At 65.0% G+C, this 53,388-nt stretch carries 62 protein-coding genes and 6 pseudogenes (2 of these 68 running past the window's edge); 28 read left to right on the top strand and 40 right to left on the bottom strand.

Annotated elements, in window-relative coordinates; all coding sequences use genetic code 11:
* The 17 genes and pseudogenes from DVH23_RS06855 to DVH23_RS06770 form a co-directional block, all read right to left on the bottom strand.
* Positions 1 to 199, bottom strand: the start of a protein-coding gene (locus DVH23_RS06855) for a minichromosome maintenance protein MCM (RefSeq protein WP_114576687.1). Its footprint begins 1,910 nt before the window's first position; the window shows 199 of its 2,109 coding nt (coding positions 1–199); the start codon lies at positions 197 to 199; its stop codon lies off the left edge, out of view.
* A gap of 193 nt (positions 200 to 392) precedes the next feature.
* On the bottom strand, positions 393 to 887 hold the full coding sequence (locus DVH23_RS06850) for a hypothetical protein (protein WP_114576686.1): 495 nt from the start codon (positions 885 to 887) through the stop codon (positions 393 to 395).
* Positions 880 to 1,170 (bottom strand): hypothetical protein, encoded by a 291-nt coding sequence (locus DVH23_RS06845; protein WP_114576685.1) that lies wholly within the window; start codon positions 1,168 to 1,170, stop codon positions 880 to 882. The genes DVH23_RS06850 and DVH23_RS06845 overlap by 8 nt, the downstream gene beginning before the upstream one ends.
* 111 nt (positions 1,171 to 1,281) lie before the next feature.
* Positions 1,282 to 1,932: pseudogene (locus DVH23_RS06840) on the bottom strand (tripartite tricarboxylate transporter permease); the annotation flags it as partial.
* Positions 1,933 to 2,061: 129 nt separating this feature from the next.
* Positions 2,062 to 2,406 carry a 50S ribosomal protein P1 gene (gene rpl12p, locus DVH23_RS06835; protein WP_114576683.1) on the bottom strand — a complete coding sequence of 115 codons (345 nt, stop codon included), beginning with the start codon at positions 2,404 to 2,406 and terminating at the stop codon, positions 2,062 to 2,064.
* Between the two features lie 14 nt (positions 2,407 to 2,420).
* Positions 2,421 to 3,467 carry a 50S ribosomal protein L10 gene (locus tag DVH23_RS06830; protein WP_114576682.1) on the bottom strand — a complete coding sequence of 349 codons (1,047 nt, stop codon included), beginning with the start codon at positions 3,465 to 3,467 and terminating at the stop codon, positions 2,421 to 2,423.
* A gap of 1 nt (position 3,468) precedes the next feature.
* Positions 3,469 to 4,101 carry a 50S ribosomal protein L1 gene (locus DVH23_RS06825; RefSeq protein ID WP_114576681.1) on the bottom strand — a complete coding sequence of 211 codons (633 nt, stop codon included), beginning with the start codon at positions 4,099 to 4,101 and terminating at the stop codon, positions 3,469 to 3,471.
* 331 nt (positions 4,102 to 4,432) lie between these two features.
* Positions 4,433 to 4,672 carry a hypothetical protein gene (locus DVH23_RS06820; RefSeq protein ID WP_114576680.1) on the bottom strand — a complete coding sequence of 80 codons (240 nt, stop codon included), beginning with the start codon at positions 4,670 to 4,672 and terminating at the stop codon, positions 4,433 to 4,435.
* Positions 4,673 to 5,196: 524 nt separating this feature from the next.
* Complete coding sequence (locus DVH23_RS06815; RefSeq protein WP_157972347.1) at positions 5,197 to 5,586, bottom strand: ABC transporter permease subunit; 390 nt, start codon at positions 5,584 to 5,586, stop codon at positions 5,197 to 5,199.
* Between the two features lie 102 nt (positions 5,587 to 5,688).
* A complete protein-coding gene (locus DVH23_RS06810) occupies positions 5,689 to 7,062 on the bottom strand; it encodes a sulfatase (RefSeq protein ID WP_157972346.1) in 1,374 nt (457 codons plus the stop codon).
* Between the two features lie 255 nt (positions 7,063 to 7,317).
* On the bottom strand, positions 7,318 to 9,150 hold the full coding sequence (locus DVH23_RS06805) for a multicopper oxidase family protein (protein ID WP_114576677.1): 1,833 nt from the start codon (positions 9,148 to 9,150) through the stop codon (positions 7,318 to 7,320).
* Positions 9,151 to 9,247: 97 nt separating this feature from the next.
* On the bottom strand, positions 9,248 to 9,838 hold the full coding sequence (locus tag DVH23_RS06800) for a halocyanin domain-containing protein (protein WP_232833710.1): 591 nt from the start codon (positions 9,836 to 9,838) through the stop codon (positions 9,248 to 9,250).
* Positions 9,839 to 10,068: 230 nt separating this feature from the next.
* Entirely contained in the window at positions 10,069 to 10,362 is a 294-nt protein-coding gene (locus DVH23_RS06795) for a hypothetical protein (RefSeq protein ID WP_114576675.1), read from the bottom strand.
* A gap of 1 nt (position 10,363) precedes the next feature.
* Complete coding sequence (locus tag DVH23_RS06790) at positions 10,364 to 10,735, bottom strand: transcriptional regulator (protein WP_114576674.1); 372 nt, start codon at positions 10,733 to 10,735, stop codon at positions 10,364 to 10,366.
* Between the two features lie 504 nt (positions 10,736 to 11,239).
* A pseudogene (locus tag DVH23_RS06780) lies at positions 11,240 to 11,455 on the bottom strand (HalOD1 output domain-containing protein); the annotation flags it as partial.
* 47 nt (positions 11,456 to 11,502) lie between these two features.
* Positions 11,503 to 12,114: a DsrE/DsrF/DrsH-like family protein gene (locus DVH23_RS06775; RefSeq protein ID WP_114576671.1), complete on the bottom strand. Its 612-nt coding sequence runs from the start codon at positions 12,112 to 12,114 to the stop codon at positions 11,503 to 11,505.
* On the bottom strand, positions 12,111 to 12,359 hold the full coding sequence (locus tag DVH23_RS06770) for a sulfurtransferase TusA family protein (protein ID WP_114576670.1): 249 nt from the start codon (positions 12,357 to 12,359) through the stop codon (positions 12,111 to 12,113). Before DVH23_RS06770 ends, DVH23_RS06775 begins: the two co-directional genes overlap by 4 nt.
* Before the next feature lie 242 nt (positions 12,360 to 12,601).
* Here DVH23_RS06770 and DVH23_RS06765 point away from each other — a divergent pair, with 242 nt between their 5' ends.
* From DVH23_RS06765 to DVH23_RS06750, 4 genes are read left to right on the top strand one after another with little or no spacing between them, the layout of a single operon-like run.
* Positions 12,602 to 13,795: an MBL fold metallo-hydrolase gene (locus DVH23_RS06765; protein ID WP_114576669.1), complete on the top strand. Its 1,194-nt coding sequence runs from the start codon at positions 12,602 to 12,604 to the stop codon at positions 13,793 to 13,795.
* Between the two features lie 5 nt (positions 13,796 to 13,800).
* Positions 13,801 to 14,304: a YeeE/YedE family protein gene (locus DVH23_RS06760; RefSeq protein WP_232833709.1), complete on the top strand. Its 504-nt coding sequence runs from the start codon at positions 13,801 to 13,803 to the stop codon at positions 14,302 to 14,304.
* A gap of 1 nt (position 14,305) precedes the next feature.
* Positions 14,306 to 14,767, top strand: coding sequence for a DUF6691 family protein (locus tag DVH23_RS06755; RefSeq protein WP_114576668.1), 462 nt, complete (start codon positions 14,306 to 14,308; stop codon positions 14,765 to 14,767).
* Positions 14,768 to 14,808: 41 nt separating this feature from the next.
* The gene (locus tag DVH23_RS06750) at positions 14,809 to 15,981 is read left to right on the top strand and encodes an inorganic phosphate transporter (RefSeq protein WP_114576667.1); all 1,173 of its coding nucleotides are present in this window, start codon (positions 14,809 to 14,811) and stop codon (positions 15,979 to 15,981) included.
* Between the two features lie 97 nt (positions 15,982 to 16,078).
* On the opposite strand, the pseudogene DVH23_RS06745 reads toward DVH23_RS06750, so the two are convergent.
* A pseudogene (locus DVH23_RS06745) lies at positions 16,079 to 16,917 on the bottom strand (universal stress protein).
* Between the two features lie 354 nt (positions 16,918 to 17,271).
* Here DVH23_RS06745 and DVH23_RS24165 point away from each other — a divergent pair.
* The 4 genes from DVH23_RS24165 to DVH23_RS06730 all read left to right on the top strand — a co-directional run bounded on the left by DVH23_RS24165 (position 17,272) and on the right by DVH23_RS06730 (position 20,279).
* Positions 17,272 to 17,418: a hypothetical protein gene (locus tag DVH23_RS24165; protein WP_198667863.1), complete on the top strand. Its 147-nt coding sequence runs from the start codon at positions 17,272 to 17,274 to the stop codon at positions 17,416 to 17,418.
* Positions 17,418 to 18,458, top strand: a complete 1,041-nt coding sequence (locus tag DVH23_RS06740) for a sulfite exporter TauE/SafE family protein (RefSeq protein WP_114576666.1) — start codon at positions 17,418 to 17,420, stop codon at positions 18,456 to 18,458. The genes DVH23_RS24165 and DVH23_RS06740 overlap by 1 nt, the downstream gene beginning before the upstream one ends.
* Positions 18,459 to 18,560: 102 nt before the next feature.
* Positions 18,561 to 18,968, top strand: a complete 408-nt coding sequence (locus DVH23_RS06735; protein WP_114576665.1) for a helix-turn-helix domain-containing protein — start codon at positions 18,561 to 18,563, stop codon at positions 18,966 to 18,968.
* Positions 18,969 to 19,154: 186 nt separating this feature from the next.
* The gene (locus DVH23_RS06730) at positions 19,155 to 20,279 is read left to right on the top strand and encodes an MBL fold metallo-hydrolase (protein ID WP_114576664.1); all 1,125 of its coding nucleotides are present in this window, start codon (positions 19,155 to 19,157) and stop codon (positions 20,277 to 20,279) included.
* 121 nt (positions 20,280 to 20,400) lie between these two features.
* Here DVH23_RS06730 and DVH23_RS06725 read toward each other — a convergent pair whose 3' ends face one another.
* From DVH23_RS06725 to DVH23_RS06710, 4 genes are all read right to left on the bottom strand, one after another.
* Entirely contained in the window at positions 20,401 to 20,595 is a 195-nt protein-coding gene (locus tag DVH23_RS06725) for a hypothetical protein (protein WP_198667862.1), read from the bottom strand.
* A gap of 257 nt (positions 20,596 to 20,852) precedes the next feature.
* Positions 20,853 to 21,182, bottom strand: a complete 330-nt coding sequence (locus tag DVH23_RS06720) for a hypothetical protein (protein ID WP_114576662.1) — start codon at positions 21,180 to 21,182, stop codon at positions 20,853 to 20,855.
* 71 nt (positions 21,183 to 21,253) lie between these two features.
* Complete coding sequence (locus DVH23_RS06715) at positions 21,254 to 21,946, bottom strand: bacterio-opsin activator domain-containing protein (RefSeq protein ID WP_114576661.1); 693 nt, start codon at positions 21,944 to 21,946, stop codon at positions 21,254 to 21,256.
* A gap of 611 nt (positions 21,947 to 22,557) precedes the next feature.
* Positions 22,558 to 22,980 carry a hypothetical protein gene (locus DVH23_RS06710; RefSeq protein WP_114576660.1) on the bottom strand — a complete coding sequence of 141 codons (423 nt, stop codon included), beginning with the start codon at positions 22,978 to 22,980 and terminating at the stop codon, positions 22,558 to 22,560.
* Between the two features lie 263 nt (positions 22,981 to 23,243).
* Here DVH23_RS06710 and DVH23_RS06705 point away from each other — a divergent pair, with 263 nt between their 5' ends.
* The 4 genes and pseudogenes from DVH23_RS06705 to DVH23_RS24530 all read left to right on the top strand — a co-directional run.
* Positions 23,244 to 23,681 carry a hypothetical protein gene (locus DVH23_RS06705; RefSeq protein ID WP_114576659.1) on the top strand — a complete coding sequence of 146 codons (438 nt, stop codon included), beginning with the start codon at positions 23,244 to 23,246 and terminating at the stop codon, positions 23,679 to 23,681.
* Positions 23,682 to 23,758: 77 nt separating this feature from the next.
* Positions 23,759 to 23,897 (top strand): annotated as a pseudogene (locus DVH23_RS06700) (IS5/IS1182 family transposase); the annotation flags it as partial.
* A gap of 36 nt (positions 23,898 to 23,933) precedes the next feature.
* On the top strand, positions 23,934 to 24,722 hold the full coding sequence (locus DVH23_RS06695) for an HpcH/HpaI aldolase/citrate lyase family protein (protein ID WP_114576754.1): 789 nt from the start codon (positions 23,934 to 23,936) through the stop codon (positions 24,720 to 24,722).
* Between the two features lie 126 nt (positions 24,723 to 24,848).
* Positions 24,849 to 25,404 (top strand): annotated as a pseudogene (locus DVH23_RS24530) (hypothetical protein); the annotation flags it as partial.
* 82 nt (positions 25,405 to 25,486) lie between these two features.
* On the opposite strand, the pseudogene DVH23_RS24525 reads toward DVH23_RS24530, so the two are convergent.
* The 4 genes and pseudogenes from DVH23_RS24525 to DVH23_RS06665 form a co-directional block, all read right to left on the bottom strand.
* Positions 25,487 to 25,749 (bottom strand): annotated as a pseudogene (locus DVH23_RS24525) (ArsR family transcriptional regulator); the annotation flags it as partial.
* Positions 25,750 to 25,823: 74 nt separating this feature from the next.
* Positions 25,824 to 26,210: a helix-turn-helix domain-containing protein gene (locus DVH23_RS06680; RefSeq protein WP_114576658.1), complete on the bottom strand. Its 387-nt coding sequence runs from the start codon at positions 26,208 to 26,210 to the stop codon at positions 25,824 to 25,826.
* Positions 26,211 to 26,469: 259 nt separating this feature from the next.
* The gene (locus tag DVH23_RS06670) at positions 26,470 to 26,667 is read right to left on the bottom strand and encodes a DUF4177 domain-containing protein (protein WP_114576657.1); all 198 of its coding nucleotides are present in this window, start codon (positions 26,665 to 26,667) and stop codon (positions 26,470 to 26,472) included.
* Positions 26,668 to 26,759: 92 nt separating this feature from the next.
* A complete protein-coding gene (locus DVH23_RS06665) occupies positions 26,760 to 27,149 on the bottom strand; it encodes a hypothetical protein (RefSeq protein ID WP_114576656.1) in 390 nt (129 codons plus the stop codon).
* A 211-nt stretch (positions 27,150 to 27,360) separates the two neighbouring features.
* Between DVH23_RS06665 and DVH23_RS06660 the strand changes: the two genes are divergently transcribed.
* Positions 27,361 to 28,434, top strand: a complete 1,074-nt coding sequence (locus DVH23_RS06660; protein ID WP_114576655.1) for a hypothetical protein — start codon at positions 27,361 to 27,363, stop codon at positions 28,432 to 28,434.
* Between the two features lie 217 nt (positions 28,435 to 28,651).
* Here DVH23_RS06660 and DVH23_RS06655 read toward each other — a convergent pair whose 3' ends face one another.
* Entirely contained in the window at positions 28,652 to 28,960 is a 309-nt protein-coding gene (locus DVH23_RS06655; RefSeq protein WP_114576654.1) for an amphi-Trp domain-containing protein, read from the bottom strand.
* A gap of 285 nt (positions 28,961 to 29,245) precedes the next feature.
* Here DVH23_RS06655 and DVH23_RS06650 point away from each other — a divergent pair, with 285 nt between their 5' ends.
* Both DVH23_RS06650 and DVH23_RS06645 read left to right on the top strand, forming a co-directional pair.
* Positions 29,246 to 29,641 (top strand): hypothetical protein, encoded by a 396-nt coding sequence (locus DVH23_RS06650; RefSeq protein ID WP_114576653.1) that lies wholly within the window; start codon positions 29,246 to 29,248, stop codon positions 29,639 to 29,641.
* 2 nt (positions 29,642 to 29,643) lie between these two features.
* Positions 29,644 to 30,288: an METTL5 family protein gene (locus tag DVH23_RS06645; RefSeq protein WP_232833708.1), complete on the top strand. Its 645-nt coding sequence runs from the start codon at positions 29,644 to 29,646 to the stop codon at positions 30,286 to 30,288.
* Between the two features lie 75 nt (positions 30,289 to 30,363).
* Here DVH23_RS06645 and DVH23_RS06640 read toward each other — a convergent pair whose 3' ends face one another.
* Entirely contained in the window at positions 30,364 to 32,154 is a 1,791-nt protein-coding gene (locus DVH23_RS06640; protein WP_114576651.1) for a rhomboid family intramembrane serine protease, read from the bottom strand.
* Between the two features lie 90 nt (positions 32,155 to 32,244).
* Here DVH23_RS06640 and DVH23_RS06635 point away from each other — a divergent pair, with 90 nt between their 5' ends.
* Positions 32,245 to 32,529, top strand: coding sequence for a DNA-directed RNA polymerase subunit L (locus DVH23_RS06635; protein ID WP_114576650.1), 285 nt, complete (start codon positions 32,245 to 32,247; stop codon positions 32,527 to 32,529).
* A gap of 60 nt (positions 32,530 to 32,589) precedes the next feature.
* Here DVH23_RS06635 and DVH23_RS06630 read toward each other — a convergent pair whose 3' ends face one another.
* Complete coding sequence (locus DVH23_RS06630) at positions 32,590 to 33,408, bottom strand: hypothetical protein (protein WP_114576649.1); 819 nt, start codon at positions 33,406 to 33,408, stop codon at positions 32,590 to 32,592.
* A gap of 71 nt (positions 33,409 to 33,479) precedes the next feature.
* Positions 33,480 to 34,295 (bottom strand): imidazole glycerol phosphate synthase subunit HisF, encoded by an 816-nt coding sequence (gene hisF / locus DVH23_RS06625; protein ID WP_114576648.1) that lies wholly within the window; start codon positions 34,293 to 34,295, stop codon positions 33,480 to 33,482.
* Between the two features lie 116 nt (positions 34,296 to 34,411).
* Here hisF and DVH23_RS06620 point away from each other — a divergent pair, with 116 nt between their 5' ends.
* Positions 34,412 to 34,606: a hypothetical protein gene (locus tag DVH23_RS06620; RefSeq protein ID WP_114576647.1), complete on the top strand. Its 195-nt coding sequence runs from the start codon at positions 34,412 to 34,414 to the stop codon at positions 34,604 to 34,606.
* 61 nt (positions 34,607 to 34,667) lie between these two features.
* Entirely contained in the window at positions 34,668 to 36,800 is a 2,133-nt protein-coding gene (locus DVH23_RS06615) for a GH32 C-terminal domain-containing protein (protein WP_114576646.1), read from the top strand.
* Positions 36,801 to 36,819: 19 nt separating this feature from the next.
* Here the strand turns inward: DVH23_RS06615 and DVH23_RS06610 are convergent, their stop codons facing one another.
* Complete coding sequence (locus DVH23_RS06610; protein WP_114576645.1) at positions 36,820 to 38,178, bottom strand: glycoside hydrolase family 68 protein; 1,359 nt, start codon at positions 38,176 to 38,178, stop codon at positions 36,820 to 36,822.
* 163 nt (positions 38,179 to 38,341) lie between these two features.
* On the opposite strand from DVH23_RS06610, the gene DVH23_RS06605 reads away from it, so the two are divergent.
* A complete protein-coding gene (locus DVH23_RS06605) occupies positions 38,342 to 39,313 on the top strand; it encodes a phosphoadenosine phosphosulfate reductase family protein (RefSeq protein WP_114576644.1) in 972 nt (323 codons plus the stop codon).
* 104 nt (positions 39,314 to 39,417) lie between these two features.
* On the opposite strand, the gene DVH23_RS06600 is transcribed toward DVH23_RS06605, so the two are convergent.
* Positions 39,418 to 40,260 carry an aldo/keto reductase gene (locus tag DVH23_RS06600; RefSeq protein WP_114576643.1) on the bottom strand — a complete coding sequence of 281 codons (843 nt, stop codon included), beginning with the start codon at positions 40,258 to 40,260 and terminating at the stop codon, positions 39,418 to 39,420.
* On the opposite strand from DVH23_RS06600, the gene DVH23_RS06595 reads away from it, so the two are divergent.
* The 5 genes from DVH23_RS06595 to DVH23_RS06575 all read left to right on the top strand — a co-directional run bounded on the left by DVH23_RS06595 (position 40,259) and on the right by DVH23_RS06575 (position 45,033).
* Positions 40,259 to 40,519: a hypothetical protein gene (locus DVH23_RS06595; RefSeq protein ID WP_114576642.1), complete on the top strand. Its 261-nt coding sequence runs from the start codon at positions 40,259 to 40,261 to the stop codon at positions 40,517 to 40,519. The two genes, DVH23_RS06600 and DVH23_RS06595, sit on opposite strands and share 2 nt — an antisense overlap.
* 164 nt (positions 40,520 to 40,683) lie before the next feature.
* Complete coding sequence (gene sucC, locus DVH23_RS06590) at positions 40,684 to 41,832, top strand: ADP-forming succinate--CoA ligase subunit beta (protein WP_114576641.1); 1,149 nt, start codon at positions 40,684 to 40,686, stop codon at positions 41,830 to 41,832.
* Positions 41,829 to 42,698 carry a succinate--CoA ligase subunit alpha gene (sucD, locus tag DVH23_RS06585; protein WP_114576640.1) on the top strand — a complete coding sequence of 290 codons (870 nt, stop codon included), beginning with the start codon at positions 41,829 to 41,831 and terminating at the stop codon, positions 42,696 to 42,698. The genes sucC and sucD overlap by 4 nt, the downstream gene beginning before the upstream one ends.
* Positions 42,699 to 42,888: 190 nt before the next feature.
* Positions 42,889 to 43,809 (top strand): hypothetical protein, encoded by a 921-nt coding sequence (locus DVH23_RS06580; protein WP_114576639.1) that lies wholly within the window; start codon positions 42,889 to 42,891, stop codon positions 43,807 to 43,809.
* 54 nt (positions 43,810 to 43,863) lie between these two features.
* Entirely contained in the window at positions 43,864 to 45,033 is a 1,170-nt protein-coding gene (locus tag DVH23_RS06575) for an aminotransferase class I/II-fold pyridoxal phosphate-dependent enzyme (protein WP_114576638.1), read from the top strand.
* Positions 45,034 to 45,112: 79 nt separating this feature from the next.
* Here the strand turns inward: DVH23_RS06575 and DVH23_RS23500 are convergent, their stop codons facing one another.
* The 5 genes from DVH23_RS23500 to DVH23_RS06555 form a co-directional block, all read right to left on the bottom strand.
* A complete protein-coding gene (locus tag DVH23_RS23500) occupies positions 45,113 to 45,286 on the bottom strand; it encodes a hypothetical protein (RefSeq protein WP_157972342.1) in 174 nt (57 codons plus the stop codon).
* Between the two features lie 75 nt (positions 45,287 to 45,361).
* Positions 45,362 to 46,840 carry a replication factor C large subunit gene (locus DVH23_RS06570; protein ID WP_114576637.1) on the bottom strand — a complete coding sequence of 493 codons (1,479 nt, stop codon included), beginning with the start codon at positions 46,838 to 46,840 and terminating at the stop codon, positions 45,362 to 45,364.
* Positions 46,841 to 46,883: 43 nt separating this feature from the next.
* The gene (locus tag DVH23_RS06565; protein ID WP_114576636.1) at positions 46,884 to 47,258 is read right to left on the bottom strand and encodes a PIN domain-containing protein; all 375 of its coding nucleotides are present in this window, start codon (positions 47,256 to 47,258) and stop codon (positions 46,884 to 46,886) included.
* Positions 47,259 to 47,489, bottom strand: coding sequence for an AbrB/MazE/SpoVT family DNA-binding domain-containing protein (locus DVH23_RS06560; protein ID WP_114576635.1), 231 nt, complete (start codon positions 47,487 to 47,489; stop codon positions 47,259 to 47,261). It lies immediately after the preceding gene.
* Positions 47,490 to 47,550: 61 nt separating this feature from the next.
* Positions 47,551 to 48,069, bottom strand: a complete 519-nt coding sequence (locus tag DVH23_RS06555) for a GNAT family N-acetyltransferase (protein WP_114576634.1) — start codon at positions 48,067 to 48,069, stop codon at positions 47,551 to 47,553.
* An 81-nt stretch (positions 48,070 to 48,150) separates the two neighbouring features.
* On the opposite strand from DVH23_RS06555, the gene DVH23_RS06550 reads away from it, so the two are divergent.
* From DVH23_RS06550 to DVH23_RS06540, 3 genes are read left to right on the top strand one after another with little or no spacing between them, the layout of a single operon-like run.
* A complete protein-coding gene (locus tag DVH23_RS06550) occupies positions 48,151 to 48,861 on the top strand; it encodes a helix-turn-helix domain-containing protein (protein WP_114576633.1) in 711 nt (236 codons plus the stop codon).
* Positions 48,862 to 48,906: 45 nt separating this feature from the next.
* Positions 48,907 to 49,902, top strand: a complete 996-nt coding sequence (locus DVH23_RS06545; RefSeq protein ID WP_114576632.1) for a hydroxyacid dehydrogenase — start codon at positions 48,907 to 48,909, stop codon at positions 49,900 to 49,902.
* 37 nt (positions 49,903 to 49,939) lie between these two features.
* Positions 49,940 to 50,959, top strand: coding sequence for an NADP-dependent oxidoreductase (locus DVH23_RS06540; RefSeq protein WP_114576631.1), 1,020 nt, complete (start codon positions 49,940 to 49,942; stop codon positions 50,957 to 50,959).
* A gap of 31 nt (positions 50,960 to 50,990) precedes the next feature.
* Here DVH23_RS06540 and DVH23_RS06535 read toward each other — a convergent pair whose 3' ends face one another.
* From DVH23_RS06535 to DVH23_RS06525, 3 genes are all read right to left on the bottom strand, one after another.
* Positions 50,991 to 51,302, bottom strand: a complete 312-nt coding sequence (locus DVH23_RS06535; RefSeq protein ID WP_114576630.1) for an ArsR family transcriptional regulator — start codon at positions 51,300 to 51,302, stop codon at positions 50,991 to 50,993.
* A 307-nt stretch (positions 51,303 to 51,609) separates the two neighbouring features.
* Complete coding sequence (locus DVH23_RS06530; protein ID WP_114576629.1) at positions 51,610 to 52,269, bottom strand: alpha/beta hydrolase; 660 nt, start codon at positions 52,267 to 52,269, stop codon at positions 51,610 to 51,612.
* Positions 52,270 to 53,205, bottom strand: a complete 936-nt coding sequence (locus tag DVH23_RS06525) for a ring-cleaving dioxygenase (RefSeq protein WP_114576628.1) — start codon at positions 53,203 to 53,205, stop codon at positions 52,270 to 52,272.
* A gap of 158 nt (positions 53,206 to 53,363) precedes the next feature.
* Between DVH23_RS06525 and DVH23_RS06520 the strand changes: the two genes are divergently transcribed.
* Positions 53,364 to 53,388: the beginning of an iron-containing alcohol dehydrogenase family protein gene (locus DVH23_RS06520; protein WP_114576627.1), read on the top strand. The gene runs 1,196 nt beyond the window's last position; 25 of the gene's 1,221 nt are visible here — the first part of the coding sequence; its start codon is at positions 53,364 to 53,366; its stop codon lies beyond the right edge, outside the window.

The following is a 53,388-nucleotide window of genomic DNA, read 5'->3' as shown; positions in this document are numbered from 1 at the left end:
GATCCGGCTCCGAGAGATAGTCATCGGCGACGTCCGGGTTGGACCGATGGAGCTCCCGCCAGTCGATCTCGAGCGACCGCTGCTCGTTCGGATAGTGCTGGGCGAGCGCTTCGACCTCGGTCTTGTAGTCTCGACGGAGCCAGTCGGAGAGGCGCTCCGTGAGATCCGGTTCGGGTTCGGGTTGGGATTGTGCTGACATTGGATCGTGGCCGCGACCGCTTTTTTCCTGAGAATAAAACCAGATCAGACCCGTCCCGACGACGCAGACGCCGTCTGACGCCGTCTGACCTGACATACCCTCGGGTAACCGCGCTTTATTTACACACAACACTGCACCTACGCTTTCACTGGATTAAACGGAGGTGGCAGACCTCGTTGAAAGAAAGCCATCTTCAGCGCACCTCCCCCGAGGCCGCTTTGTTCTCGGGAAAAAACGCCCAGCCTCGTTTTGCCTCCTCGGCATCGACGGCGAGTTTCATCGGCCGGTCGTCGATGATCGTGAACCCGGGGACGTCCTCGGTGTTGTTGCCGTCGGCATCGACACCGGCAGCGAGCCGCATGAGCTTGTAGCAGTGCTTCGAGCCGGGCTTCCCGTCGAACACGCTCCACATGACGTCGTTGTAGTCGAGCGTCGCCTTCCCGTGGCCGCTCACTGCTCGCTGGAAGGCGTGCTCCCGGACCATCCCGACCTTCTCGTCGGTCGAGAGAGCCTGGTAGGGGCGCTCGTCGTCCATCTCGGACTGGCGGAGCTTGATCGCCGTGACGTCCTCGACGAGCTCTTCCTGTTTCTCGCGGAGGTCGTCGATCTGCTCCTGGTTCTCGGTCCCTTTTGTGAGGGCACGCTGGGCGACCTGGAGGACGTCCCGAACGGTGAGCCCGTCACTCATCGAGACCAGCCTCCAGTTCCTGGACGCTCTGCTGTAGGTTCTCGTTCACCTGCGCGATCTCCTCAAGTTCGCGCTCGGCGCTGTCGGCCCGTGCGAGCGCCTGCTGAGACATGACCTTCGCCCGGTCGAGCACGGTCCGTTCGCCGTCATCGAGGATGGCGACAACCTCGTGACCGTCAGCGCAGCCGGCGCAGACAACGCGCTCGCCGTGGTCAGGGTGGTCGATGATGGCCTCGGCCTCGGTCCGGCAGCCCATCGACCCACAGAACGGGCCGGTGGTCATGCCCGACACCTCGTAGAACCTATAGCGGTATACCCTGTAACTTCCACACGGTCGGAGCTTTTTCTCGGGATAGGCGCCTCAACGCCATTGTTTTCGCCGTTTTGCAGATGAGGCGAAGATGGTGTTGGCGGTGTCGACGCCGCTGGTCGCGACGATGTAGCTGCGGTCGTCGGTCCCACTTGGGATCACGAGCAGGACGGCGACCGCGGCGATCGCCGCCGAGATCCCGGGGATGTAGCCGACGATCGCGCCCGCGAGCGCGCCGGCTAGCGCCGTGACCCCGAGCAGCGGCCGGCCCATGGTGACCGTCCGGTCGTCCTGGGGCGGAACGCCCCCGCCACGGATCGCGTCGATCAGCACCGGCGCGCCGAACAACCCGGCGAAGAGGGGCGCGAGCATCCCGCCGCCGTCGAGGGGCGCCGCCGGCTCGAGGTCGAGCGTCGCCATCCCGAGGCCGGCAGCGAGGCTAAAGGAGAGGATCGCACCGATCCGGGCCCGCCAGCCGTACTCGCTCACGACGAGACAGATCGCGATCACGCCCAGCACCAGTGTGAGGTTCTCCCGGACGGTTGGGTAGACGGCGGTGACCGCCATCGTCACCGGCACCGACGGAGGGACCCCGGCGAGCAGGAGCGCGAAGTTGTTCGCGTGCAATCCCGGGACGAGCCCGCTTATCGTTCCCAGCGCCGCGCCGGCGAGCGCCCACGCGACCACCTCGCCCGCCAGCGCGAGTTCGACGGCGACCTCGGCTCCCGCATCCATCCCCCTGCCCTGGTACCGTCATCCGTTAAGAACCCCCGCTCGCGGGCGGACCGGCCGACAGTTGCGAGAGCGACCGCTGTCGACCGGTGACTCCGAAAAATGGCGTCGCGTTCGTGAACCGAGGGGAACTCAGCCGAAGAGTTCGCCGAGACCCTCGCCGCCCGCGTCGTCGTCCTCGTCGTCGTCTTCCTCTTCCTCGGCTGCCTCCTCCTCGTCTGCTTGCTCGGCCTCGTCGGCCTCGGACTCGTCGGCCCCGCCGGCAGCCGCGCCGCCGGCAGCGCCCGCCGCTGCGGGGGCCGCCGCGGCCTGCTCGACCGCGTCCTCGATGTCGACGTCCTCCAGGGCGGCGACGAGCGCCTTCACGCGGGACTCGTCGACGTCGGCACCGGCGCCCTCGAGCACTGCGGTGACGTTCTCCTCGTTGATCTCTTCGCCCGTTTCGTTCAGGATGAGTGCTGCGTAAACGTATTCCATTGGTGTTGTCTCCGTTATCCGAACATCTCGCCGAGGCCGGCGCCGCCGGCGTCCTCGTCGTCGTCATCGTCGCCCTCGTCCTCGTCGTCGGCGGCGTCCTCGGTCTCCGCTTGGTCGTCGTCTGATTCGTCAGTGGTGTCCTCGCTCTCCTCGGGAGCGGGCGCCTCGACGCCCCGGAGCTCCTCGGGGAGGGCCTCCTCGTCGTCGATCGCCGCGGCAAGCGCCCGGAGCTGGGCGTCGGCTTTGGCCACGAGGTCGTCGGCGAGTTCCGGCGACTCGATGGCCGCCTGCAGGCCGAGGCTCTTGGCCTCGCCCGTCGCCTTCGCGATCAGCGTCGGCACGGTCGCCGCCGTCGGATAGCTCGCGTTGACCGCGAGGTTCCGTGCGCGGGCGGCGGCGGTCGTGACGTCTGCCTCGTAGGCCTCGACGTCGATGTCGAGGTCCTCGGGGTCGAAGAGCACGCCGTCGGCGTACACCGCCCGGAGGTCGAGACCGACCTCCTTGGGCTCGATGCCCAGTTCGTTGAGGACGTTCTCTAACTCCGGCGAGACCTCCTCGCCGGCTTCGAGGACCTGGGAGTCCTCCATTACCTGGATCGAGCCGTCCTCGATCCGGGCGTTGGCGCCGATGCCCTGGAGGTCGCCGACGAACGGGCCGGGGTCGACCCCGGTGTCACCCTCGGGGATGACGATGTCGTTGGGCGCGACCTCGCCCGCGCTGATCGGCGCGGGCGTCTTCGAGGCCTCTAACTCCTTGTAGAGCGCGAACGGGTTCTCGTCGGTCGCGATGACCCCGACCTGGCCCTCGATGTGGGCGAGCAGGTCGTCCAGGTCGGCGTCGGCCTCCTCGATCGCACGGCTCTGGAGCGTGTTCCGGCTGACCCGGAGCACGGCCGTCCCGTAGAGCTCCCGGCGCATCGCCTGGAGCTGTCGGCTCGGGATTCCGGTGATGCCGACGATCCCGACGCTGTCGTAGTCGGCGATCAGATCGGCGAGATCGGCGACCTCCTCGCGTTTCCACTCGGGGAGGTTCTCGGTCTTGCGTTCGGAGGTGGCACTCATTTCAGGCCACCTCCACGGCCGGGCCCATCGTGGTCTTTACGTACACCGAATCGATGTTGAGGGGACCCTTCTCCAGGTCGGCGTGGAGACGCCGGAGGATCACGTCGATGTTGTCGGCGATCTCCTCGGCACCCATGTCCTCGGCGCCGACGAGCGTGTGGAACGTTCGCCGGTCGCGCGAGCGGACCTGGACGGTGTTTTTCATGCGGTTGACCGTCTCGACAACGTCGTCGTCGACACCCAGCGGGTCCGGCATCTTCCCTCGCGGGCCGAGGACGGTCCCCAGGTGTCGTGCGACGTCCTGCATCATCGCCTCCTCGGCGATGAAGAAGTCCGTTTCGTCCGCGAGGTCTTTGGCCTCGTCGTCGTCCAGATCGGCCACGTCGTCGCCCGAGAGAACCCGGTCCGCCGCCTCCTCGGCGCGGACTCCGGTTTCCCCTTCGGCGATGACGATGATCCGCGTCTCCTGGCCGGTTCCGGACGGCAGGACGACGGACTCGTCGACACGGTTCGACGGTTCGTTCAGGTCTAAGTCGCGCAGGTTGATCGCGAGGTCGACCGTCTCGGTGAAGTTCCGATCGGGCGCGTCCTCGAGTGCGCGGGTTACTGCTGTTTCTATTTCCGAATCTGCCATCGTTCACCTCCGTAGTACGCGTCGTGCTCCTACGGGTCAGTGAAACAGGCATCCGCCTGTCTCCTCTGAGAGGAACGCCATGACGGACTTAAACCCGTCGAAGCGGAGATCCCACGGGATCGACTCCGGCAATACGGCAGTGTCGAGTGCGAATTAAACACTCATTCTCAATAGAACATGTGTTAACGTGATGTGTTCCCACGACTGAAGTCGTGAGTTTCTCGCCCAATTCCTATACCAACACGACCGACTCTCCTTCGTTTCTACCGTTCAGCAGGAAATACCGATTTCGAGTCGGGATGGGTGTCTTCTGTGACTCTGTGCGGTGAGCTCAGTTGGGCTCTTCGAGTCTGATCTCGTCGTCGGTGACAGACTCGACTGTGTCGTTGTCCAGCTCGTAGGTTTCTTCGTCGGCATCACCCCAGCCGAGTTCCGCGGCGATCTCGTCGGTTAGATCCGGGTCCGGTTCGACGTAGGCGGTCGCGTTATCGGCGTCGACGACGGTCCCTACTTTGGATCCATCAGCAGCGATGACCGTTTTGCCCTCAGCGCTTTCATCGATGGGTGCCATGCAGTTTTCACCTACGAACGGCCCACACCAGAACGTGCTGCATGCACCTGCTATACATAGTCCCCACCACATGACGCCGATCTTCAGTTTCCACCTCTCGATAGGGTCGGAGGAAACGATGTCCCGATCGATCGTACCGGCGGGCCACGATCGACGGTCCGATGACTTCCTTCGGCCCTGTTGAATCGCCATCGGGCGGTGGAATTCACTGCTTCACAGCCCGCCCGATGTCACACACGACACCCATCAGGACGATTTCTCCGAACTCGCGGAGGACAGAACGCAACTGGTCGGGATGACGTGATGCTATTCCTGGGAACGCTCACCGTCGCAACCATCACTCTTGGTGGATTCGTCGCCCTTGCTCACGTCTTCTAACCACTCTATCAACAAATCATGGGTCAGTTTCCTGTACGTAACATCGTGGCCGGATGTACTGCTATTACCCAGTAGGCGGTCAACGACGAGAAGGACTACCGGCAGAGCCGTCCTCGATGCTCGGACCCCACTCGAGATAATCCTCTTCAGAGGTCCGAGGCACGAAAGGAGTAGACTCCGCCCGCAGTCGTGGCCGCGATCCACCCGAGAAGGACCACGACGGCGAACGCCGGTCGCTCGTAGAAGGCGGGCTCCGACGGCGGCGCGGAGATCATCCCCCCGTTCGCCCCCACAGGAAGGCCACCGAGGACGTTGCTGAACGCCCGTATCGGGTTCAACGCGGTAAACAGAGCAGCCCCAGTAGGGGTCGACTCCGGCCACGTGAACCCCCGGCTGATGTAGGCGACGACCAACGGCAGCTGCTCCCAGATCCGGAACGTGAACACGACGTACGTCCCGAACACCGCCACCGTCGCCCGGGTCGACGTCTCGGTGATCGCGGAAATAGTGACGGCGAGCACGACGAACACGGCCACGATATTGTGGGAGCACGTCCGCGACTTCGGACTCTCGCAGGCCGACAGGAGGGGGAGCGACTCGGGGGAGATGGGTTCTACCCTCCAATCGAGACGAGATTCTCACACGCCGTCCCAGTCGTCTTTGAATGCGTTGTATCCGGCTGGTCCTTCGCCGGCGACCGTCCGAAGCGGGTCGGGATCGCTTCTGTGGGTTTCGACCCAGTCGTTCATCGTGTCGCGTAGCTCACCCGCGATTCCGCTGTAGTCGTCGAGAACGTTCTCCTGCTCCCACGGATCGTTCTCCATGTCAAACAGTTGTTCCGCCGGTACGACGCCGTCCCACATGCCCGGGTGGTAGGTCCTGATGTACTTCCACCGGTCGGCTCTGACGGCGCGCTGTGCAGTGTAGAGCCCGTGATCGACCACGATGTGGTCGCGCCATTCGTTCGTGGTGTCGCTCACGAGTCCCCGAAGAGACCGGCCCTGCCACCGAGCGGGCCTGTCGAGCCCCTCGTAATCGGCGATCGTCGGTGCGATGTCGACGTTGGTCACGAGCTCGGCACGAGACGACCGGTCCACTGGCTCGTCCGAGGGCGGCTTCACGACCAACGGCACGTGCTGGGTGCCGTCGTGGGTGCTCCAGTGCTCTCGATAGACGCCGTGTTCACCGAACTCCTCCCCGTGATCGCCCGTGAGTACGATCGTCGCGTCGTCGTACAGTCCACGGGATTCGAGTCGGGCGAGCAGTCTCCCGATCTGGTCGTCCGCGTATCGGATCTCCGCGTCGTAATGGGAGAGCATCTCGTTGAGGTCGTCCCGTCCCTCGATATCCATCTGTCCCGCCGATCGCCAGGCGTCCCACTCCTGGTGGTCGTCGAGGTCGTTCTCCGTCGGATAGGGGGGGAGGTCGACGGATCGGAACCGTTCGATCTCCTCGTCGGTACGGTTGTACGGTGCATGCGGGTCCCACATCTGCACGTAGAGGAACAGGTCATCACCGGCGTTCCGCTCGAGGGCGTCGAGCGCACGTTCGATGACGTACTCGCCCTCGATGGCCTGGAAATTGTCCGTGTTCGGCGATCTTGGCTGATGATACTCGTTCCAGACGTGGTAGAACCACGGTGCCGGATGTTGGGGGAACGACCCGACGCCTACAGCCGTTTGATCGCTCTCGTAGAACAGTTCCGGGAGCGTGTACCAGTCTTCGAGGTCGGCCACTTCGCCCGGACCACCCGCCCAGTCCACCGTCGTCGCCGGGTGGGCGATTCGCTGGGATGCTGGCCCGTGGGTTTCGATCCCGGTTTCGATCCCGTAACGTCCCGTGATGGTTCCGGCTCGAGAGGGGAGACAGGGAGAGTTCGCACAGTACGCACGCTCGAACACGACCCCATCGGATGCGAGTCGGTCGATGTTGGGGGTCGTCTCGGCCTCGTACCCGTAGGCCCCGACGTGGTCCGGTCGGAGCGAATCGATGTCTATGTGGATCGTAGTCACGGTGTGTGTATCAGCAGTGTCAATTTTAAATAACTCGTCTTAGCGCTGTCAAACACCTCCACATACCATATAACGCCGCTACCCTCGTCTGATGGGGATACACGGGTATGACAGGCTCCAGTCGTAACACGACGAACGGCAGCTACGGCTACGATGTCGCCGACCACTCCTACCGCGTGAACACCAAGAACGGTGTTCCCGTTGCGAGTGTCCTCGGAGATCTACAGGACGGTGCTTGCAAGTATCACGTAGCCGTTACGATCCCGAGGCGGTACTCTCGTTTCCCCTCCCGGAGTCGTCCTCATCTTCGTCCTGACCGCTCTCGGACTTGGGGAGCACTCTGAACGGGCGCATCATGTCGTGATCCTCGTGTTCGATCATGTGACAGTGCCACATGTACTCGCCCGTCTGATCGGTGAACAGCCCATCGTGTGCCCCGAAGTGGACGGCGACGTGGACCACCTCCCTCGGGTGGACCGAGACCACGTCGTTCCACCCTCGCTCGTAGGGTTCGGGGCCCCCGAGAGCCTCGGGGTCGACCCCGTCCTCGGCGGGATCGTAGTCGTCGACCGGCTGTCGTCCGAGCACCTGGAAGTGGACGAGATGGAGGTGCATCGGATGGGACATCCCGGTGAGGTTGGCGAAGCTCCAGATCTCGGTGTCGCCGAGCGTGGGCTCCTCGGTCACGGGATCGTCCATCCCGAGGCCGGACTGCTCGTCCTCGGTCCCGAGCAAGAAGAGCTCCCGCCCGTAGTCGTCGACGTCCTGTGTGAGCGGGAGGTATCGCTGCTCGTCGACGCCGTCGAGGCCGATATCGGGGACCTCGGTCAGCGTCTCCGGAACCCGGCTGTCGTCCTCGACTTCCGACTCGCCGACCTCCACGAGCATGACCTCGGGGAGCGCGTTGGCGCCTTCGTTTCCGCCGGCCTCTCCGGTAAACATCGCCGGCGCGTCGTTGTGGATCAACAGCGTCTCGCCCGCGTACTCCGCGAAGTCGACGACGACGTCGGCGCGCTGGCCCGGCCCCATCTCGAGGCGGCCGTCGATCCCGACCGGCTCGGCGAACAGGCCGCCGTCGTTGCCGATCTGGACGAACGAGGGGCCCGCCTCGCCCGTTTCCCCCGAACTCTCGTTGTACTCGAGGAGCCGGAGATTATAGAAGCGGCTGTTGGCGCCGTTGAGGAGTCGAAAGCGGTACTTTCGGGGTTCGACGGACAGGCGGGGCCAGACCTTCCCGTTGACGACCGACGTGTCGCCGTAGAACTGCGGGACGATGCTGGGGTCGGGGGCGGCGTCGTCCTGGTCCGGGGCGGCCGTCGGGTAGAACAGCGAGCCGTCCGCCTCGAAGCGCCGGTCCTGGAAGACCAGCGGGACCTCGTACTCGCCGCTTGGCAGGCCGAGATCCCGTTCGTGGTCGTTCCGGAGGATGTAGAAGCCCGCGAGGCCGGCGTAGACGTTCAGCCGCGTAATGCCCAGTGAGTGGTCGTGGTACCACAGCGTCGCCGGGGGCTGGTCGTTCTCGTAGTAGTAGTCACGCTTCTCGAACTCGGGGCCCGTCTCCTCGAACTCCCGGGTGGACCACGCCAGCGGGTTCCCGTCGCTCTCGGCCTCGACGTTCCCCCCGTGGAGGTGGGTCACGACCCGCGATCCCGGCATGTCGTAGGGAATCATCTCGGGGTGGATCGTCACGTCCTCGGGCAGGAGGTGGTCGTCGGGCAGTTGGTTCGTCCACCTGACGTAGATCGGTTCACCCTGTTCGGCCTCGATCGTCGGACCGGGATACTGGCCGCCGTACCCCCAGACGGTCGTCGGCGGGAGGTCGGAGTGAAGCTGCTGTTCGACCTCGCTTAGTTCCACCTCGTAGTGGGGCTGGCCCTCCTTCGTCCCGGTCAGCTCGGCGACGCCCGGTCGGGCCACCTCGTCGACCCACTTCTCCAGGTCGGGCGAGGAGTGGTCGGCCGCCGTCGCCGCCGTGTTCGCGATCGGGGCCGTACAGCCCGCGAGCGCCGAGGCGCCCACGGCTCCGGCCGCGAGGAGGTATCCGCGCCGCGAGAGCTCCGTTCGCCGCGTTCGAGTGCGATCTCTCATGGATAGTGATACGAACCGTCCGTACATAACGGATCGAGCCGATTCCCACGCCGTAGGAATCGGGTTTCTGGCCCGGTATTAGGCGGGATCCGGTGGTTCACCGACCGTCTTCGGACTGCTCGTCGTCGAGGGACTGCCTGAGCCAGAAGCCGAACGGCGACAGCAGGACCAACAGCCCCATCATGACCATCCCGGCGACGCCGGTAGTCGAGGCGCTCGAGTCGGCGCTCGCCGCGTCGCCGGAGGACTCCTCGGCCGTGGCCCCCTCTCCGGCGACGATCACCGCCCCCTTCATCCCCATCGAGACGTGTGGCGTACACTTGTACGGGACGAACCCGCTCTCCTCGAACCGGTGCTCGAACGTCGCCCCCTCGGCGTCCTGGCGCTCGCTCCCGAACGCACCGTCCTCGCTCGAGACGTCGTGTGAGCCGCCGTTGCCCGACCACTCCCAGACGACCGTCGTCCCCGGCGACACCCGCACTGCGGGTGGATCGTAGCTGAAGCCGTCGCCGGCTCCAACCGTGATCGTCACGTCCTCGGATCCGGTCATGTCGGCCACCGATCCGTCGTAGTTGGGTGCGTCAGAGAGCCAGTTGTCGATTTCGTCGTCGACGGCGCCGACAGGGACAGTCACAGTCGGTACGAAGGCTGCACTCCCAGCGACGCCGAGGAACGTTCGTCGGCCCATCGATCCGTACTGCGTTTCGGGGCTCATACTTAGACCTTCATCGAGCATGCACCTCCCTTGGGCGATGATTCCCACCGATTGGGAACGATATATACGGGGGATTCGGTTTCCGATGGATCCACACGTTCCCTGGCTCTATCGACCGTATATACTGTCGAAATGGCTCCGTTGAATCACTAAACAGCAGCCGAATCGGTCCAGGGATCGCCGCTCCGTCGATCGGGACGGGATCAGCCCGCCGTTAGCGAGTAGGCGATGAGCGAGAAGCCCGCGAGCACGAACAGCCCCTCGACGAGGACGCCGAAGGCGAGCGAGACGTCGAGCAGTTCGTAAGCGAACCCGCCGAGGGCGCCTCCGACGGTGACGAGCGCGAAGCCGGCGGCGAGCAGCCCCAGTGGCCCACTCCGGGTGCGCCGGAACGCCTTATACGCGAAGTAGGTGACGGTTCCGCCCATCACGACCATGAGCGTCTTGACGACGATCAGGCCGACGGCGACGACCTCGGGGGAGGGTTCAATAACCATCTCAGGCCTCCCTGCTGACTTCCGACCACATATCGGCGAGGCGTTCGTCAGGTGTCCGGGCCGGCCGCGAGACCGCCACCGCCAAGCGGCGGTCGTCGTCGACCGAAACCGTTACTTGATCGAAATCGAGACGATACCGGGTGGTGTGGTGGCCGTCGGATCTGATTTCGGTCAACTCCTCGAGAAGCGTTGCCTCGACCATCGTCTCGAGTTTCCGGTAGGTCGTCGAGAGAGGGACGTTACACGCGTCGGATATCTCGCTTGCGGTCATGGGTTCCTCCAGGTTTCGAACGATCGCCCGACAGTCGTCGTCGTAGAGCGCGGCGAGGACCTCTTCGACCGTCGAACTCTCACCGGCCGGGTCCCGGACCATCTATCGGCCGTTTCGGACGCGCCGTTATAACTGGTGTGGCCTCGACTAGCGTCGCCGGTCGCCGGGGCCGCCTCGGGGCCATGGCTATCGGACGGGATTCACACCAGTCCCGTTTCGACGTCATAAGGCTACCGAGCAAGAAATACCGCCCGAGAGTATAGTTCATCAGACCACAACATAGTTCAAACGGCACTGTCTAGTTGCAGGCGTTTGAGAGGTGAGCAGGTCGGAGTAAGTGGTGGTCGTGACACTCGCAGACCTGCTCAGAGACGGCGTAGACGTGAATCGTAATGATGTTTCGGAGAACGAGTTTACCCCGACACCCGTCAGGGCGTTCGGGGTGGTCTGCTTTCGATGAAATCGGACGAATTTCCGCTGAGATCTCATCGTGAGCCCGACAGCAAAGACCGTCACGACCTGAAGAAGGAACTGACGCCAGTTCGTGGGGATCCCCCGAGTATACGTATCGTCCGTCAATAGACGAGTCACTGGACGTTCTCGAATCTACGCCAGATCGACGTCGCCGCTCGCGTGGGCGGTCACGTCGTACCCTCGATATCGGAACGTCACCCGTTCCGGGCGAGACGGGTCTCCATCACCGGTCGGCGCGAACAGGTCGTCTAACGCCTCGGGATTCACGGCTTCATAGAGCGGCGGCTCGAGCTCGGCCGGCTCGCGGTCCTCGCGGTCGGCGATCGCCTCGAGCACGCGCATGCTCGGTGGTTTCGAATCGGACCCGGATCATGTTCCCAGCTCTGACTCTCTCATTATACTAATAACTGAACGTCAGAGTCGGCCATGTGGTTGAGCGCGGTCGCTGCACCAACTCCTGTCGTGACGCCGTCGTAGAAGTCCTCCTCGTCGTAGTCCATCAGCTCGATCGTCATCTGGCAGGCCTGGAGATCGACCCCGCTCTCGATCGAGAGGTCGATCAACTCCTCGATCGTCGCAGTCCCGTTGTCGTCGATCCGCCGCTGCATCATCCTCGTGGCCACCGTATCCATCCCGGGAAGCGCGGCGAGCGCGTTCGGGACCGGCATGTTCGGATTGCCGACGGCGCTCAGCTTGAGCTCTTTCGACTTCTCCTCGTGGAGGATGTCGAGCCCCCAGAACGTGTGGAAGACGACGACCTCCCAGCCGAAGGCGGCCGCCGTACTCGCGAGGATCAGCGGCGGGTACGCCATATCGAACGTCCCTTGGGTGGCGACGATCGTCAGCTTCTTCTCATCATCGCCCGCATCCGACTCCGCGAGCGACGCTTCCAGCACCTCGACGCGCTCACGGAGCGCCCGTAACTCCTCGGCGTCAATCTCGTCCTCGGTTTCGGCGGCTGGTGCGTCGACGTTGTCAGCCGATGTCGGTGGTTCGTCCGTGCTCATTCTTCCGTTTTCTTCACGTAGTGGGTGTAGAGGTCGTCGTCCTCGACCTGTTCTACGAGTTCGACGCCGGCGGTGCCGTCGGCCCATCCTCGAACATCGCTCATGCTGCCCGAATCCGTCGCGACGACCTCGAGAACGTCGCCGGCCTCGAGGTCGTCGATCGCCTGCTTGGTCTTCACGATCGGCATCGGGCAGGATTGGCCTTTCACATCGAGCGTCTCGGTGATCCGGTGATCCGAACTCATTGTTTATTGTGCCCCGTATTGGAGCTACCACACAATATCATGGCCTCACGTAAAAGGTCTACGGTTATTGTGCAATCTACACACAGAGGGGGTTAATCCATGTTCCGGTGAACTCGATATAGTCCGCGTATATGGACGCAATAGCCATCTATATTGACTACTGGACGATCCCATATTGTGCTTTTAGGGGAATACTACGCAAACTCTTAAGTGCGAGCAGTCGGTACTGGGACGTGTACAACATGGACGACATGGATCTTCCAATGCCGGACGTCGAGGTCGAATCGATCAGTCCAAACGAGTTGAAGGGTCAGATCGACGCGGGCGAGAACGTGACGCTCCTCGATACCCGCATGGAATCGGAGTACGACGAGTGGAAGATCGAGGGTGAGACCGTCGAGTCGGTCAACATCCCGTACTTCGAGTTCCTGGACAGCGAAATCGACGAGGACGTTCTTGTGCGGATTCCCGATGACCGAGAACTCACGGTTCTCTGTGCAAAAGGGGGGTCGAGCGAATACGTCGCCGCGACGCTGACAGAGCGCGGCTACGACGTCGATCACCTTGAGGACGGAATGAACGGCTGGGCACGCATCTACGAGCGTGTCGAGGTCGCACGCTACGACGGGGGCGGGAGCCTCTACCAGTACCAGCGCCCCTCGAGTGGCTGTCTCGGTTACCTGCTCGTCGACGGCAGTGAGGCGGCCGTGATCGATCCGCTGGGCGCGTTCACTGATCGGTATCTCGAGGACGCTGGGGAACTGGGTGCCGAACTGAAATACGCGTTCGACACGCACGTCCACGCGGACCACATCTCCGGTATCCGGGATCTCGCTGCGGAAGGCGTTGAAGGCGTCATCCCCGAGGCGACGGTCGACCGCGGCCTCACGTATGCGGACGAGATGAGCCTCGCAGTGGACGGCGACGAGTTCGTCGTCGGCGACGCCACGGTCGAGACCGTCTCGACGCCCGGGCACACCTCGGGGATGACCTCCTACCTGCTCGACGACTCCCTGCTCGCGACGGGCGACACGCTGTTCCTCGAGAGCGTCGCCCGCCCCGACTTGGAGGGGGGCGACGAGGGTACCGGAGACGCGGCGCGCAAGCTCTACGAGTCGCTCCAGGAGCGCGTGCTGGCCCTGCCCGACGACACGCTCGTCGGCGGCGCTCATTTCGGCGACTCTGCCGAACCTGCGGACGACGGAACCTACACGGCACCGATCGGCCGGCTCGAGGCGGAGATGGACGGGCTGTCGATGGACGAAGACGCGTTCGTCGAGTTGATCCTCTCGGACATGCCGCCCCGTCCGGCCAACTACGAGGAGATCATCGCCACGAATCTCGGCCGCCAAGAGACCGACGACGAGGAGGCGTTCGAACTCGAGCTCGGCCCCAACAACTGCGCGGCCAGCCAGGACTCGCTGGCGGGTGACTGATCATCGTGCTCGAGATCACACTGCACGCCGAACTCCTCCAGGCGGTGCCCGCCGAGGCGTTTCCGAACGGGATCTCCCGGTACGCGATCGGGGGGTTGCTCGTCGGGCTCGGCGTGGTTGCCATCTACCTCGGGACGGGGATCGCCGCGGGCGCGAGCACGTTCCTCGAGTCGACGCTCTCCTACGTCTCCGACCAGTCCCGGTTCCAGCGGTATCTCGGTTCGCGGGACTGGCGGGGCGTCTTCACGCTGGGGATCGTCCTCGGCGGGGCGATCTATGCGGTGGTCTGGCAGGGCGGAGCGTGGACGACCGAGGTCCAGCCCTGGCGGCTGCTCGTCGGCGGCGTCCTCGTCGGGATCGGCACGCGGGTCGGCAAGGGCTGTACGTCGGGTCACGGCGTCTGCGGCGTCGGCTCGGCCTCGAGGACGTCGATCGTCGGCGTACTCACGTTCCTCTCGGTCGCGATCGTCACTGCACAATTCGTCCAGATCGCGGGGGTGACTCCATAACATGAGTAGCAATCGTCATCCCCTGTTCATGCCGCTGATCCTCGTCGGCGGCCTGATCTTCGGATTCGGATTGGCCTACAGTCATATGGCCCGCCCGGAGGTCGTCTTGGACTTCCTCCAGTTCGAGGACTTCGGGCTAGTATTCGTCATGTTCGGCGCGGCGATTATCTCGGGCATCGCCTTCGCCGTCTTGCCCCGGATCCGGGATCGCGCACCGCTGACGGGCGACGTCTACGGTCGGCGACTGAAGTCGTTCGACCGGAACGTCCTGATCGGCGGCGGGATATTCGGCGTGGGCTGGGGCCTCTCGGGGATCTGCCCCGGCGCGGCCTACGCCAGCGTCGGGATCGGGAACGTCACCATCCTCTGGGCGATCGGTGGCATGTTCGCCGGTGCCTACCTTCAGGGCTGGTGGCGCAGCAGGCACACCGCAGCCGACATCGGCTCGACGGGTGCCGATTAACGCACCCTGAATTTCGAGAACGTCACTACAGCTTCCCATTCATGGACCCCGTAACGATACTGCTGTTCATCGCCGCGGCCATCGCGAGCCTGTTCATGGCCTGGGTGATCGGCGCCGGCTCGAGCGGCGCGACCCCGTTCGCGCCGGCGGTCGGCGCGAACGCCATCTCGACGATGCGTGCGGCGTTTCTCGTCGGGATCCTCGGCTTCGCCGGCGCGGTGGCCCAGGGCGGAAGCGTCTCCGAGGCCGTCGGCACCGGGCTCGTCGAGGGCGTCACGCTCCCCACCATCGGCGTCATCGTCGTCTTGCTGATCGGGAGCGGGCTGATGACGATCGGGATCTACACGGGCTACCCGATCGCGACCGCGTTCACGGTGACCGGTTCGGTCGTCGGCGTTGGGTTCGCACTGGGTGGCGATCCTGCCTGGGGGAAGTACGCCGAAATTGGCGCAGTCTGGATACTGACGCCGTTCGTGGGCGGCGGCATCGCCTACGGGCTCGCCAGCATCCTCCTGCGACCCGGCGTCCCCGAGGACGTCAGCGTTCCGCTCCTTGCTGGGATCGTCGGCATAGTGGTCGCGAACCTCGAGTTCTCGTTTCTCTCGTCGGTCGGTGGAACGGTCGCTACCGCCGCGGCCACGCTGGTTCCCGTCGGCGGCACCGCCGTCACAGCTGCACTCTCGCTCGGCGTCGGCGTCATCGTTGGGGCCGTCGTTCGCTGGGACGTCGGTCGCGATCAGACCGGCGGTTTGCGCCGGTTCCTGCTCTCGCTTGGCGCCCTCGTGGCGTTCTCGGCGGGCGCGAGTCAGGTCGGGCTGGCCGTCGGACCACTGTTCCCGCTCCTCGAGGAGGTGCCGACGGTGTCGCCGATCGTAGTGTTGCTCGGCGGTGGCGTCGGGATCCTCGTCGGCTCCTGGACGAGTGCACCCCGAATGATCAAGTCGATCTCCCGGGAGTACGCGTCGCTGGGACCGCGCCGATCGATCTCGACGCTCGTTCCCTCGTTTCTCATCGCACAGACCGCAGTCCTGCTGGGCGTGCCGGTCTCGTTCAACGAGATCATCGTGAGCGCAATCATCGGAAGCGGGCTCGCGGTCACTGGCGGGGACGGCGTGAGCCCCCGGAAGCTGGGACTTACCGTCGCCGCCTGGATTGGTTCGCTCGTCCTCGCGTTCGGCCTCGGCTACGGGTCGATGTTCCTCCTGAACGCGTGACGATCACCGACGGGATCGGTCCCGCGTGGGCGGATCCGGTCGAACGCCGCTCGCGGACGCCGGCGGCCCATCCGCTCGGTTCGATGAAGCGCCGTCCTCAGCGTTCCGGCGGAACGAGCATGACGTTCCCGTTCGCCCGGGCGACGACGTGTTCGGCGCTGCCGAGCAACGGCCGGCGGAGTCGGCTGTGGCTACGCGAGCCGACGAGAATCGTCGTCTGATCGTACTCCACCTCTGGGGCGAGAATCTCGTCGGCCGGATCGCCACTACGAATTTCGGTTCGCGTCTCGATCCCCCACTTCTCGAGTCGGGCCAAAAGCTCCACGAGTCACGCGCCAGGATCGGCGCCGTCCGATAGCGATGGTTTTTTTCCACGTCTCGACGTGGACCGGCGTCGCCTCCCGGGTCGCGTGACGGAGATACGAGAACGCCTCGAACGCCTGCTCGGCGTTCTCCGAGAAGTCGGTCGCGTAGAGCATCCGCTGGAACAGGTGTTCTCGGCGCACGTCCGGATCGTCCGCTCCACGTTCGATCCGGTTGACGAGCAGCGACACGACCGTCGTACACGCGAGGTTCCGCGCGGTCGAACCGATAACGCGGTTCTCGAGGGGACTCTGCCCGCGCGAACCGACGACCGTCAAGTTGGCTCCGACCGCCTCCGCGACTCCGTTGATTCGTCGATGGGGCGTGCCGCGGGCGACGTGCGCTTCGACGTCAAAGCCGGTACCTTCGATGATGCGACGGTAGCGTGCCAGCGCCCGTTCGCGCCGGTCCTCGAAGTCCATCCTGGGCATGCCCGCGTGGACGTTCTGACGGAACCACGGTCACGGGGTGGATCTCCTCGACGCCGATTCGTCCGAGACACTCGAGGCAGATCTCGCTCTCGATCGTCGCCTCGCTGGCGGCGGAGAGGTCGGTCGCGCGGATCGCGTTTATACTCGTAGGTGTCGATTGTGTGCTATTGTTCGTATAGGGCAATACTATTCCAGACTATTCACCGTACAGACCTCGTTCGATCGTGATGACATCCCTATCGGTCACCTGTCAGAGGTAATGGGTTCGATCTCATCGAGCGATAGTCCCGTTCTCCGCGCCCGAGTGAGGGTGACCGGAATCGTCCGCCCCCTCATATCTACATAACGTATCAAAATATCCCTGTTGGATAGCCGTAAGATAGATTGCAGTAATATTGTATAATAATCCCAAAAGCGTTAAACCAGATCTCCGGCTAGATGATAGTGGGTAGAAATCCATGATATGCACACAACCCCCTGGCGGAGGGGTATCCCAATGATCGACCTCGCAGCGTATTCGTCAGCAGTACAGGCAGCTGCGCTCGTCGGCGCCGTTCTCCTCGAGGCGATCGTCCTCCATGTAGGATACGGTGCGCTCGAGCGAGTCGCAACGCCACTCGTCGATCGGATCACACACGCATAATGGACCCGTTTGGAATCGCACTCACGACGCTCGTGCTGTTCGTGAGCTTCGGCTTCATGGTCGGCGTCCTGTTCGGGTTCTTCGGAATGGGCGGGTCGTTCCTCGTCACGCCCGCGTTACTCGTAATGGGGTATCCCGCCCGGGTTGCAGTCGGCAGCGGGATGGCGTTCGTCTTCGGGACGGCCGTCATCGCGACGCTGAAACACCACGACCTCGGCCAGGTCGATTACAAACTCGGGGGGCTGATGATCGCTGGGACCACAGCCGGGATCGAGGTCGGGAGTCTCCTCGTCTATCGACTCGAGGAGCTCGGCCTCGCAAGCGGCGTTATCGGGGTCACCTACGTCCTCCTGCTTGGCGCGATCGGGTCGTTCGTCACCCGAAACGCACTCACAAACGATGGCGGTGGCACGTCCGGGAGCGGCCCCCACGATGGCGCCGACGACGAGATCGACCCGGACGACATCCCGGATATCGCGAAGGAAATACAGTCCTATCGCATCCCACCGATGCTGACGATCGCGGGCGGGATCCAGGTCTCGCTGTGGATGGTTCTGGGCGTCGCGTTCGCAACTGGCCTCCTGTCGGGATTCCTGGGCGTCGGCGGCGGGTTCATCCGGATGCCCGCGCTGTTCTACCTCATCGGGGTACCAGTCCCGGTAGCAGTCGGAACCGACTTGTTCGAGATCGTCTTCTCGGGCGGGTTCGGTGCGTTCACCTATGGGCTCAACGGTGGAGTGGACCTCTCGATCGTCGCGCCGTTGCTCGCGGGGAGTGCGCTCGGCGCTCGGATCGGGTCGGCGGCGACGAACATCGTCAACGAGGACGACATCAAGATCTACTTCGGAGTGATGCTCCTGGGTGGATCGGTTGCCGTGGCGTTCCAGCAGGCCGGCGATTACTTCGGGATCGAGGCATTCAACACGGTCGGTTTTGCCCTGATCGTGCTTTCGGCATTCGCGGTCGGCGGCGCCGTGATCTATAGCACCGTCGCAACGATGCGGGCACAAACCAGTGTCTACACGACCGCAGTAGACTGATCCTGTAATCCGTTGGTTGTCCTGTTTCGATCGATCAAATCGAGATTGCGCAATATTCACACAACCCTTATACCGGCACGATCCCTATACTGGAACAGTACGATGGCAAACTCGATGGCGGAGCAACTACAGCAGGACATGGAATGTGAGGGGTTGCTGGAGTGTATCCACGGGCTCAAGCAACTCGACAAGGAGTGTTTCCGCGTGCTGGTCGAGAGCGAGGAGGCGCTGACGATCGACGAGGTCGCAGACCGGGTCGACCGCGAGCGCTCGACCGCGTACCGATCGATCCAGCGACTGCTCCAGAGCGGGTTCATCCAGAAAGAACAGATCAACTACGACCAGGGCGGCTACTACCACGTCTACTCCCCGACGGATCCGGATCAGATCGCGAACGACATGCAGCGGATGCTCAACGACTGGTACGCGAAGATGGGCCAGCTCATCCAGGAGTTTGAGGACAAGTACGACCAGGCCGACATCGATACCGAAGTTCCCGCTCAGGGATAGGGCGCGTCTAGTGGTTTCGTCGATACACCCTCAGTAGAACTCGTTTCTCTGCCTCTTCAGGTTCGGTATAGAACTGCTGTTTCTGATGGCAATGATCGTGAGGCGTGTTCTTTCCACACCATTTATGGCATTAAACAGCCATCTACCAACGGATTTAATACATACTATCCCATAGAATTGGGTGTGATGAGCAATACTAAACTCGCCCCTGCAGAGGTCGCGCGGCGTATCGATGAGAACGATGCGGACGACCTCTTCATCCTCGACGTCAGAAACGAGGATGATTACGAGGAGTGGCAAATCGAGGGGAGTACGAACCTCCCGATCTACGACGAACTCCTTGAGCACGATTTCTCGACGCTCGAGGACCATCTGGACGAGCTTCCGACGGAGACGGAAATCGCAGTCATCTGTGTCGCCGGAATCACGTCCGCGCGGGCTGCGGAGTTCCTCCGCGGCCACGGGTTCGACGCGAGAACGATCGACGACGGCATGAACGGCTGGGGCCGCGTCCACCGGGAGTACGACCTCGAAGGTGCCGACGGCGTCGTCCAGATCGTTCGCCCCGGAACGGGCTGTCTCTCGTATCTCGTTTCCGACGGCGACGAAGCCGTCGTCGTCGACCCGAGCCAGTACGTCGACCAGTATTTGAACGCGGCCGACGAGCGGGACCTCGAGATCGTCGGCGTCGCGGATACGCACGCCCACGCCGACCACGTCTCGGGTGCCCGCCGGCTCGCCGGCGAACTCGACGTTCCCTACTACCTCCACGAAGAGGACGCCGGCGACCTCGAGAACGTAACAGCATTCGCTGACGGCGAGTCGATCACGGTCGGAGCGCGCGAGCTCGAGGTACTCCATACGCCGGGACACACGCCCGGAAGCGTCTCCTTCCTGTTCGGCGACGCGCTCCTCTCGGGCGATACCCTGTTCCTCCGCAGCGTTGGTCGTCCCGACCTCGAGGACGGTTCGGAGGAGGCCGTTCGGACCGCCGCGAGTCAACTGTTCGACAGTCTCGACACGCTGACCGACCTCGATGACGATCTCGTGGTGCTTCCCGGCCACTTCAGTGACGAATCGATTCGCCCACTTGCGACCGTACTCGCCGACCTCCGCGAGGAGACGACCAACGAACTCCTGAGTTATGTCGCCGAGGACGACGAGGAGGCGTTCGTCGAGGCCATCGTCGAAAGCCTCGCCGACGAACCGGCCAACTACAACGAGATCAAACGGATCAACTGGGGGAAAGAACAGCCCGGCGGCGACGTCGAGTCCCTCGAACTCGGCCCGAACAACTGCGCCGCGAACTGATGACCTCATTGGTAATGTTCTTCATTCCCCGTGATCACTTGTTTTAAGCGAGCCGGATTTTAGTTGGTTTATTGAAAAATCTTCGCAAGGACTCTCCAAGAGAGGAACGATCGGGTACTCGTTATTCGTCTCCAACCGAGCGTTCGAAGATCAGGAACTTGGTGCCGCCGCCGTCGTAGGAGACCGTCTCGACGAGGCGCCACCCCTCGCGGCCGAGTTCGGTCATCCGCGCCTCGGGGTTCGCCGACTCGCGTTTGGTCAGCTCAGTCGGCGGCTCGATCGCGCGGTACTCCCGCCCGCGAGGTGACTCCATCATACGATTGCGTGGTTCGGCGGTTGGGCGTGTGATTCTATCCCTTTCAAGATTCTCTCAATTCTTCCGGATACCTGGATCGCTCTCCGATAGCAGACTTATGACGCCGTCGCGCCCACTTCGGCACGACGAAGTCGCTCGAAGCAGTCGTTCGGATTCGGAAGGAACACTTTGGTTGAGTCCCCGTCCATCAATAGCCACTCACAACGTTCTCAGTACCGGAAGTTACGATCGATCGAGATAGGGGTCGGTGAGAGCACTCACCCGCGGTGTATTAGCCCCTGGATGCGGCTTCGGGCGCCATCGGCAGATTCGTACATTTCGTTGTCGATCGGATCAAGGATCTCTGTGAGGGGTACTGTCCCATCCTGTGATTCGAGTTCTTGGTCACCGTAAGCGTCGATGAGCTCCTCTGTCGTCGTCGGATAGTCATGATGTTCGAGTTTCTCATCGAGATCACCAAGTCTCTGGGCGGGATCTTCGTGGACGGGATCGGGTTCGTCTTCCCGATCACGTTCTTTCCTGAGCTCTCGTCGGCTCTTCTCCTCGTCGTTCTCTTGGTTATGTCGGTCGTCAGTATCGTCTGCCATCTCCGTCAGCTATGAGAGCGTCAAGTAAAATGGTGTTGCGTTCAGGGGAGGTCGGGTACCGGTCAGTGCGATTACTGGGTTTGAATTTCCCGGTCACCGTTGGTGCCTCGGGGCCCAATCATGAGCGTGTTTTTCACGAGAGCTTTATGTCCACGATGAAGGCGCTCGGAGAGTGCTTGATGAGAAATATCAAATTCTGCGGCCAACTCCTCGGTATTGAGTTCGCGAGGAATCTCATAATAGCCGCGTTTGAAGGCGGCCGTCATCGTGTCCTGTTGAGCATCCGTGAGACCGAACCGGCCCCGTCGGCCCTCATCGACGTTATAGATGGTAAGGAGTTCACAGTCGATCCCGTTCGAGCGACAATAATTGTGGGTTCGTGACAGCGCATCACGAGTCGGGAAGAGCAGGCGGAGATGCCATCCCTCAGCGGTTCCCGAAGCTGACAGGACCGTCCCGTCTTCTTCGACGAAGATCTGTACGAGGAGATCAACATTATCCACCCACTGCATTTGGTACAAGCGTTCCTCGTCGAGATCCGTGATACAGTCGACTTGGGCGATCGTGTCGTCGGTTGCGAATGCGTCCTCAAGTTTAGTGAGTGCTGACTGTGGTGCCTCAACCCAGAGAAACGGCATGAGTGTCTCTGGATCAGTAGCAACGACTCGCTCGACCTGACAACTGAGGCCAGTCACTGTCTCGAGTGAATGTTTAAGGGCGAAGTCTTCGAGATCAACTCTCAATTCTGCTATAGTTCCAGTCATGCATATGATTCGCACTCATCTCACTTGAGAACTTGCATTTTCAAGCCCACCTGGGTCTTCATCCGTTATCCTTTCGAAGTCAATCTACCGTCTCCAGCTATCTGGTCCTTCAAGAGGGGTGACTGCTCAAGAGAGATTCTTCTTGCGGTCCGAAGAGCTGTCGGTCAATTCGCACTGGAAGGTAACGATCGGCTTAGTGAGACTAAGCCCAAATTAGTGCAGTGGACTAGGGCGACGCCGCTGCTTATCGCCACACAGAGAGCATGAGCGGGTGGGGGCCGGGTGAGACATTCCGCCCGTGACGTGCCTTTGGTAGTAGTACGGCCTCGAGCGGCCGTGTAGATATGTGTCATTCGTCCTGGATAATAGTCGTAACGGTGGCACGCCTTGTGCAACGTTCCGCCTTTCACAGAAAGATCCTGTTGCACAATGTCCTATGGGGTCGCGCTTCTTGTCGGCTCTCTGTCTACAGTGGTCGAAACATGGAGTGCAGTGGTTGAGTCCCTACGGAGGACGTCGATGGGGAGAAAAGTGCTGTTTTATCCTACCATGAAGTTCACAAGGCCGAGCACTCGGTTCCAAAGTTCCCTCGAACGCTTCTCGAACCTTCTTCAGCATCCACCGTCTGCCTGCTGGCCGTTGATTGCTGTCCGCTTTAGGAGGACAAATCCGACCTTGGCAGTCAATCCGACAAACATCCCCAGTGCGAAGCTATGGATGGGGACGGTCGGTGGCCTGAACACCCAGATGACTCCCCATACGATCGCTGTAACCGTGACTAGCACGAGGAATCGGCCACCAATGCCGATTCGGTCCCACCAATCATCGATCATTTGACCCAGCTTAGTGCTGGAGGCATACTCGCTGAATACGACTACTGACGTGAACATCCCCACTCCGAGTGAAATCCATGAAATGCTATTGGTCTCCCACAGTTGCACTAGTGGGGAGAGCATACCGAATAGTCCGATCCCGATCCAGAATAACAGTCGTCTATTGGTCATTTCAGACGGATGCTGCCCCCATTCGGTCATATCGAGTTTTTATCCTGTTGTAGTATAAATATTGTCAGGATTTTTCACACTCCGGCGAGCGTCAGACTATTTTATTCTGCCATGGTAGGTATGTGACATCCATCAAATACAGCGACCTTGACCGGGATCAGGGGAACCTGAGCGCAAGTGTCGTTACCGACATTATTGATGCTCTTCATTAGTACACTCCAGCAACGATTGAGTGAGCGGTGTCGTCTCCGGACTCAGAAGTTATATTCATGGAGTAACACAATCGCTTAACAATGCCTTCTCCATCAGTGTACGATCATTACTCTTCGACTGACACTGATTCTGTGGATGGGGTTTACCGAGTGGTTGGCATCAGCGAAGAAGATGTAACGCTCCTCAGAGTCGGGGACCCCGACGGTCAACGGGTCAATACCGGCGAAATCATGACAGTCAGATATGACGAACTCAACGGATTTGATCCAGCCGAGAATCCGGATGGAAACCGTCCCTTGGGGGACGCGGTCAAATCCAAGGCGGAGATGGTTTACTGGACACTTCGAGTCTTTGTTCAGCAACTGGCTGCACATCCGCTGATGACGCTTCTCGCTGTCGCAGTACTAGTGGTGGGGAGCTTCGGGGAAGAGTTTCTATCACTTCCAAGCTCTGCTTTTAGTATTCTGATAATTGGAGGGAGTCTCGGACTCGCCTACATCGGAAGTGGCCGCCTGTAGCGTCAGACGCCGCCAGCGCCGCCGCACGTTCCGGTAGCAGCACCCACGGCGCCTGTTTCGGCACAACTCGCCGCACTCGCATTCTCCGTCCCATCAATCACGCGCATAACGCGCGGATTGAGGGAGCTCTCTGGTCAAAGAGCGTTGTCTGATACGTTCTTCTCGGTGATCAAGCGCACGCTCGGTGACGCCGTATGTGCGCGAAGCTGGTATCGAGCGAACCTTTATTCACTTTCCAGTGGTCTCTCCCTCATGGCGACGTCACCACGTACTAACGATCTCCAACGGATACTCGCGGACGACGCCGTCGCGCTCGGCATCCTCGAGAACGCGTACGATCCGAGCCTGGTCGAGTTCTACGGCGAACTCGGCCTCGATTTCGTCTGGATCGACCTCGAGCACGCAGGGCCGAGTCCGTGGAACGGCCACCGCATCGAGGACCTACTCCGGGCTGCCGACGTCGGGGGAACTGAACTGCTCGTTCGGCTGCCCGAACCCGATCCCGGCACGATTCGGAAAGCTCTGGACGCAGGCGTCAGAAACCTGTTCGTCTCGCGGATCGAGTCCGCCGACGAGGTGCGGCGAGCGGTCGAGGCCTCGCGATTCGAATACGACGGGGAGCCCGGTAAACGCGGCTTCGCGAGCCCGCGAGCGAGCCGCTGGGGGACGACCGACGACTACGCTGGCACCGAGGACGAGGAGGTCGTCCTCGGCGTGACGATCGAGAACCCGACCGCCGTAGCGAATATAGCGGAGATCCTCGCTGTCCCCGAACTGGGGTTCGTTTTCGCCGGCCCACTCGATCTTGCGGTGTCGCTAGGCCACCCCGGTGAGCCGACCCACGACGAGGTCGAGGAACACGTCGAAGAGATCCGGGAGGCCGCGCTCAAGGCCGACGTTCCCCTCGGCGGTCTCGGCTTTGGGATGGACGACGTCAACGAGAAGGCGAACGCGGGGTACCAGATACTGAATCTAGGGAGTACGACCGGCGCACTGCAGAGCGTCGTGCGATCGTGGCTGGACGACTACGAAGAGGCGTAGACGAGTTGGTACCGCCGCGTATCCCCCGCTTCCGCCCGGTCTCAGATCTCTCCGTGGCGACCGGCTGGTGAATTCACCAGGTTCTCACTTCAGCTCCGACAGCTGAAGCTGATTTCGAGAAGTATGCTCTTGTCGATCGATACGTTCGAGCGTCGTGATCCCACTGTGTTCGACGAATGGGAGACACCCGTACTCATCAACCTCTACACACTGCTCTCAGATATCCAACAGAGCGTGGGCGATCTTCAACGGGGGTTCGTGAAGTACTTCTCGACCGCCTTCACCACGACCAGTCGGTCCATAGACAGTACGGCGCGGTCCAGCGGACGACCCGCCGGAATCAATCGCTCAAAAACGACGACGAAGTCCTCCGCGGGCTCGAAGACGAGGGCATCCCCCGTGAACGTGTCATGGCCGTCAATCGCGAGAAAGTCGACGACGCACTCGATGTGACCGAACTCGCCGACTCGGCGGTCTACGAGATCGGAGAGAGTGAGTACGTCCGCAAAGCCGACGTCGACGAGGAGACCAAAGAAACCCGGCCCAGGGACTCAAAGATCAGCTTGCGTTGAGCGACGAGGCTGAAGCCAAGGATTTCCGTGAGGAAGTCGACGAACTCGAGGACCGGATCGAGGAACTAATCGAGTTCAGTCCGGGGAACGAGGTCGGCACACGCTCGTAACCCTCGCCCATTGTACGCACTTCACGTACTGATATCAAGTCAAGAATTCCGGGCTCCACTGGGGCCAACGCTGTAAACGGAGTTACTCGTCGTCGGGTTCAGGGTCGTCACCGTCTCCGCGAACGAGCGCGGTCTCTGCCGACGCACTGGACTGGTCCTGTTCTGGGGTCGGGCCATCAAGCAGTGCATCGAAATCGTCAACCTCGCCGTACTGATATTGATAGATCAGAGTAACTTTCCTGCCGAAGTGACTTCGTACAGTCCCGAGCGTTCTGCTGTCCCGATCTTCCGCACGAGGCAGTAATCCTCGAGTACTGGCAGCCGCGTGTTGAGGTTAAGAGTTGAGCTATGGATTATGAACTGCTCTACACCCCGATCTCGACGCAGCCAGTGACGAACCGAACTGTCTCAACAATCTCCTACGGAAGAGCGATCGTATTTTCCACAAGGCTGGTATGGGCGCGGCGTAAACACTCAGAAGCTGCTTGGTGGGAGACGTCAAACTCGTTTGCTAACTCTTCCAGAGCAGCTCCGCGAGGAATGTCGTAATATCCACCGTCGAACGCGGCAATCATCATCTCGTACTGGTTTTCTGTTAGGCCGAACCGTCCGTTTCGATCCTCCTTGATGGCATATACCCTGTGTATCTCAAAGCCGATTCCGTGGTCTTGGTAGTGGTCATGGGTCTGTGAGACTGCTTCACGAGTTGGGAAGAGCAAGCGCAGCGTCCATCCTCCACTGGTTGCGTGTGCAGAAGTGATCGTACTTTCTTCTACCGTGAGTAGATCCAGTACAGTTGTAACCATCTCGTTCCATTTCGACGATCATATCCGGCGCACTGGTCAGCGCGTGGTGGAGAGCGAAGTCATCCGCCTTGACGGTGAACTCGGCAATTACACTCATACAGTTTCCTTGGTCTCGGGAATCATCAGGAAGAGGATTGGCGACAGACGACGCTCACCCTCTCGAAAAGCCGATAGCCAGCACTTCAGGATGCACCGGTGATCCACTGCTCATCGTTTTCACTCCTTCTTAGACAGGACGCAGGCTTTCTCGAGACTTTCATCATGCGTCTCCAACCGGGCGTTCGAAGATCAGGAACTTCGTTCCCCCACCCGTGTAGTCGACCGTCTCGACGAGTCGCCAGCCGTCGCTCGCCAGGTCGTTGATCTCCGCTTTGGGGTCTACGGACTCCTTTTTCACCTCGCCGCGAGGGACTCGCAAGGTCTCGTACTCCCAGTGGTCGTCGGTTCGTTCACTCATTCGATGAAATACGGAGCGGGGAGTCGTATAACTGCTTCCGATCTCCGTCGGTCGCGGTCGTCGCACGGATCGTCCCTCGAGCGACGGGAGGGCTACGGGATCGTCGAGCCCTCGACCGTCACGTTCTGTGTGGCCACGACGCTCCCGCTGGTGGTGTTGACCGCGTACAGCGTCGCGGGCGCTCCGGTCGGCAGCGGAAGCGAGACCGTCGTCTGTCCGGCGTCGAGGGTCGTCGAGTAAAAGGAGCCGCCGCTCTCCGTGATGACGTTCACCCGGCTCACTCCGTCGGCCGTCGTCGCCGAGGACGAGAACGTGACGGTCGCCTGGACCGACGACGTCCCCCACTGGTTGTCGGTCGTAACGTTTCGGAAGGTGTCCGAGTCGCCAGTTTCGACGGTCGGAGAGACGGTGAGACAGCCGCCCATGACGACCAGGGCGGCGACAACGAAGACCGCAGTCGAGGCGTTCCGCGTCGTATCCATGTGGGGGTCCGTCCGCGAGCGACCCTTATTACTCCACGGATGGCAGTCCGCTCGGAAACCCCCCGAATGCGGTGATCCTGCCGGGAGAACGGAGGGCTCAAGTGAGTCCTCCGTCTCGACGGAACCAGTATATGACGCGCGCCGTGTACGAGGGTGCGGGCTCTCGCTCGCCGGTCTCGAGACCGGGCGGGACCCACGAAGGACCGAGGCCATGAGCGACGACACCACCGAAAACGTCGACAGCCGCGAGGAGGACCCGAACCTCGACGCGTCCGACGTCGACGACATCGGAACGGCGAACACGATGCGCGAGCGAGGCGGCGAGACCAAACTCAAGGTCTGGCTGACTCTCGACGGCCACCGCCTCGTCGTCGCGGGCCTGCTCGCGTTGCTCATCTTCGGCGTGTTCGTCTTCGGAGGAACCTTCTTCTACCAGTACTACCTCACCGACGCACAGACCGCCGACACCGTCGAGACGGTGTTCTCGACGATGATCAGTGCCATCATCACCGGCGTCACCCTGGTGTTGACCATCAGCCAGATCGTCATCTCCCAGGAGAACGGTCCGCTGGGCGACCAGCGCGACCGCATGAACGGCACGATGGAGTTCCGGGAGTACACGAAGGAGATCACCGGAACGCCGACGCCCGCGGATCCGTCGGCGTTTCTCCGCGCGCTGATCCTGGAGAGCAAGGAGTACGCCGAGAGGCTCCGCGAATCGGTTCACGACAACGAGAGCGAGGACCTCCGGGGGGAGGTCGACGAGTTCACGAACAGTCTCGTCGAAAACGCGGAGGCCGCGGCGGACAAACTCGAGGGCCGAAAGTTCGGCTCCTACACCGTCGTCTCGGCGGCGCTCGACTACAACTACGGCTGGAAGATCTTCCAGGTCGAACGCATCACCGACGACCACAGCGATGCCCTCACGGAGGAGACGCGCGTGATCCTCGACGACCTGAAGACGGCGCTGTCGATGTTCGGTCCCGCCCGCGAGCACATCAAGACGCTGTACTTCGAGTGGGAACTCATCAGCCTCTCACAGAACATCCTCTACCTGTCGGTCCCGGCGCTCATCGTCGCCGGCTTCATGACGACGTACATCGGCGGGTCGTCGCTCCCCGGCGTGACCCTCGGCGTGCCGAACCTCATCTGGATCACGGCGGCGGCGTTCGCCGTGACCGCGCTTCCGTTCCTGTTGCTGATCTCCTACATCGCCCGGATCGCGACGATCGCGAAGCGGACGCTCGCCATCGGCCCGTTCATCCTCCGCGATTCACAGCGCTGATCGGGCCACCCTCACACCCGATCCCGGTCCAACCCCTTGCGAGCACCGCGAGGAGCGAACGGCCTCCGGTTTCGGCCCCCGATCGCGGCGGGTCGATGCAGTGATCCCGGGAGCACCCCCAGTAGCGGGCCGATGACGACCGTGAGTGCGATCAGCAGGCCGTCGGGAACCGCCCGCGCGGGATCTCCGCCCGGAACGGCTTCGCTTTCGAACCCACCTACTCCTCGAGCAGGGGGTCCTCGTCGTCGCTTCGATCCCACTCAAGTTCGAACTCGATCGAGCGTTCGACGCCGTCGTCCTCCCGCTCGTCCTCGATCTCGACCTCGAATTCGAGGGAGTCCGGCGGCGCGATCGTTACCGACTCGCCGTCGATTTCGACGTCGAAGGGGCCTCCCTCCCGGAGGGTTCCGGCGAACGCCTCCAGGTGGTCGGCGACCTCCTCGCGCGAGACGTCCTCCCGCTCGACTTCCGCTTCGATCTCGTCGTCTTCGCTTTCGACCTCGACGTCGGATTCGTCTTCGGACATCCCATCGGGGTACGCGGGGGGACCACCTAAAACGATCGCCGGAAACTGCGAGCCCGCTCGGTGATCACTCCGGATCCTCGTCCCGGCCCTCGTCGGATTCCGGGGAGCCATCGCCGAGAGCGCGGTGTTCCCGGCCTGTCGGTCCGGGCGAGTCAGTCATCCCGTACGGGGGGTGCCCGACGCGGCGATAACGGCGCTCCCGGTGGGACCCGCTCCTCTCGGACCGTGGAATTACTACTGAGCATTTACGAAGATTTTTGTATGCAGGCTGTGTATCTCGGTTCAATGAGCGTCCATCCCGCCCCCGACGTCGAAGCACCGATCGACCGCTGTCGACCCGCGGACGTCACCCCCGTCCGTCTGGAGGCCGACGCCCTGGAATCGACCGCCCCCGACTACCTCCGCGAGCTGAAAGGCGAGTTCGCCGGCGAGGGACTCTCCCCCGCCGAACTCGCCGTCGAGGCCCGCTTCGAGGCCGACTGCTCGCTCCGGACCCAGAGCGAGGCCGACCGCCTCCGGGAGCTCGTCCGGGCGGGTACCTTCCTCGGCGTCGACCGGGTAACTGTGTCCTGTGACTCCGTCGCGAACCCGGAGAAGGTCCGCCCCGCCCTCGAAGCGTGTGCCGAACGCGCCGACCGCGAGGGGATCGCCTTCGAGGTCGACGGGCTCGACCTCGCGTAGGCGTGGCCTCCCGGCAGGCTATCGAACGGCGCCTCGAGTCCGTCGCCGACTTCGCCGACCCCTCCATCGAGCTCGAGCAGTACCTGACGCCACCCGAACTCGCGGCCAACCTCCTCCAGGTCGCCGCCCTCCGGGGCGACCTGACCGGCGAGACGGTCGTCGACCTCGGAACCGGGACGGGAACCCTCGCGGTCGGCGCCGCGCTCTTTTCGCCCGAGCGGGTCGTCGGGATCGACGTCGACCCCGGCGCGCTCGCCCTGGCTCGCGAGAACGAGCGCCGCGTCGCAGGCGAGCCGGTCGAGGGCGGCCGCGAGCCGACCCCGATCGACTGGCTCCGCGGCGACGTCCGCCGCCACCCCCTGCGGGCGCCGCGGCGGACCACCGTTCTCGCGAACCCCCCTTTCGGCGCCCAGCGGGGCGCCCGCCACGCAGACCGACCGTTCCTCGAGGCCGCGAGCGAACTCGCCGCCGTCTCCCTTTCGATCCACAACGAGGGGAGTCGGGAGTTCGTCGAGCGCCTCGCCGGCGAACGGGGCGGCACGGTCACGGAGGCGTTCCGGGCGGCGTTTCCCGTCGACAATCGGTTTCCCTTCCACGACGAGGAGCGCCGCGAGCTCGCGGTCGAGGTCTTCCGGATCGAGTGGTGACGGACCCCGTCGATCGACGCCGGTCACGATTCCCGGTGTCGATACCGGGAACGCTCACGCGAGCTGCCGACGGGATCACTCGAGCTCGCCGTACGTCTCGGCGCTCGCGACCTGGACGCGGGTGCCCTCGACGGCGCCGTAGAGCCCGCTTCCCTCGCGTTCGAACGTGACGGGGCCGAGCGTGACGCTCTCGCCGGGCTCGGGCAGTTCAGCGGTGGCGTTTACCTCCCCCTCGATCGCGACGCGGAACTCGCCGCCTTCAGGCACGATCGAGACGTCGTGGCCGGCGAGCGTGAGCGCGGCCCGGGCAGGACCCGAGGCGAAGGCGTGCTGGGGCTCGCCGCCGGCGGGTGCGAGCCAGACCTGGTAGGCGGTCTCCCCGCCGGTCGCGGTCCAGCCCGCCCGGGTCGCCGTCACCGACTCCCGCCAGCCCGGCCCGCCGACGACGACGGTCGACCGGCCCGCGAAGGCCAGCTCTCCGGCCGGGACCGCGTCGGTCCAGATTTGGCGCTCGCTGCTCGAGACGATGACGCCGCCCGTCTCGACGGTGGTCGCCGACTCGAGGGGACCGATATCGACCGCGCCGACGAGCCGGTTCTCGACGCCCTCGGCGTAGGTGATCGAGTAGTCCTCGACCGCGAGGGTCCCCTCCTCGCCCGCGTCCCCGGTGTCCCCCGAGACGACGAAGGCGTTGACCGGGATCGCGGGGCCGGCCATCGCCCCCAGGAGGACGAGGACGACGACCAGGGCCGCTCCCCGTGGACTCGCCGATGCAATCGTCCCCCGGAGCGAGCCGTCAGGTCCGCGTCCCGCGATCGCCTCGCGCAGCCGCTCGCTCGCGCTCCGCGAGCGGTCGCGTCCGCCGTCGGCCGAGGAGGCCGCGACCTGGCCCGCGGAGTCGCCGGGCGACCACCGCCCCAGCAGGGGCCGTTCGGGGCCGACCGCGGCGACCGCGAGGACGATCGCGAGCCAGGCGACGACGACGACGCCCAGTCCCCGGTAGAGGACGTAGGTCTCGCCCCCGCGAAACCAGTAGATCGCCCAGAACGACCGCGCGAAGCCAAAGAGCAACAGGCCGATCCAGAGCCGGCCCGGCGAGGGGAGCTCCCCCCGCCGGCGAAACAGCCAGAGGCCGAGCAGGAAGCCGATCAACAGCCCGACCGCGTGGCCCTGGATCGCGACCGTCGCCCACGAGGGCGCCGAGGGCGGGCTCGGCTGGGCGGTGACCTCGAGGACCGGCGTCCAGACCCCTCGGTAGATCGTAAACAGCGCGCTCTGGAGGACCGTCGTCGAGAGCAGCGTCGCGAGCGGGTACCGGACGACCGCGAAGCCGGCGAAGGCGTAGACGACCCCCGAGAAGCCGATGACGGGCCCGACCGCGAAGAGACTCGTCGCGAGCCCGACGGCGATCACGACCCCCGGGAAGACCACGAGCGCCCGGAGCCAGGGGTTCGTCTTCCACGTCGAGAACGCTTCCGACCCCCGCTTTCGGGGGTAGTGCCCCCAGGCGTACTCGGCGATCGGGGCGGCGGCGAGGGTCCCGACGAGGTTGCCCGTCAGGTGGCCCGCGTCGGCGTGAGAGAACGAGCCGGTGAGCATCCCCAGCGGGTAGAAGTACGACCACGCCCGGTAGGGGAGTACGACGGGGTCGTGCCAGTCGGTAATCCCGTCCTGGACGAACAGGTAGACCGCAAGTACGAACCCCATTACGACCAGCGTTCCCCAGGGAACTCCCATCACCAGCCGCGCCCGGACGGCGTCGCCGACCCGCGCCGCCCGCTCGCGATCCAGCCGCCCGACGACCGCGACCGACGCCACCAGCGCGACCACGACGAGGAGCGCCAGCGTTCCCCCGATCGAAACCATGTACGCTGGCTAGGGCCGGCGACGTATAGTGGTTTGTGGCCCGGAGAGGGCTTCGAAAGGTACAAGCGGCCGACGGCCCCACGAACGGCCATGGAACTACGGGTCACCGAGAGCGCCGACACCGAGCTCTCGATCGAGATCGGGGGCGAGGACCACACGTTCATGAACGTCCTCAAGGGCGCCCTCCTCGAGAGCGACGACGTCACGACGGCGACCTACGACATGAACCCCGAGCAGTCGGGGGGCCAGACCGAGCCGATCCTGACGATCAAGACCCGCGAGGGCGTTGATCCCCTCGAAGCCCTAGAGGAGGCTGCGGGCACCGTCCGCGAGAAGACGACGTCGTTCCGCGAGTCCTTCGAGGCCGCCGCCTGATCTCCCGGCGAGTGCTCTTTTCGTGTGGCGGTTTGCTCGACTACTGACGGGAACGATCCGTCAACAGACCGCGTAGGTGACGAACACCGTTCCCTCGGGGCCGACGTGGACGTCCATCCCCTCGGACGGCCGGTCGGCGAGGACGAGGTCCGCGCGGTCGGCGACGAGCCGGTCGGCGACCGCGTCCGCGAGGCCCCCGGGGTCGGCGTGGTCGTCGATCGACTCGAGTTCGACCGATCCGACGAGGAACCCGTCGCCCCCGCAGTCGGGATCGAACGCGCTCCAGTCGGGGTTATCGGGGGGCTCCTCTCCGCTGCGCTCGAGGACCGTCTGACGGTTTCGATACTCGGCGATCCCCGCCAGCCCCCCGTCGTACTCGCGGCTCTCGACGCCCCCGGCCTCGCGTTCGGTTTCGAGGCGGTCGTGGACCGCCCGTTCGACGCTCTCGAGGTCGATCCCGGCGGCGGTCTCGCCCTCGCCGGGAGCCTCGGGCGGGGAGGGAGTTCCCGTCCCGGGAAAGAGCAGGGAAAGCGGGAGGATCCCCGTCGCAAAGAGCGCGAGGACCACGAGCGCGAGAGCGAGGATCGGGAGGTAGGGACGGGCGACCTCGAGCCAGGTCGGGACCGCGAGTTCGTCCTCTAACCCGTCGTAGGTCTGTTCGACCTTCTCGAGTTCGTGGTTGCCACACCGCGAACACGGTGGGTTGTTCTTGACGTGCTGGCAGCCACAGTTCGAACAGACCCAGAGGTACTGGGTCCCGGTGTCGACGGTCTCGAACTCCGAGTCGGGCACCCTCTCGAACTCGCCGTGGCCACAGGAATCACACGGCGGCTCGTCGGAGTCGTGGGGCTTGCCACACCGCGTACACCGCCACTTCACTGTCGGAGGTTGGAGCGGCGAGCCAAAAGGGTGCCGGGACGGGGCGGTGGAATCGGACCTCTCGGCGCGGGCTACAGCCGGACCGGGACGCCCCGCTCGGCGAGGTACTCCTTGGTCTCCTCGATCGTGTACTCCTCGAAGTGGAAGATCGAGGCCGCGAGTCCCGCGTCGGCGTTTGCCTCCGTAAAGACCTCGTACATGTCCTCGGGGCCGCCACAGCCCGAGGAGGCGATGACGGGGGTATCGACCGCGTCACAGACCGCCCGCGTCAGCGGCACGTCGTAGCCGTCCTTGGTCCCGTCCTTGTCGATCGAGTTGACGAACAGTTCGCCGGCGCCCCGCTCCTCGGCCTCGTGGGCCCACTCGATCACGTCGATCCCCGTCCCCTCGCGGCCGCCCTTCTTCGTGCACTCAAACCAGCAGGACTCGCCGTCGATCTCGACGTAGTGGTCGCCCTCGCCGTCGAACCGTCGGCGGGCGTCGACGCTGATCACGATACACTGGCTGCCGAAGGCGGCGGCGCCCTCGTCGATGAGGCCGGGGCGCTCCAGAGCCCCGGTCGTGATCGAGACCTTGTCGGCGCCCGCACGGAGGGTCTCCCGGATGTCCTCGGTGGTTCGGATGCCCCCGCCCACCGTCAGCGGGATGAAGACCTCGTCTGCGACCCGGGAGACGACGTCGAGCATCGTCTCGCGGCCGTGGGCGCTCGCGGTGATGTCGAGGAAGACGAACTCGTCTGCGCCCGCGCGGTTGTAGGCCTTGGCCATCTCGACGGGGTCACCGGTGTACTGGAGGTCCTCGAAGTGGACGCCCGTGTAGACCGCGGGGTTCCCGTCGTCGTCGACGTCGACGTCGATACAGGGGATGACGCGTTTCGTCAGGACCATTCGTTGGCCGCGAGTTGGTGCCGAGGGTAATAAAGCGGTCCGGGTCGCCGCGATCACCGCCGACGGGCCCGACCGAGAGACGAGCGTTTAAGTACGAGTGCCGGATACGGCCGGGTATGACCGCAGACGCCGACCACGCGACCGACCCAGCCCACGACCATGACTCGGGCGCCGACGTCGGCCACGACCCCGAGGGGCGGACGACGGCACCGATGAGTGCGTACACGACCGACGACGTCGGGATCGGCTTCGCCGTCCTCGCCGTCGGCCTGCTCGTCGCCTTCGCCCTCCCGATCGTCCTCACGCTGTAAGCGGGCCGCGGCTCCCGCGGCGATCCGCCACGGTTTTCATCCGCTGTCCGGTAGGCTCGCCATGACCCACTCGCCGACCCGCGTCGGAGTCCTCCACGACGGTCCCCTCTCCGACGAACAGGACGCCGCCCTCGCCTGGCTCGAGGAGCGTCTTCCGGCGGAGGCGATGTCGTTCTCCGCTCTCGAGACTCCGGTCGAGCGGTTCGACGTCCTCTGGTACCATCGCTCGGCGCCCGTCGAGAGCGAGCCGCTGGCCGAGCGGGCGCCGGCGGTCGAGGCCTTTCTGGAGGACGGTGGCGGCCTCCTCCTGACCCTCCGGGCGATGGCAGCGGTGGACGCCCTCGGCGTCGAGTCTGTGGCGCCGGAGGCGGTCGGCGAGGGCATGGCCGAACCGACCGGCGTCCTCTGGCGGTCGCTGTACGACGATCACCCCGCTGTGGCTTCGGTCGACTCGCTCCGGCTCCCGACGTGCGACCGCGGGTCGATCGGGGTCGCCCGCTACGACTCCGTCCTCCCCTCGGCGGGCGAGGTGCTCGCCTCGACGGTCCGGGGCGACCGGGAACACCCCTCGGAGATGACCGTCGTCGGCTGGAACGCGGGTGCGGGCTCCGTGCTGGGCGTCGGCGCGCCGGTTCCCTTCGACGAATCGATCCCGGAGGAGTTCGCGGCGAACCGCGACCGGGTGATCGCCGGCTGCCTCGAGTCGCTCGCGGGGGACGACGGTCAGCCGCGGGCCCCACGCTCCGCGGGGGAGATGCGGGCGCTCCGCGAGCGCGCCGGCGACGACGCCCACCGACCCGACTACCACTTCACCCCGCCCGCGAACTGGCTGAACGATCCCAACGGGCTGATCGCGTGGAACGGCCGCTACCACGCCTTCTACCAGTACAACCCGGCGGGACCGTTCCACGACACCATCCACTGGGGCCACGCGACCAGCGACGACCTCCTCCACTGGGAGGACGAGCCGGTCGCGCTCTCGCCGTCGCCGGAGGGCCCCGACCGCGACGGCTGCTGGTCGGGCTGTGCGATCGACGACGGCGGGACGCCGACGCTGCTCTACACGGGCGGCCGCGGGCGCAAACAGCTTCCCTGTCTGGCGACGACGACCGACCCCGACCTGCGCCGGTGGGAGAAGTACGACGGCAACCCCGTGATCGCCGAACCCCCCGAGGACCTCGCGCTCCTCGAGACCGACCACTGGGAGGCCGAGTTTCGCGACCACTGCGTCTGGCGCGAGGGCGACCGCTGGCACCAGCTCATCGGTACCGGCCTCGCCGACGGCGGCGGCGCGGTGCTTCGCTACAGCTCCGAGAACCTCCGGGAGTGGCGCTACGAGGGGCCGTTCCTGGTCGACGAGGGGGGCAGCGAGGGAACCGTCTGGGAGTGTCCCGAACTGCTCGACTTCGGCGACTACAAACTGCTGCACGTCTCGAACTACGACGAGGTCGTCTATTTCATCGGCGAGGCCCGGGACGGCCGGTTCGAGATCGAACGCCGGGGCGTCCTCGACGGCGGCGACTTCTACGCGCCACAGTCCCTGCAGGACGGCGACCGCCACGTTACCTTCGGCTGGCTCCCCGAGGCCAGGGACGTCGGCGCCCAGTGGGACGCGGGCTGGTCGGGCGCGCTCTCTCTGCCCCGCGTCCTCTCGGTCGGGCCCGACGGCCGGCTCCGACAGCGCCCGGCCGAAGCGGTCGAGCGCCTCCGCGACCGGCGGGTCGCCGACGGGGAATCGTTCTCGCTGTCGGCCGGCGAGCGCCGCCCGCTGTCGGCCGCCGGACGTTCCCTCGAGATCGACCTGGAGGTCGCCCTCGAGGACGCCGAGGCGTTCGAGCTCTCGGTCCTCGAGGGCGGTCGGGACGAACGGACCGCGATCCGGTACACGGGCGAGGAGGTGGTCGTCGATCGGGGGGCGAGCGCGGACCACCCGCCGGAGCCGACCACACGGCGAATGGCCGTCCCGCCGTACGACGAACCGCTCTCCCTGCGTGCGTTCGTCGACGGCAGCGTTCTCGAGCTGTACGCCAACGAGCGCCACTGTCTGACGAGCCGGGTCTACCCGAGCGAGGACGCCACGGGAGTCTCGGCGCGCGCCGAGGGCGGACGGGCGAGCGTCCGCTCGCTGTCGGCCTGGACGATGGAGCGAGCGGTCGGCCCCGGGCGGGACGACGAGCGGGCGACCACCCGGTGATCTCCCGAGGAGGTCGGCCCTATTTTTCTACGGTGTCCCGGCCGGCGTACCCGCCGAACGGATAGCCGTGGGGTCCGGCGGGCTCGTCGCCATCGGCGAGCGCGTCCGGGTCGAGGGGCGGCCGCGTCGCCGGCTCCGGGAGGGGCTCCACGGGCGTCGGGACCTCCCAGTGGGCGAGCGTTCCGAGGATCCGCGTTCGGTCGCGCTCGATTCCCAGCCGAACCGTCGGCGCGAGCGTCCCGCCGAACCGGCGGCGCTGTTCGGGAAGCGACAGCTCAGAGATCGCGTCCAGCGAGTCGCCCGCGAAGTCGAAGTAGTTGAAGAAGCCGACGACGAGAATCTCCTCGCGGTGGGGGTAGGCCATCCACGAGTAAGCCTGGAACGGCGCCGTCGCGGGGTTCGCGAGGACCAATCCCGAGCCGTTCAGCGGGCGGTACTCCCCGTCCAGGGAGTCCGCGACGAAGCCGTAGAGGCCGTCGTAGCCCTCGAGGCCCGGCGCGAACGTGTGCATGTGACTCGAGACGAACAGGTAGTAGCGTCCGTCGGGGTGGACGACGTGGGGGCGTTCGAGCTCCTGGTTGACGCAGACGGCGTCCAGAATCGGGGGCCGGAGCTCCCACTCGGTAGGATCTCCCGAGGGCGAGACCGCCAGCCCGACGCAGCCGTTGAACTCCCGGCGGGCCGGATCGCCGTCACAGCGGTCGTCCTCGCGAACGGGCGTGTTGGCCTCGAACAGCAGACAGGTCCGGCCCGTCTCGGGGTCCTCGAAGAACCACGGGTCCCGGAAGGTGTAGATCATCCCCTCGGACTGGTCGGCCGTCTCGTAGTGTTCGCCGTCGGGTTCGAACAGGACCTCGTGGGACCAGGTACTTTCGAGGGCGAGACCGTCTTCCGACGCCGAGAAACGTCCCCCGTGCCCGACCGCCGGGTGCTGGGTGTAGCTCAGTTCGGGGGCGTCGGCCTCGCCGGCGGCCGTGTAGTAGACGTAGAGGTCGCCGTCGTCTACGAGCGCGGAGCCGGCCCACTGGCGCTGGCCGAGGGCGTCAGCGAAGACGGGTCCCCCGTCGGTCCACTCGCGGCCGTCCCGCGAGTAGAAGTACCGGATCTCGGCGACGTCGTGGCGCGTGCCGGGAAGCAGGTCGGCGGGTGCCGTCAGCGAGAAGAGCACGCGATAGTCCGCGACGGTCGCGACCTCGCCGGTCCGCGTCCGCAGGAGCCAGGTGTCCCAGACGTGGAGGCCGTCGGCCGGGTCGGGTTCCGGCGGCTCAATCTTCGGAACTACGGTGTCGGCGGTCCGCCCGATGCCCGCGGCCTGCCCCTCGGTCCACCGCGACCACGGTGGCCCCTCCCGGCGGCTCCCGTCCTCGTCGTGTCCCATGTGGGGGCGTTTGCCCTACGGTCGATAAAACCCTTCACTCTCGGCTACCCTGTGAGCCCGACCGTTCGATCGGTCCCGGAACCGGTCCCGTGAGAGTGATTCACCCGCGAACGGAAGGGACTCCACAAACGATTTAACGCTGGTAATTATATCTAATTACGCCATGACCGACGACTTCCCCGACTACATCGACGTCGATTACACCGACGGCGAGGGCGAGGATCCCGCCGACTACCCACACGTCAACGACAAGATCGAGAAGGCCATCGAGGTCACCCGCGAGGGCTTAGAGGAGTACGAGAACCCGGTCGTGATGTGGACCGGCGGGAAGGACTCGACGCTCACGCTGTACTTCGTCAAGGAGGTCGCAGAGCAGTACGACCTCGAGGTGCCCCCGGTCGTCTTCATCGACCACTACCAGCACTTCGACGAACTGATCGACTTCGTCGAGCACTGGGCCGACGAGTGGGACCTCGAGGTCATCTGGGCGCGCAACACCGACGTCGGCGACTACGTCGACGAAAACGGGCTCGAGCCTGGCGACGACATCCCCATCGAGGAGCTCTCCGAACACAACCAGCACCACGTCCGCGAGATCCTCGAGTACGAGGAGGACACGTTCCCGTTCCTGCTCGACACCTACGTCGGCAATCACCTGCTCAAGACCGTCGCGCTCAACGACGCCATCGAGGAGTACGACGTCGACGGCATCATCTCGGGCATCCGCTGGGACGAACAGGAGTCCCGCGCGGACGAGACGTTCTTCTCGCCGCGTCACGACCCGGACATCTACCCGCCCCACGACCGCATCCAGACCATCCTCCAGTTCGACGAGGCCGCCGTCTGGGAGGCCTTCTGGAACTTCGTCGTCCCCGACACCGTCGAGGCGTTCCCCGAGGAGGGCTACGTCCCCCAGGGCGCCGACGACCTCCCCGAGGGCGTCGAGAAAGAGGACGTCCCCGTCTCGCCGAAGTACTTCGCCGGCTTCCGGTCGCTGGGAAGCGAGGTCTCCACCGACAAGGCCGCCGAGGAGCCCGCCTGGCTCCAGGATCTGGACTCGACGACCGAGCGCGCGGGCCGCGCCCAGGACAAGGAGGACCTGATGGAGCGCCTGCGCGACCTCGGCTACATGTGATCGGCTGAATCAACGCCTTATCGACCCGCCTTTTTCAGTGTTCGAGATCGGTCGTTCCGGGATCGGATCGAGAACGCTCGTTCGAACTCGCTCGAGACCCGTCGTCAGTTCCAGGGCGCGTCGTCGGGATCGACCTCGCGGTTGATCCGGTCGATCGAGTCGATCATGTTCACCTCGTCGCTGTCGAGATCGATCGACAGCGACTCCCAGTTGTCCGCGATGTGATCCCGACCGGTCGCCTTCGGAATCGTCGTCACGCCCTTCTCGCGGGCCCAGGCGAGCGCGACCGCGGCCTCGCTCGTGTCGTGGTTTGCGGCGATCTCCCGGAGCTCCTCGACGTCGAAGACCTCGCCGCGGGCGATCGGCGAGTAGGCGACAACTTCGACGTCGTAATTCTCGCAGGCCTCCCGGATGTGCTCCTGGGGAAGGAGGGGATGGAGTTCGACCTGGTTCGCGAAGACGGGCGCGTCGAGTATGTCCATCGCCTCCTCGATGTGTCGGGGTTCGAAGTTCGAGACGCCGACGTTCTCGATCAGTCCCTCGTCGTACAGTTCGTCGAACGCGGGGAGGGTGTCCTCGGCGTCGTAGCTCCCCTTCGGCCAGTGGACGTACAGCAGGTCGATCGTCTCGACGCCTAGCCGGTCTGCACTCTCGTGGGCCGTCTCGAGGACGTCCTCGCTCGCCAGGTTCGAGGTGCTGACCTTCGTCGCGAGGAAGACGTCCTCGCGGGGGACGTCCGCGGCGGCGATTCCCTCGCCGACGGCCTCCTCGTTGTCGTAGGCCTGGGCCGTGTCGATGTGGCGATACCCCATCTCGAGGGCGGTCTCGATGCTCTCTGCACACTGGTCGGGATCGGTGTTCTGCCAGGTTCCGAGCCCGAGCATCGGCATCCCGCTGGCGGTCGGACAGGTACCGGCTGCGATCTCCTCGGCATCGTCTGTTGCCATGGGAGAATCGACGGACGGGACCGAAAAAGGGGTTGGGGTTGCGGGGGCCGGCGGGTCGGAAAGCCCGACGAAAGAAAGCGAACTCCGGCGACGGCCCGGCAATGGCATGCACGGTCGCTACCTCGCCGGCCTCGTACATCGGGGTATGGCCGGAATCGTCGCCACCGTTCGATCGCTGCTGCTCAGGATCGTCAACTTCGTGATCTTCGTCGTGACGCTTCCGCTGCGACTGGTGAAGCGACTGCTCCAGTCGGTGTAGGACCGGTCCCGACGATCCGGAGGCACGATCTCCCTCGCGAGCAGTCCCGTCCGTTCGGTCGTTCGGCAGCGATCGGTGTCGTTTGCGAGTCGGACCCGACCGTCGGACGCGGGGAATCCGTTGATTATAACACCGTCTGCGACCGACCCACGCACGAGTCATTGATGAAACTCCACGAATATCAGGCGAAGCAGGTCTTCGCCGACGCCGGGATCCCGACGCCTCCCTCACAACTGGCCGAGGACGTCGATGGCGTCCTGTCGGCAGCCGGAGAGATCGGCTACCCGGTCGCGATCAAAGCGCAGGTACAGGTCGGCGGCCGGGGGAAAGCCGGCGGGATCGAACTCGTCTCCGACGACGAGGAGGCCCGCGAGGCCGCCGACTCGATCCTCGGGATGGACCTGAAGGGAATTCACGTCGATCGCGTGTTGGTCGAGGGCGCAGTCGACTTCGTCAACGAACTCTACGTCGGGGTCACGATGGACCGCGGTGAGGGCAAGCCCGTCGCGATGGTCTCGACGAAAGGCGGCGTCGACATCGAGGCGGTCGCAGAGGAGACCCCCGACGCCATCGTCCGCGAACACGTCGATCCCGCCTTCGGGATGCACCCCTACCAGGCCCGGAAGGCCGTCTACGACGCCGGCGTTGACCGCGAGGTCGCCCGCGACGTCGCCTCGGTGCTTACCACCCTCTACGAGCTCTGGGACGACCGCGACGGCGCCGACGCCGAGATCAACCCGCTGATGGTCACCGACGACGACGAAGTGATCGCGGCCGACGCCGTGATGAACGTCGACGAGGACGCCCTCTTTCGACAACCCGAGATCGCGGAGATGCAAGAGGAGGCCGCAAGCGGCGACGAGCTAGAGCAGAAGGCCGACGAGTACGACTTCGACTACGTCCGCCTCGAGGGCGACGTCGGCATCATCGGCAACGGCGCCGGCCTCGTGATGACCACGCTGGACCTGGTCGATCACTACGGCGGCGAGCCCGCGAACTTCCTGGACGTCGGCGGCGGCGCGAAGGCAGAACGAATCACGAACGCCCTGGACATGGTGTTTTCGGACGACAACGTCGAGTCCGTGGTGTTCAACATCTTCGGGGGGATCACTCGCGGCGACGAGGTCGCCCGGGGGATCAACGAGGCCCTGGAGGCGTTCGACGAGATCCCCAAGCCGGTGGTCGTTCGGCTCGCGGGAACCAACTGGGAGGAGGGCATGGAAATCTTGAACGAGGACCTCGTGACGGTCGAAGGGACTCTCGAGAGCGCGGTTCAGCGTGCCGTCGAGTACGCTGAGGAGGGACAAGCATGAGCGTACTAGTCGACGACGACACCCGCGTCGTGGTACAGGGGATCACCGGCGGCGAGGGGGAGTTCCACGCCGGCCAGATGATCGAGTACGGCACCAACGTGGTCGCCGGTGCCGTTCCCGGAAAGGGCGGCCAGGAGGTCCACGGCGTCCCGGTCTACGACACCGTAGACCAGGCCGTCCGCGAGGAGGACGCGGACGCCTCGGTGATCTTCGTCCCGCCCGCGTTCGCGGGCGACGCCATCTTCGAGGCCCTCGATACGGAACTCGACCTCGCGGTCGCGATCACCGAGGGCGTCCCGACCCAGGACATGGCGAAAGTCAACAAGCGCCTCACCGAGACCGACACGCGTCTTCTGGGTCCGAACTGCCCCGGGCTCATCACTCCTGGAGAAGCGAAACTCGGCATCCTCCCCGGGAACATCTTCGCGGAGGGCAACGTCGGATTGGTCTCCCGTTCCGGGACCTTGACCTACCAGGTCGTCGACAACCTCACGAACCGCGGGATCGGCCAGTCGACCGCGATCGGGATCGGCGGCGACCCGATCATCGGTACCGACTTCGTCGACGCCCTCTCGCTGTTCGAGGACGATCCCGAGACCGAAGCGATCGTGATGTGCGGCGAGATCGGCGGCGAGGACGAGGAGGAAGCGGCGGCGTTCATCGCCGACAACGTCGAGACGCCCGTTGCGGGCTTCATCGCCGGCCGGACGGCACCCCCTGGAAAGCGGATGGGCCACGCCGGCGCCATCGTCTCCGGGTCGGGCACCGGCACTGCAGAGAGCAAGATCGACGCCCTGAACGACGCGGGCGTCCCCGTCGGCGACACCCCCGAGGAGGTCGCCGACCACGTCGAGGACCTGCTGTAGTACCGTCGATCCACTCCCGTTTTCGCCGTGGCGTCAGGTATCGCCCCTAGCGCCGGGACGTTCGTCCCGAAGACATCAAAATTTCTGTCTTTCAGAATTGTCTGTTTTACATGAGAAACGGGTATAATCCGGGCGTGAGAAACGGGGCTCAGGAAGCGATATGGTTGCACCAGATAGACTTCAACTGCTCGTGGATCTTTCCGATGGCGTCGTCGAGGAGTACGTCCCCGACGTGGACGAGTCGGGCCAGGTATCCTACCCGAACGCGGAGAGCACCGTCGGCGAGGAGGCCAACGCGGTCCTAGAGGGGCTGGCCGACCGGGACCTCCTCTATCAGGAGTTCGAGGAGAAGGTCTACATCTGTCCGTCGTGTGATACGGAGGGAATGCAGTACACGACGGTCTGTCCGTTCTGTGAGTCCCCCTACGCCGTTGAGACCGAACTGCTCGAGTGCCGGGAGTGCAAGACCAAACGGCCTAGAGACGAGTTCTACGAGCGCGATCAACTCGAGTGTCCGAGTTGTAATGCCTCGCTGACCGAGGACAACGTCTACGAGTCCGAGGGCTACGCCTGTCACGACTGCGAGGAGTGTGCGACCTCGCCCGAACACCGGCTCTGGTGTCGGGACTGCGACCGGATCACCCTCCTGGAGAACGGCACCGAGCGCGTGCTCTGTCGGTACGGGTTGAACCAGACGGGCTACGAGTGGCTCGTCTCCCAGCTCGAGGCCCGCGAGACGATCCAGGAGGCACTCGCCTCCCGCGGCTTCGAGACCCGAACCGACGAGCGCGTCGAAGCCGGCGGGGAGACCACGACCATCCATGTCTACGGCGAGGACCCGCTGCTGGATCGGTCGGTCGTCGTCGACGTCCACGACCTGACGACCCTAGAGGACATCGAGCGGCTCCAGACCGCCCGCGGGACGGGGAGTGCGATCCTCGTGACGACCTCCGGCTCGGTCGACGAGCCGATCGCGAACTTCGCGCGCGATCACGGGATCAAGATCCTGAGCACGGGCCAGGACGGGAGCCTCCGCTCGGAGTTCGACGTTTCGGAGGGCTCCTCGAAGCCGACGCTCATCCAGCGCTTTACGTCGGCGGTCTCCCAGTAGCTCCCGGCGGCGAACCGTGACAGTCAAACCGGGGGAGCGAGTCCCTCCAGCCGGATGGCAGAGCGCGGATTCGACCTCGGGAGGGGAGAGCGGTCCGAAGGCGGCGGGTTACGGCCGGTCGATCGCGTCGCCGAACGGGGATACTTCGCCGGCCCGGTCGCGGGGGAGCTCCCGGTACTCGACGGCGAGGAGCGGCTGGTGTTCGCCTCGAACAACTACCTGGGACTGACCGCCGACGACCGCGTCCAGAACGCCGCACGGCAGGCGGCGGCAGCCGTCGGCACCGGCGCGGGCGCGAGTCGGCTCGAGACGGGCGACACGATGGTCCACCATGACCTCGAACGGGCGCTGGCCGAGACCCTCGGCACCGAGCGCGCGCTCGCTTTCCCCTCGAGGTACGCCGCAGTCGTCGGAACGATCGCGGCCCTCCGGCCCGACGTCGTCGTCTCCGATGCCAGGAACGGCCCCGGAGTCGCCGACGGCTGCCGGCTCGCGGGCACGACCCACCTCGAGTACGACCACCGCTCGGCGTCGGACCTGCGGGCGACCCTCGAAAAGCGCGACGGCGAGTCCCGGCTGGTCGTCACCGAGTCGACGTTCGCCGCCGACGGAACCGTCGCGCCCATCGAGGGGATCTGCGACGCCGCCGAGGAGACCGGTGCGTGGGTGATGGTCGACGAATCCGACGCCGTCGGCCTCTACGCGGGCGGGGGCGGGGTCGTCCAGGCCGCGGGCCTCGAGGACCGCGTCCGGGTCCAGGTCGGAAGCCTTTCGGCGGCGCTCGCGAGCCAGGGGGGGTACGTCGCCGGGAACGGACCGCTGATCGATCGGCTCGTCGAGGGAGCGCCACAGTTCGCCCACTGTGCGGGCCTCGCCCCGCCGGCGGCGGCCGCCGCGAGCGAGGCGCTTCACGTCTCCCGGCACGGCGACGCCCGGGACCGTCTCTGGGAGACCGTCGCCCACCTCCGGGACGGCCTCCGGACGATGGGGTACGAGGTATTAGGCGACTCACAGCTCCTGCCGGTCGCCATCGACGAGCCCGCCCGGGCGCGGGAACTCCGGGAGGAGCTCTACGACCGCGGCGTCGTCGCCGCCGCCGTTCGATCGCCTCCCGACGGAGAGGGGCGGGTCGGGCTCGCGCCGATGGCGACCCACGACCAGGAGGACGTGATCGACTGCCTGGAGGCGTTCCGGGCCGTCGGCGACGACCTCGGTCTCGTCTGATTCGGAGGAACACGACGGTGTACCGTTCGATCGCATCACCGTACCGCCGTCCACCGATAGAACGGATCCGCCGCTCCCATCACGGCGAGCGCGGCGACCGACCGTCGGGGTCAGTCGAGCGCTCGCGGGCGGCGTGTTCGACGGCGTAGACCGCGAGTTCGGACTTTCGGTGTTCGACCTCGAGGTGGACGCGAAGCCGGTCCCGGTCGTCGTAGCTATCGGTACAGAGCGGACAGTCGTGGGTCGGGCCCATCGTCGATCACCGCGCGGGGAGTCCACGCCCACCTCCCTAACGGTACCGACGGTCGGAGTTCCGATGTGTCTCTCGCTACATGAAGTCGCTCAGTCCCGACTGGTCGTCCCCCTCGGCGTCCTGTTCGGCCGCGCCGTCGCCGTCGTCGGCTCGCTCGCCGTCCCCGTCGTTCCCGCTCTCACCGTTCCCGTCCGCGCCACCGCCGGCGTCGGTCGCTTCGGTCGGCTCCTCCCCGTCGTCCTCCCGGGCGACGAAGGCGTCGCCGCCGCTCTCGAGAACCCGGTCGCCGACGCGCTCCTCGGCGTCTTCGACGATCGCGGCGACCTTGTTCGTGTCCTCGCCGCTGCCCGTGATGAAGGACACCTCGGCGGCGTCTAACTCGTAGGCCGCGGCCATCCGAACCGTCAGCTCGCGGTTCGAGCAGTGGTGGGTCACCGTCTTCAGGTACGGAAGGAGCTCCCGGCGGGCGGTCGCCAGGCTCGTCCCCTCGCGTTCGGCGATCCGGCGGGAGATCGAGTCCCGGGTGTCGCGTTTGCCACTGGTACGTCCGAGCTTCGACCAGTAACTCGGCGGGCCGTAGCGGGTCCACCCCCCTTTGGGTTCGCGGCGGGAGGCCGCGATCCCCGCCGTCATGTTGTCGGTCGCGTACCGCCAGTAGGAGTAGTTCTGGGTCGCCCGGACCCGTCCGAGCCACCGGTCTGCGTTGGAGAGAAACTCGTAGGCGTCGGCGAGTTCGGCTCCCGCGTAGTCTTTGGGAACGTTGTCCTCGAGCCAGTTGATCATGTCGTCGGGCGTCTCATCGACGTCGTAGGAGGCCCGCAGGGCCTCCTCTGCGCTCGCCTCCTTGATGACGGTATCCAGAAAGTCGAAGATCCCCTCCGTGCGGTCGCGCTCGCTCGTGACGACGTCCTCGGCGGTGAGGGTCTCGGCCACCTCGGCAACCGCCTGGAGGTCGTTGATCGCTGAACGGAGGTCGCCGCTCGTCGAGTCGGCGATCTCCCTGAGGGCGTCCTCTTCGAACTCGACGCCCTCCTTGCGGCAGATGTCCCGGAGGACGGGGACGATCGAGCGCGCGGAGACGTCCCGGAACTCGATCGTCTCGCAGGCGTTTCTGAGACCCTGGCTCATGTCGTAGAACTCGTTGCCGACGAGAACGATCGGCTGGTTGGCCTCCTTGACGACCCGGGTGACCTCCCGCGCGCCACCGTAGTCGGCGTTGCCGTGGAAGTTGTCGGCCTCGTCGAGAATCACGAGGCGCCGTCCCGCGCCGCCCGCGGCGAGCGTCCCGGTTTTTGCGGCCTCGCCCGCGATCCGCTCGACGACGTCGGCGCCCCGGTCGTCGCTCGCGTTGAGTTCCATCACGGGCCAGCCCATGTCGTTTGCGAGCGCGTGGGCCGCGGAGGTCTTTCCGATCCCCGGGCTACCGTGGACGATCACCGCCTTCCGGTGGTCACTCCAGGTTTCCGCCCACTCCTCGAGTTCGTCGCGGGCCTTGTCGTTGCCCCGGACCTCCGAGAGGGTCGTCGGACGGTACGTTTCGGTCCAGTCGGCCATCGAAAATCGATAGGGCCCTCCCGCGTTTAGTGGTTGCGAAGGGTCACTCCTCGCGCGCGGTTCGGAGGTCGAGCCGAGGAGCGATATCGTCGTGTGCCCCGTCGCTCGAGACGATCGTGTCGCCGTCCGATTCGACGAGGTGGAGCGCATCGAACGGCGTGAACCCTCGATCCTCGACGTATGACGCTGCGGCGACGACCGTCTCCACGTCGCCGCGGACATCGACGAGAGAGGCGGCATTCGTTACGACCCGTTCGGCGTCGCGGTCCTCTCGGTAGGCGACTAAGAGGAGTTCGATGAGCGTGAACTGGGACGTCCACAGCTCCTCGCTGTGCTCCCGATAGACGGACTCGGCAGCATCGCCGAGCCAGTCGTCGTCCTTGACGAGCGCGAGCAGGAAATCCGTTTCCGCGTACATCTACCGTCCGGCCTCGTCGAGTGCCATCTCCCGTGCCTCCTCGCGGAGTTCGTCCGCCGACTTCTCGACGCCCTCGAACTCCTCTCGAAGGGCTTCGAGGGGATCGTCGGCGATCGGCACCAGCTTGATCCCGTCGTGGAGCTCGACGACGCGATACCGATACCCGTGGCGCTCGCGTACGTCCTTCGGAAGCGTGAGACGGCCGCGGGCATCCAGCGTCACGTCGGACATGTTTCAGAGTATAGTGGGAACGGACAAGAATCTTCCCCGCGATCTCGATCTAACCCATCGTTCACTCCTCGCCGATCGGACGCGCGACCAACTCCCCCCAGGGCTCGAAGCCGTGGCGCTTGTAGAACGCCCCTGCTCGTTCGTTGTCGGGATCGACGTCGAGGACGAGGCGCTCGAGAGGAAGGTCCTGACTCTCGACGACGGCGACCGCCCGCTCCATCAATCGATCCGCGAGGCCCGTTCCGCGTTCGGGTTCGGCAACGAAGAACTCGTTTAGTACTGCTGCATCCCACACATATGAAAACGAGTCGGGGAGCACGAAGACGTAGCCGACCAGTCCCTCCTCGCCGGCGGCGACGATGACCGCCTCCCGCTCCGCGTCGAGACAGCGAGCGACCCACTCGAGGTACCCCTCACGGTAGTCGGTGGTGAGTTTGTCCTCGTACGTCCGTTCTTTTTCCGCGCCGCCGGTGCCCGTCCCGAGGGCGCGCTCGAAGGCCTGCTTGAGGTCCCATAGCTCCTCGGGGTCGGTTTCGGGGTCGTAGGGGCGGATCTCCGGCGACTCCGGGGACGTGGTCATGGGCGGGCTTCGAAACCCCCCGCCCTGAGCCTGTCGGTCGGGTTCGGTAGCTACTTGGGCGGACTCGCCGAGGGAAGAGACATGAGCGGGCGCGGAGCCAAGGCGGAACTCGCGGAGAAGATCGCCGGCGAGATCACCCTGAGCGACGACCCCGGTGCGACGCTCCGCAAGTGGCGCACGGACTTCGACGTCTCCCAGACGGATCTCGCGGACGAACTCGAGGTTTCCTCATCGGTGATCTCGGACTACGAGAGCGGGCGACGCGAGAGCCCGGGGATCGCCGTCGTCGCCCGGCTGGTCTCCGGTCTGCTCGCGATCGACGAACGCCGCGGAGGCGATCGGATCCGCCAGTACGGCCGGGTGCTCTCGGCGGGGTTCGAAAGCGACGTCGTCTACGACCTCCGGGAGTACTCGGGATCGGTCCCCCTCTCCCGGCTCCACGGGGCGATCGACGCGACCGAGATCGTCTCGGGCACCGACGACCGGGTGAGCGGCCACACCGTCATCGACAGCATCGAGGCGATCACTCGGCTCTCCAGCGAGGAGTTCTTCCGGCTCTACGGCCAGAGCACGAACCGTGCGCTGGTCTTTACGAACGTCACCCGCGGCGAGGGCGTCGGCATCGCTCTGCGAGTCCTGAATCCGACGCCCAACGCCGTCGTCCTCCACGGGATCGCCGAGGACGAACTCTGGGAGCACGCAGAGGACTTAGCGCGGATCGACGGCTACTCGCTCGCGGTGACGAACCGCCCCCTAGATGACGTTCTCGAAGAACTCGCCGCCCTCGAGTGATTCGCCCGTCGAGGGGTTGATGATCCACGGGGATCAGGGAGGGCCATGGAACCCGATCCCACGATCCTGGTGACGATCCCCGAAGGCGCCCTCAGGGAGAGCTTCTTCCCGCCCGAGCTTCGCGAACGCCTTGAGGGAATCGGCGAGATCGAGTGGGCCAGCGAGGAGCTCACGGAGGTCGACCTCCGCGAGCGGGTCGAGGGGGTGGACGTCTGTGTCACCGGCTGGGGGAGTCCGCAGGTCACGAGCGAGGTCGTCGAGCGGGCGGACTCGCTCGAACTGATCGCCCACACCGGCGGCAGCGTCGCGACCATCGCCTCCCCTGCGGCCTACGACGCCGGAATCCGGGTCGTGAGCGCGAACGACCCGATAGCGGAGTTCGTCGCCGAACACGTCCTCGGGACGATGCTCGCCGCCCGCCGCCGGCTCCCCGAGTTCGATCGGGCGATGAAAGAAGGCAAAGGGACCGATTCGATCCCCGTCGAGAGCCTCATCGGCGCCGAGATCGGTCTCGTCGGACTCGGCTCGATCGGCCGGCACCTCCTCGCTCACCTCCGGTCGTTCGACGTCTCGGTTACGATCTACGAGCCCTACCTCGCCGAGGATGCCCTCGCAGAGTACGGGTTCGCCGAACGAACCGATCTCGAGACGGTTCTCTCGGGGTCCGACGTCGTCTCGATCCACGCCTCCCGGACGCCCGAGACCGTCGGGATGCTCGATTCCGAACGGCTCGCGACGCTCGACGACGACACCCTGCTGGTCAACACCGCCCGGGCGGAACTCGTCGTCGAGGAGGCGCTGCTCGCCGAACTCCGGTCGGGGCGAATCTCCGCAGCTCTCGACGTCTTCCACGAGGAACCCCTCCCCGCAGACCACGAACTCCGAGGGATGGAAAACGTCCTCTTGACCCCGCACGTCGGCGGCTCGTGGATCCGCCCGCCGCTGACCGAAGCCGTCCTCGACGACGCCGAGAACTACCTCGCGGGCGACCCTCTCGCCCACGAGATCCCCCGCGAGCAGTGGGAACTGATGACGCGATAACCCCGAATACTTGGGCCGCGTCGCCCTACCAGTTCGTGTGAACGAAACCAACCACGTGTTCCTGCTCTCCGACCGCCCCGAGGGCGAACCCGACCGCGAGGACTTCGACCTGATCGAACGCGAGGTTCCCGACCCGGGACCGGGCGAGGCCGTCGTCCGGACGCTTTTCCTCTCGGTCGATCCCTACATGCGCGGGCGGATGGACGCCGGCGAATCCTACGCCGACCCCTGGGCGGTCGGCGAGCCCCTTCAAGGAGCCATCGTCGGCGAGGTCGTCGCCGAATCCGGCAGCGGACTCGAGGAAGGCGCGGTCGTGGCCGGCCCCGGCGAGTGGGCCGAGTACGCGGCCGTTTCCGGACATCGACTCCAGCCCGTCGATCCCGATGTGGCGCCGATCTCGACTTCCCTGGGCGTCCTCGGGATGCCCGGCCGGACCGCTTACTTCGGCGTCCGCGAGATCGCGAAACCCCGGGCGGGTGACACCGTCGTCGTCACGGGCGCGGCCGGCGCCGTCGGCTCCGCGGCGGGCCAGATCGCCGCCCTCCAGGGCGCAAACGTCGTCGGCTTCGCGGGCAGCGACCGGAAAGTCGAGGTAGTCGAGGAGGAGTTCGGCTTCGACGCGGGGATCAACTACGCGACGACCGACGACTACGCCGGTGCCATAGACGAGGTCGCGCCCGACGGCGTGGACGTCTACTTCGACAACGTCGGCGGTCCCATCACCGACGCCGTCTTCTCGCGGCTGGCCCTCGACGCCAGAGTCGCCGTCTGCGGCCAGATCTCCCAGTACAACGCCGAGGAGGCTCCGACGGGACCCCGCAAACTCGGGACACTGATCGAGAAACGCGCCAGCGTCGAGGGCTTTCTCGTAAGCGACTTTCAGCCCCGGTTCGAGGAGGCCACCCGAACCCTCTCGGCGTGGGTCGAATCGGGCGTCCTCCAGTATCGCGAGACGGTCGTCGAGGGCATCGAGAACGCTCCCGATGCCTTCCTGGGGCTGTTCTCTGGCGAGAACGTCGGCAAACAGCTCGTCCGGGTCAGCGAGCGGGAGCGCTGATCCCCCAGCAGGCGAAAGCCGATCGGCGGGTTCAGTCCGGACGATCGTGGTCGCGGACCGTCTCCAGGAGCGGTCTGACGTTCTCGAACCCGGGGCCGGGTCTCAGTTCGCCGCCCTCGCGGTCCCACTCGAGCAAGCCCTCGTCCTCGAGTTTCGGGAGATGGAGGTGAACCAACTCGATCGCGTCCCCCCGGTCGGCCGCTCCGACGAGGTCCTCCTGGGCGAGCGGGGGCTCATCGGGGACCGAAAGCGAGCGGAGGACCTCCCGGCGGGAGGCGTTCGCGAGCGCCCCGAGGGCCCCGTCGAGTTCCTCGCGCGAGGACGACGGCAGGTCCCGACTCATCTCTCGCGACGGGAGGGGTGTTCCCCGCTTTCGAGCGCCTCGTCCGTGCCGGCGGCGGTCGTCGGTCCTCCGATGGGTATCGACCCGTCGATGCCGTGGATCATGCCGACCACTGGGCGAGCGACGAGGAAAGGAGTGGCCACTCATATGTTCGACTACGCACTCCGAAAACGTACTATATCGGTGTACTGCGACGCGACCGCCGCGAACGCGGGGTCCGATCCGCTCTCCGGCATCGTGCTCGTCACGATACCCGACGATGGTTTCCATCGACGGAAGCGACGTTTGCCCCACGGCGCGTGGCCGATCAGTCCCCGGCGAGCGACCGGACCATCCCCGAGACGAACTCCATCTCGTCGTCGTTGACCCCGTGGCCCATCCCCTCGTAGATCCGTTCAGTCACCTTCCCTCCCAGGTCTTCGAGGACGGACGTCGTCTCCTTTACCCGCTCCAGGGGAATGTGTGGATCCCGATCGCTGCAGCCGACGAAGACGGGGGTGTCCTCGAGCGAGCCGTCGTACTCCCGAGGGGTGCCCTCGGGACCGATCAGTCCACCCGAGAGGACGGCCAGGCCGCCGTAGCGGGTCGCGTTTCGCGCGACGAACTCGCTTGCGAGACAGGCGCCCTGGGAGAACCCCAGTAACATGATCCGCTCGCGTGTGATGCCGGCGTCGGTCGCCGCCTCGATGGCCGCGCCGACCGCGGCCAGCCCGGAGTCGAGGCCCGGCTGGTTGGTCTCCATGGGCTCGAGAAAGGAGTTGGGGTACCAGGTGTTTCCCGCGGCCTGGGGTGCGAGATACGCAACACCCTGGACGTCGAACTCGCCGCCCATCCCGAGGATGCTCTTGGCACTCGCACCGCGGCCGTGGACCATGACGACGGCGGCTTCGGCGTCGGCGAGGTCCGCGCCCGCAGTCACGAGCGGCTGATCGCCGTGGGGGTCGTCGCCGGAGTGGGCGCGGGCCATCTACCGCACCTCCGCGGGCCCGTCTTCGAGGGGCGCGAGGCTCCGTTCGATTCGCTCGCGGTCGTCCTCGAGCCAGTCGGGGAGTTTGAGTTCCTCGCCCAGCGCGTCGACGGGCTCGTCCCGGTCGAACCCCGGCCCGTCGGTCGCGATCTCGAAGAGGATCCCGCCGGGCTCCCGGAAGTAGATCGACCGGAAGTACTGGCGGTCCTTCCGTGGGGTGACCCGCTGGCCCATCGTCGTGAGGCGCTCGCGCCAGTCGTCCTGACTCTCGTCGTCAGCAGTTCGAAAGGCGACGTGGTGGACGGTGCCCGGTCCCCCGGTTCCGGCGGGAGCGTCGTCGGTCCGCACCTCGATTCCGGTCGAGCGGTCGCCGGGTGCCTCGAACCGGATCCGGTCGCCGTCGTCCTCGCGGCGCTCGTAGCCCAGTTCCTCGAGGACCTCCTCCGTGGCTTCGGGGTCCGTGGGGTGAAGGGTAACGCTCTCGACGCCCTGGATCGCGTGTTCGGCCGGCACCGATCCCCCGTCCCAGGGCTCGATTCCGTCGTTGGAACCGGCGACGAGCTCGAGGCGCTGGCCGTCGGGGTCGTAGACGGCGAGGCCGTCCCGACCGTCGAGGGGCTCGTGATCGACCCCACGGTCGGCGAGGTGCTCGCGCCAGTACGCGAGGCTTCCCTCGGGGACCGCGAGCCGGGTCGCGGTCGCCTGTCCCCTCCCGGAGCGTCCCGACCGTCCCTCGCCGAAGGGGAAGAAGGTGAGGATCGTCCCAGGAGAGCCGACCTCGTCGCCGTAGTAGAGGTGGTACGTCGAGGGATCGTCGAAGTTGACCGTCTTCTTGACCAGCCGCAGGCCGAGGACCTCGGTGTAAAAGTCGAGGTTCCGTTCGGGGTCGCCCGCGACGAAGGTGACGTGGTGGATCCCGGGGACGGCGTCGCTCATCGTCCCCTCCCTGCGGGTCCGCCGGCTGTCGCTGTCGATATCATCGTGTTACCGGGTAGGCTCCACCGTCGGTTATGTCTTCCTGACGAAACGGTTACCCGCTGACGCCGGGGTTACTCGCCGCCGCATACTTCACTTCGAACGGCCAAGGACGGGACATGGACGACAGCACCGACGCCCGTC

Origin of the sequence: Saliphagus sp. LR7, assembly GCF_003344565.1 — an archaeon.
Lineage (GTDB): Archaea > Halobacteriota > Halobacteria > Halobacteriales > Natrialbaceae > Saliphagus > Saliphagus infecundisoli.
This window is presented reverse-complemented; position numbering and strand designations above follow the sequence as displayed.

Bases quoted from the DNA above. Each gene is read 5' to 3' on its own strand.
- DVH23_RS06850 (WP_114576686.1), bottom strand. From the start codon at position 887: ATGAGTGACGGGCTCACCGTTCGGGACGTCCTCCAGGTCGCCCAGCGT.
- DVH23_RS06845 (WP_114576685.1), bottom strand. From the start codon at position 1,170: ATGACCACCGGCCCGTTCTGTGGGTCGATGGGCTGCCGGACCGAGGCC.
- rpl12p (WP_114576683.1), bottom strand. From the start codon at position 2,406: ATGGAATACGTTTACGCAGCACTCATCCTGAACGAAACGGGCGAAGAG.
- DVH23_RS06830 (WP_114576682.1), bottom strand. From the start codon at position 3,467: ATGAGTGCCACCTCCGAACGCAAGACCGAGAACCTCCCCGAGTGGAAA.
- DVH23_RS06825 (WP_114576681.1), bottom strand. From the start codon at position 4,101: ATGGCAGATTCGGAAATAGAAACAGCAGTAACCCGCGCACTCGAGGAC.
- DVH23_RS06820 (WP_114576680.1), bottom strand. From the start codon at position 4,672: ATGGCACCCATCGATGAAAGCGCTGAGGGCAAAACGGTCATCGCTGCT.
- DVH23_RS06805 (WP_114576677.1), bottom strand. From the start codon at position 9,150: ATGAGAGATCGCACTCGAACGCGGCGAACGGAGCTCTCGCGGCGCGGA.
- DVH23_RS06800 (WP_232833710.1), bottom strand. From the start codon at position 9,838: ATGGGCCGACGAACGTTCCTCGGCGTCGCTGGGAGTGCAGCCTTCGTA.
- DVH23_RS06795 (WP_114576675.1), bottom strand. From the start codon at position 10,362: ATGGTTATTGAACCCTCCCCCGAGGTCGTCGCCGTCGGCCTGATCGTC.
- DVH23_RS06790 (WP_114576674.1), bottom strand. From the start codon at position 10,735: ATGGTCCGGGACCCGGCCGGTGAGAGTTCGACGGTCGAAGAGGTCCTC.
- DVH23_RS06775 (WP_114576671.1), bottom strand. From the start codon at position 12,114: ATGAGCACGGACGAACCACCGACATCGGCTGACAACGTCGACGCACCA.
- DVH23_RS06770 (WP_114576670.1), bottom strand. From the start codon at position 12,359: ATGAGTTCGGATCACCGGATCACCGAGACGCTCGATGTGAAAGGCCAA.
- DVH23_RS06765 (WP_114576669.1), top strand. From the start codon at position 12,602: ATGGACGACATGGATCTTCCAATGCCGGACGTCGAGGTCGAATCGATC.
- DVH23_RS06755 (WP_114576668.1), top strand. From the start codon at position 14,306: ATGAGTAGCAATCGTCATCCCCTGTTCATGCCGCTGATCCTCGTCGGC.
- DVH23_RS06750 (WP_114576667.1), top strand. From the start codon at position 14,809: ATGGACCCCGTAACGATACTGCTGTTCATCGCCGCGGCCATCGCGAGC.
- DVH23_RS24165 (WP_198667863.1), top strand. From the start codon at position 17,272: ATGATCGACCTCGCAGCGTATTCGTCAGCAGTACAGGCAGCTGCGCTC.
- DVH23_RS06740 (WP_114576666.1), top strand. From the start codon at position 17,418: ATGGACCCGTTTGGAATCGCACTCACGACGCTCGTGCTGTTCGTGAGC.
- DVH23_RS06735 (WP_114576665.1), top strand. From the start codon at position 18,561: ATGGCAAACTCGATGGCGGAGCAACTACAGCAGGACATGGAATGTGAG.
- DVH23_RS06730 (WP_114576664.1), top strand. From the start codon at position 19,155: ATGAGCAATACTAAACTCGCCCCTGCAGAGGTCGCGCGGCGTATCGAT.
- DVH23_RS06725 (WP_198667862.1), bottom strand. From the start codon at position 20,595: ATGATGGAGTCACCTCGCGGGCGGGAGTACCGCGCGATCGAGCCGCCG.
- DVH23_RS06720 (WP_114576662.1), bottom strand. From the start codon at position 21,182: ATGGCAGACGATACTGACGACCGACATAACCAAGAGAACGACGAGGAG.
- DVH23_RS06715 (WP_114576661.1), bottom strand. From the start codon at position 21,946: ATGACTGGAACTATAGCAGAATTGAGAGTTGATCTCGAAGACTTCGCC.
- DVH23_RS06710 (WP_114576660.1), bottom strand. From the start codon at position 22,980: ATGACCGAATGGGGGCAGCATCCGTCTGAAATGACCAATAGACGACTG.
- DVH23_RS06705 (WP_114576659.1), top strand. From the start codon at position 23,244: ATGCCTTCTCCATCAGTGTACGATCATTACTCTTCGACTGACACTGAT.
- DVH23_RS06695 (WP_114576754.1), top strand. From the start codon at position 23,934: ATGGCGACGTCACCACGTACTAACGATCTCCAACGGATACTCGCGGAC.
- DVH23_RS06680 (WP_114576658.1), bottom strand. From the start codon at position 26,210: ATGGTTACAACTGTACTGGATCTACTCACGGTAGAAGAAAGTACGATC.
- DVH23_RS06670 (WP_114576657.1), bottom strand. From the start codon at position 26,667: ATGAGTGAACGAACCGACGACCACTGGGAGTACGAGACCTTGCGAGTC.
- DVH23_RS06665 (WP_114576656.1), bottom strand. From the start codon at position 27,149: ATGGATACGACGCGGAACGCCTCGACTGCGGTCTTCGTTGTCGCCGCC.
- DVH23_RS06660 (WP_114576655.1), top strand. From the start codon at position 27,361: ATGAGCGACGACACCACCGAAAACGTCGACAGCCGCGAGGAGGACCCG.
- DVH23_RS06655 (WP_114576654.1), bottom strand. From the start codon at position 28,960: ATGTCCGAAGACGAATCCGACGTCGAGGTCGAAAGCGAAGACGACGAG.
- DVH23_RS06650 (WP_114576653.1), top strand. From the start codon at position 29,246: ATGAGCGTCCATCCCGCCCCCGACGTCGAAGCACCGATCGACCGCTGT.
- DVH23_RS06640 (WP_114576651.1), bottom strand. From the start codon at position 32,154: ATGGTTTCGATCGGGGGAACGCTGGCGCTCCTCGTCGTGGTCGCGCTG.
- DVH23_RS06635 (WP_114576650.1), top strand. From the start codon at position 32,245: ATGGAACTACGGGTCACCGAGAGCGCCGACACCGAGCTCTCGATCGAG.
- hisF (WP_114576648.1), bottom strand. From the start codon at position 34,295: ATGGTCCTGACGAAACGCGTCATCCCCTGTATCGACGTCGACGTCGAC.
- DVH23_RS06620 (WP_114576647.1), top strand. From the start codon at position 34,412: ATGACCGCAGACGCCGACCACGCGACCGACCCAGCCCACGACCATGAC.
- DVH23_RS06615 (WP_114576646.1), top strand. From the start codon at position 34,668: ATGACCCACTCGCCGACCCGCGTCGGAGTCCTCCACGACGGTCCCCTC.
- DVH23_RS06610 (WP_114576645.1), bottom strand. From the start codon at position 38,178: ATGGGACACGACGAGGACGGGAGCCGCCGGGAGGGGCCACCGTGGTCG.
- DVH23_RS06605 (WP_114576644.1), top strand. From the start codon at position 38,342: ATGACCGACGACTTCCCCGACTACATCGACGTCGATTACACCGACGGC.
- DVH23_RS06595 (WP_114576642.1), top strand. From the start codon at position 40,259: ATGGGAGAATCGACGGACGGGACCGAAAAAGGGGTTGGGGTTGCGGGG.
- DVH23_RS06600 (WP_114576643.1), bottom strand. From the start codon at position 40,260: ATGGCAACAGACGATGCCGAGGAGATCGCAGCCGGTACCTGTCCGACC.
- sucC (WP_114576641.1), top strand. From the start codon at position 40,684: ATGAAACTCCACGAATATCAGGCGAAGCAGGTCTTCGCCGACGCCGGG.
- sucD (WP_114576640.1), top strand. From the start codon at position 41,829: ATGAGCGTACTAGTCGACGACGACACCCGCGTCGTGGTACAGGGGATC.
- DVH23_RS06575 (WP_114576638.1), top strand. From the start codon at position 43,864: ATGGCAGAGCGCGGATTCGACCTCGGGAGGGGAGAGCGGTCCGAAGGC.
- DVH23_RS23500 (WP_157972342.1), bottom strand. From the start codon at position 45,286: ATGGGCCCGACCCACGACTGTCCGCTCTGTACCGATAGCTACGACGAC.
- DVH23_RS06570 (WP_114576637.1), bottom strand. From the start codon at position 46,840: ATGGCCGACTGGACCGAAACGTACCGTCCGACGACCCTCTCGGAGGTC.
- DVH23_RS06565 (WP_114576636.1), bottom strand. From the start codon at position 47,258: ATGTACGCGGAAACGGATTTCCTGCTCGCGCTCGTCAAGGACGACGAC.
- DVH23_RS06560 (WP_114576635.1), bottom strand. From the start codon at position 47,489: ATGTCCGACGTGACGCTGGATGCCCGCGGCCGTCTCACGCTTCCGAAG.
- DVH23_RS06555 (WP_114576634.1), bottom strand. From the start codon at position 48,069: ATGACCACGTCCCCGGAGTCGCCGGAGATCCGCCCCTACGACCCCGAA.
- DVH23_RS06550 (WP_114576633.1), top strand. From the start codon at position 48,151: ATGAGCGGGCGCGGAGCCAAGGCGGAACTCGCGGAGAAGATCGCCGGC.
- DVH23_RS06545 (WP_114576632.1), top strand. From the start codon at position 48,907: ATGGAACCCGATCCCACGATCCTGGTGACGATCCCCGAAGGCGCCCTC.
- DVH23_RS06535 (WP_114576630.1), bottom strand. From the start codon at position 51,302: ATGAGTCGGGACCTGCCGTCGTCCTCGCGCGAGGAACTCGACGGGGCC.
- DVH23_RS06530 (WP_114576629.1), bottom strand. From the start codon at position 52,269: ATGGCCCGCGCCCACTCCGGCGACGACCCCCACGGCGATCAGCCGCTC.
- DVH23_RS06525 (WP_114576628.1), bottom strand. From the start codon at position 53,205: ATGAGCGACGCCGTCCCCGGGATCCACCACGTCACCTTCGTCGCGGGC.